Source organism: Bacillus sp. 22-7 (assembly GCF_010628845.1).
Taxonomy (GTDB): Bacteria; Bacillota; Bacilli; order Bacillales; family Cytobacillaceae; genus Cytobacillus; species Cytobacillus firmus_B.
Map to the genome: position 1 here is coordinate 173018 of NZ_NJQY01000014.1, position 57671 is coordinate 230688.

62 protein-coding genes and 1 pseudogene (1 of these 63 cut by a window edge) are annotated in these 57671 nt (G+C 39.9%); 42 read left to right on the forward strand and 21 right to left on the reverse strand.

Features of this window, described 5'->3' with window-relative positions:
- The first annotated feature begins 163 nt into the window (after positions 1–163).
- From CE058_RS12250 to CE058_RS12280, 7 genes are all read left to right on the forward strand, one after another.
- Positions 164–961: an ABC transporter permease gene (locus tag CE058_RS12250; RefSeq protein ID WP_163142948.1), complete on the forward strand. Its 798-nt coding sequence runs from the start codon at positions 164–166 to the stop codon at positions 959–961.
- 84 nt (positions 962–1045) lie between these two features.
- Entirely contained in the window at positions 1046–1336 is a 291-nt protein-coding gene (locus CE058_RS12255) for a hypothetical protein (protein WP_048010673.1), read from the forward strand.
- 436 nt (positions 1337–1772) lie between these two features.
- The gene (locus CE058_RS12260; RefSeq protein WP_048010672.1) at positions 1773–2039 is read left to right on the forward strand and encodes a phosphocarrier protein HPr; all 267 of its coding nucleotides are present in this window, start codon (positions 1773–1775) and stop codon (positions 2037–2039) included.
- Complete coding sequence (gene ptsP / locus CE058_RS12265; protein ID WP_163142951.1) at positions 2039–3754, forward strand: phosphoenolpyruvate--protein phosphotransferase; 1716 nt, start codon at positions 2039–2041, stop codon at positions 3752–3754. Before CE058_RS12260 ends, ptsP begins: the two co-directional genes overlap by 1 nt.
- Before the next feature lie 501 nt (positions 3755–4255).
- The gene (locus CE058_RS12270) at positions 4256–4717 is read left to right on the forward strand and encodes a hypothetical protein (protein WP_163142954.1); all 462 of its coding nucleotides are present in this window, start codon (positions 4256–4258) and stop codon (positions 4715–4717) included.
- Positions 4718–4891: 174 nt separating this feature from the next.
- Positions 4892–5770: an NAD(P)-dependent oxidoreductase gene (locus CE058_RS12275; RefSeq protein ID WP_163142956.1), complete on the forward strand. Its 879-nt coding sequence runs from the start codon at positions 4892–4894 to the stop codon at positions 5768–5770.
- A gap of 74 nt (positions 5771–5844) precedes the next feature.
- Positions 5845–6024 carry a hypothetical protein gene (locus CE058_RS12280; RefSeq protein ID WP_048010668.1) on the forward strand — a complete coding sequence of 60 codons (180 nt, stop codon included), beginning with the start codon at positions 5845–5847 and terminating at the stop codon, positions 6022–6024.
- 98 nt (positions 6025–6122) lie between these two features.
- Here the strand turns inward: CE058_RS12280 and CE058_RS12285 are convergent, their stop codons facing one another.
- Both CE058_RS12285 and CE058_RS12290 read right to left on the reverse strand, forming a co-directional pair.
- The gene (locus CE058_RS12285) at positions 6123–7277 is read right to left on the reverse strand and encodes an aminotransferase A (protein ID WP_163142959.1); all 1155 of its coding nucleotides are present in this window, start codon (positions 7275–7277) and stop codon (positions 6123–6125) included.
- Positions 7278–7386: 109 nt separating this feature from the next.
- A complete protein-coding gene (locus CE058_RS12290) occupies positions 7387–7590 on the reverse strand; it encodes a hypothetical protein (protein WP_163142962.1) in 204 nt (67 codons plus the stop codon).
- A gap of 278 nt (positions 7591–7868) precedes the next feature.
- Between CE058_RS12290 and CE058_RS12295 the strand changes: the two genes are divergently transcribed.
- The 4 genes from CE058_RS12295 to CE058_RS12310 all read left to right on the forward strand — a co-directional run bounded on the left by CE058_RS12295 (position 7869) and on the right by CE058_RS12310 (position 11490).
- Positions 7869–8399: an RDD family protein gene (locus tag CE058_RS12295; RefSeq protein WP_163142965.1), complete on the forward strand. Its 531-nt coding sequence runs from the start codon at positions 7869–7871 to the stop codon at positions 8397–8399.
- Positions 8400–8507: 108 nt separating this feature from the next.
- Complete coding sequence (locus tag CE058_RS12300) at positions 8508–8972, forward strand: DinB family protein (RefSeq protein ID WP_227886641.1); 465 nt, start codon at positions 8508–8510, stop codon at positions 8970–8972.
- Between the two features lie 45 nt (positions 8973–9017).
- Positions 9018–10337 carry an MFS transporter gene (locus CE058_RS12305; RefSeq protein ID WP_163142971.1) on the forward strand — a complete coding sequence of 440 codons (1320 nt, stop codon included), beginning with the start codon at positions 9018–9020 and terminating at the stop codon, positions 10335–10337.
- A 247-nt stretch (positions 10338–10584) separates the two neighbouring features.
- Complete coding sequence (locus CE058_RS12310) at positions 10585–11490, forward strand: chemotaxis protein (RefSeq protein ID WP_163142974.1); 906 nt, start codon at positions 10585–10587, stop codon at positions 11488–11490.
- 119 nt (positions 11491–11609) lie between these two features.
- Here CE058_RS12310 and CE058_RS12315 read toward each other — a convergent pair whose 3' ends face one another.
- From CE058_RS12315 to CE058_RS12335, 5 genes are all read right to left on the reverse strand, one after another.
- A complete protein-coding gene (locus tag CE058_RS12315; protein ID WP_172581916.1) occupies positions 11610–12095 on the reverse strand; it encodes a YkyB family protein in 486 nt (161 codons plus the stop codon).
- A gap of 78 nt (positions 12096–12173) precedes the next feature.
- Complete coding sequence (locus CE058_RS12320) at positions 12174–13454, reverse strand: MFS transporter (protein ID WP_159344899.1); 1281 nt, start codon at positions 13452–13454, stop codon at positions 12174–12176.
- The gene (locus tag CE058_RS12325; protein ID WP_163142976.1) at positions 13451–14059 is read right to left on the reverse strand and encodes a PadR family transcriptional regulator; all 609 of its coding nucleotides are present in this window, start codon (positions 14057–14059) and stop codon (positions 13451–13453) included. The genes CE058_RS12320 and CE058_RS12325 overlap by 4 nt, the downstream gene beginning before the upstream one ends.
- A gap of 141 nt (positions 14060–14200) precedes the next feature.
- On the reverse strand, positions 14201–14698 hold the full coding sequence (locus CE058_RS12330) for a L,D-transpeptidase family protein (protein WP_048010677.1): 498 nt from the start codon (positions 14696–14698) through the stop codon (positions 14201–14203).
- 125 nt (positions 14699–14823) lie between these two features.
- Complete coding sequence (locus tag CE058_RS12335) at positions 14824–15699, reverse strand: metallophosphoesterase (RefSeq protein ID WP_159344897.1); 876 nt, start codon at positions 15697–15699, stop codon at positions 14824–14826.
- A 429-nt stretch (positions 15700–16128) separates the two neighbouring features.
- Between CE058_RS12335 and fadH the strand changes: the two genes are divergently transcribed.
- Entirely contained in the window at positions 16129–16893 is a 765-nt protein-coding gene (fadH, locus tag CE058_RS12340; RefSeq protein ID WP_163142979.1) for a 2,4-dienoyl-CoA reductase, read from the forward strand.
- 44 nt (positions 16894–16937) lie between these two features.
- On the opposite strand, the gene CE058_RS12345 is transcribed toward fadH, so the two are convergent.
- Positions 16938–17720, reverse strand: a complete 783-nt coding sequence (locus tag CE058_RS12345; protein ID WP_163142982.1) for a C39 family peptidase — start codon at positions 17718–17720, stop codon at positions 16938–16940.
- Positions 17721–17917: 197 nt separating this feature from the next.
- On the opposite strand from CE058_RS12345, the gene CE058_RS12350 reads away from it, so the two are divergent.
- The 3 genes from CE058_RS12350 (at position 17918) to CE058_RS12360 (ending at position 20408) form a co-directional block, all read left to right on the forward strand.
- Entirely contained in the window at positions 17918–19132 is a 1215-nt protein-coding gene (locus CE058_RS12350) for an EAL domain-containing protein (protein ID WP_048010655.1), read from the forward strand.
- Positions 19133–19207: 75 nt separating this feature from the next.
- Complete coding sequence (locus CE058_RS12355; protein WP_048010654.1) at positions 19208–19447, forward strand: hypothetical protein; 240 nt, start codon at positions 19208–19210, stop codon at positions 19445–19447.
- Between the two features lie 259 nt (positions 19448–19706).
- Complete coding sequence (locus CE058_RS12360) at positions 19707–20408, forward strand: DUF3993 domain-containing protein (protein ID WP_163142985.1); 702 nt, start codon at positions 19707–19709, stop codon at positions 20406–20408.
- A 38-nt stretch (positions 20409–20446) separates the two neighbouring features.
- On the opposite strand, the gene CE058_RS12365 is transcribed toward CE058_RS12360, so the two are convergent.
- On the reverse strand, positions 20447–20683 hold the full coding sequence (locus tag CE058_RS12365; RefSeq protein WP_048010652.1) for a glutaredoxin family protein: 237 nt from the start codon (positions 20681–20683) through the stop codon (positions 20447–20449).
- Between the two features lie 60 nt (positions 20684–20743).
- On the reverse strand, positions 20744–21694 hold the full coding sequence (locus tag CE058_RS12370; RefSeq protein WP_163142988.1) for an MBL fold metallo-hydrolase: 951 nt from the start codon (positions 21692–21694) through the stop codon (positions 20744–20746).
- Between the two features lie 183 nt (positions 21695–21877).
- Here CE058_RS12370 and CE058_RS12375 point away from each other — a divergent pair, with 183 nt between their 5' ends.
- The 7 genes from CE058_RS12375 to CE058_RS12400 all read left to right on the forward strand — a co-directional run bounded on the left by CE058_RS12375 (position 21878) and on the right by CE058_RS12400 (position 27764).
- Positions 21878–22114, forward strand: a complete 237-nt coding sequence (locus tag CE058_RS12375; protein ID WP_035328567.1) for a YkuJ family protein — start codon at positions 21878–21880, stop codon at positions 22112–22114.
- Positions 22115–22393: 279 nt separating this feature from the next.
- The gene (locus tag CE058_RS24770; protein WP_175609180.1) at positions 22394–22537 is read left to right on the forward strand and encodes a hypothetical protein; all 144 of its coding nucleotides are present in this window, start codon (positions 22394–22396) and stop codon (positions 22535–22537) included.
- Positions 22538–22608: 71 nt separating this feature from the next.
- Positions 22609–23055, forward strand: coding sequence for a cyclic-di-AMP-binding protein CbpB (cbpB, locus tag CE058_RS12380; RefSeq protein WP_048010650.1), 447 nt, complete (start codon positions 22609–22611; stop codon positions 23053–23055).
- A 131-nt stretch (positions 23056–23186) separates the two neighbouring features.
- Positions 23187–24686, forward strand: coding sequence for an MDR family MFS transporter (locus CE058_RS12385; protein WP_163143185.1), 1500 nt, complete (start codon positions 23187–23189; stop codon positions 24684–24686).
- Positions 24687–24831: 145 nt separating this feature from the next.
- A complete protein-coding gene (locus tag CE058_RS12390; protein ID WP_048010649.1) occupies positions 24832–25716 on the forward strand; it encodes a transcriptional regulator CcpC in 885 nt (294 codons plus the stop codon).
- A gap of 102 nt (positions 25717–25818) precedes the next feature.
- Positions 25819–26529: a 2,3,4,5-tetrahydropyridine-2,6-dicarboxylate N-acetyltransferase gene (gene dapD / locus CE058_RS12395; protein WP_048010648.1), complete on the forward strand. Its 711-nt coding sequence runs from the start codon at positions 25819–25821 to the stop codon at positions 26527–26529.
- Positions 26530–26639: 110 nt separating this feature from the next.
- Positions 26640–27764 (forward strand): N-acetyldiaminopimelate deacetylase, encoded by a 1125-nt coding sequence (locus CE058_RS12400; RefSeq protein ID WP_163142991.1) that lies wholly within the window; start codon positions 26640–26642, stop codon positions 27762–27764.
- A gap of 227 nt (positions 27765–27991) precedes the next feature.
- Here the strand turns inward: CE058_RS12400 and CE058_RS12405 are convergent, their stop codons facing one another.
- Positions 27992–28852 (reverse strand): mechanosensitive ion channel family protein, encoded by an 861-nt coding sequence (locus CE058_RS12405; RefSeq protein ID WP_048010646.1) that lies wholly within the window; start codon positions 28850–28852, stop codon positions 27992–27994.
- Positions 28853–29094: 242 nt separating this feature from the next.
- Here CE058_RS12405 and CE058_RS12410 point away from each other — a divergent pair.
- The 3 genes and pseudogenes from CE058_RS12410 to CE058_RS12420 all read left to right on the forward strand — a co-directional run bounded on the left by CE058_RS12410 (position 29095) and on the right by CE058_RS12420 (position 33507).
- Positions 29095–30848: pseudogene (locus tag CE058_RS12410) on the forward strand (ABC transporter ATP-binding protein).
- 11 nt (positions 30849–30859) lie between these two features.
- Positions 30860–32683, forward strand: coding sequence for an ABC transporter ATP-binding protein (locus CE058_RS12415; protein ID WP_048010644.1), 1824 nt, complete (start codon positions 30860–30862; stop codon positions 32681–32683).
- A gap of 164 nt (positions 32684–32847) precedes the next feature.
- The gene (locus CE058_RS12420) at positions 32848–33507 is read left to right on the forward strand and encodes a potassium channel family protein (protein ID WP_048010643.1); all 660 of its coding nucleotides are present in this window, start codon (positions 32848–32850) and stop codon (positions 33505–33507) included.
- A gap of 74 nt (positions 33508–33581) precedes the next feature.
- On the opposite strand, the gene rnjA is transcribed toward CE058_RS12420, so the two are convergent.
- Together rnjA and CE058_RS12430 are read right to left on the reverse strand one after the other, a co-directional pair.
- Positions 33582–35249 (reverse strand): ribonuclease J1, encoded by a 1668-nt coding sequence (rnjA, locus tag CE058_RS12425; protein WP_035328584.1) that lies wholly within the window; start codon positions 35247–35249, stop codon positions 33582–33584.
- A gap of 3 nt (positions 35250–35252) precedes the next feature.
- The gene (locus CE058_RS12430; RefSeq protein ID WP_048010642.1) at positions 35253–35465 is read right to left on the reverse strand and encodes a DNA-dependent RNA polymerase subunit epsilon; all 213 of its coding nucleotides are present in this window, start codon (positions 35463–35465) and stop codon (positions 35253–35255) included.
- Positions 35466–36076: 611 nt separating this feature from the next.
- On the opposite strand from CE058_RS12430, the gene CE058_RS12435 reads away from it, so the two are divergent.
- Positions 36077–36853 carry a Cof-type HAD-IIB family hydrolase gene (locus tag CE058_RS12435; protein ID WP_048010641.1) on the forward strand — a complete coding sequence of 259 codons (777 nt, stop codon included), beginning with the start codon at positions 36077–36079 and terminating at the stop codon, positions 36851–36853.
- A gap of 67 nt (positions 36854–36920) precedes the next feature.
- Here CE058_RS12435 and def read toward each other — a convergent pair whose 3' ends face one another.
- Complete coding sequence (def, locus tag CE058_RS12440) at positions 36921–37472, reverse strand: peptide deformylase (RefSeq protein WP_048010640.1); 552 nt, start codon at positions 37470–37472, stop codon at positions 36921–36923.
- A gap of 176 nt (positions 37473–37648) precedes the next feature.
- On the reverse strand, positions 37649–37783 hold the full coding sequence (locus CE058_RS12445; protein ID WP_082139011.1) for a YjcZ family sporulation protein: 135 nt from the start codon (positions 37781–37783) through the stop codon (positions 37649–37651).
- Positions 37784–38047: 264 nt separating this feature from the next.
- Here CE058_RS12445 and CE058_RS12450 point away from each other — a divergent pair, with 264 nt between their 5' ends.
- The 5 genes from CE058_RS12450 (at position 38048) to lpdA (ending at position 44255) form a co-directional block, all read left to right on the forward strand.
- Positions 38048–38716: a YkyA family protein gene (locus tag CE058_RS12450; RefSeq protein ID WP_048010638.1), complete on the forward strand. Its 669-nt coding sequence runs from the start codon at positions 38048–38050 to the stop codon at positions 38714–38716.
- A gap of 595 nt (positions 38717–39311) precedes the next feature.
- Complete coding sequence (gene pdhA / locus CE058_RS12455; protein WP_048010637.1) at positions 39312–40427, forward strand: pyruvate dehydrogenase (acetyl-transferring) E1 component subunit alpha; 1116 nt, start codon at positions 39312–39314, stop codon at positions 40425–40427.
- 3 nt (positions 40428–40430) lie between these two features.
- Positions 40431–41408 carry an alpha-ketoacid dehydrogenase subunit beta gene (locus CE058_RS12460; protein ID WP_048010636.1) on the forward strand — a complete coding sequence of 326 codons (978 nt, stop codon included), beginning with the start codon at positions 40431–40433 and terminating at the stop codon, positions 41406–41408.
- Positions 41409–41492: 84 nt separating this feature from the next.
- The gene (locus CE058_RS12465; protein ID WP_048010635.1) at positions 41493–42839 is read left to right on the forward strand and encodes a dihydrolipoamide acetyltransferase family protein; all 1347 of its coding nucleotides are present in this window, start codon (positions 41493–41495) and stop codon (positions 42837–42839) included.
- A gap of 6 nt (positions 42840–42845) precedes the next feature.
- A complete protein-coding gene (lpdA, locus tag CE058_RS12470) occupies positions 42846–44255 on the forward strand; it encodes a dihydrolipoyl dehydrogenase (protein ID WP_048010634.1) in 1410 nt (469 codons plus the stop codon).
- 56 nt (positions 44256–44311) lie between these two features.
- Here the strand turns inward: lpdA and CE058_RS12475 are convergent, their stop codons facing one another.
- The gene (locus CE058_RS12475; protein WP_048010633.1) at positions 44312–44689 is read right to left on the reverse strand and encodes an NUDIX hydrolase; all 378 of its coding nucleotides are present in this window, start codon (positions 44687–44689) and stop codon (positions 44312–44314) included.
- A gap of 273 nt (positions 44690–44962) precedes the next feature.
- Here CE058_RS12475 and CE058_RS12480 point away from each other — a divergent pair, with 273 nt between their 5' ends.
- On the forward strand, positions 44963–45208 hold the full coding sequence (locus tag CE058_RS12480; protein ID WP_048010632.1) for a hypothetical protein: 246 nt from the start codon (positions 44963–44965) through the stop codon (positions 45206–45208).
- A 68-nt stretch (positions 45209–45276) separates the two neighbouring features.
- Here the strand turns inward: CE058_RS12480 and CE058_RS12485 are convergent, their stop codons facing one another.
- On the reverse strand, positions 45277–46785 hold the full coding sequence (locus tag CE058_RS12485) for a glycine betaine uptake BCCT transporter (RefSeq protein ID WP_048010631.1): 1509 nt from the start codon (positions 46783–46785) through the stop codon (positions 45277–45279).
- A gap of 365 nt (positions 46786–47150) precedes the next feature.
- Between CE058_RS12485 and CE058_RS12490 the strand changes: the two genes are divergently transcribed.
- Positions 47151–47999 carry a polysaccharide deacetylase family protein gene (locus tag CE058_RS12490; RefSeq protein ID WP_163142994.1) on the forward strand — a complete coding sequence of 283 codons (849 nt, stop codon included), beginning with the start codon at positions 47151–47153 and terminating at the stop codon, positions 47997–47999.
- Positions 48000–48036: 37 nt separating this feature from the next.
- Here CE058_RS12490 and CE058_RS12495 read toward each other — a convergent pair whose 3' ends face one another.
- Positions 48037–48471, reverse strand: a complete 435-nt coding sequence (locus CE058_RS12495; RefSeq protein WP_172581917.1) for a DUF1885 family protein — start codon at positions 48469–48471, stop codon at positions 48037–48039.
- Positions 48472–48646: 175 nt separating this feature from the next.
- On the opposite strand from CE058_RS12495, the gene CE058_RS12500 reads away from it, so the two are divergent.
- Together CE058_RS12500 and CE058_RS12505 are read left to right on the forward strand one after the other, a co-directional pair.
- Positions 48647–48946, forward strand: coding sequence for a DUF3055 domain-containing protein (locus CE058_RS12500; protein WP_035328617.1), 300 nt, complete (start codon positions 48647–48649; stop codon positions 48944–48946).
- Between the two features lie 211 nt (positions 48947–49157).
- Complete coding sequence (locus CE058_RS12505) at positions 49158–49286, forward strand: GapA-binding peptide SR1P (protein WP_048010629.1); 129 nt, start codon at positions 49158–49160, stop codon at positions 49284–49286.
- Between the two features lie 47 nt (positions 49287–49333).
- Here CE058_RS12505 and CE058_RS12510 read toward each other — a convergent pair whose 3' ends face one another.
- A complete protein-coding gene (locus CE058_RS12510; RefSeq protein WP_048010628.1) occupies positions 49334–50803 on the reverse strand; it encodes an aminotransferase class I/II-fold pyridoxal phosphate-dependent enzyme in 1470 nt (489 codons plus the stop codon).
- Between the two features lie 242 nt (positions 50804–51045).
- Between CE058_RS12510 and CE058_RS12515 the strand changes: the two genes are divergently transcribed.
- Together CE058_RS12515 and CE058_RS12520 are read left to right on the forward strand one after the other, a co-directional pair.
- A complete protein-coding gene (locus CE058_RS12515; RefSeq protein ID WP_048010627.1) occupies positions 51046–52005 on the forward strand; it encodes an NAD(P)H-dependent flavin oxidoreductase in 960 nt (319 codons plus the stop codon).
- Between the two features lie 42 nt (positions 52006–52047).
- Complete coding sequence (locus CE058_RS12520; RefSeq protein WP_048010626.1) at positions 52048–52323, forward strand: UPF0223 family protein; 276 nt, start codon at positions 52048–52050, stop codon at positions 52321–52323.
- A gap of 79 nt (positions 52324–52402) precedes the next feature.
- Here CE058_RS12520 and CE058_RS12525 read toward each other — a convergent pair whose 3' ends face one another.
- Positions 52403–53023, reverse strand: coding sequence for a YktB family protein (locus CE058_RS12525; protein ID WP_048010625.1), 621 nt, complete (start codon positions 53021–53023; stop codon positions 52403–52405).
- Between the two features lie 195 nt (positions 53024–53218).
- On the opposite strand from CE058_RS12525, the gene CE058_RS12530 reads away from it, so the two are divergent.
- From CE058_RS12530 to CE058_RS12540, 3 genes are all read left to right on the forward strand, one after another.
- Entirely contained in the window at positions 53219–53413 is a 195-nt protein-coding gene (locus CE058_RS12530; protein WP_035328635.1) for a hypothetical protein, read from the forward strand.
- Positions 53414–53939: 526 nt separating this feature from the next.
- Positions 53940–54740, forward strand: a complete 801-nt coding sequence (locus tag CE058_RS12535) for an inositol monophosphatase family protein (RefSeq protein ID WP_048010624.1) — start codon at positions 53940–53942, stop codon at positions 54738–54740.
- Positions 54727–55197 carry a GNAT family N-acetyltransferase gene (locus tag CE058_RS12540; protein WP_048010623.1) on the forward strand — a complete coding sequence of 157 codons (471 nt, stop codon included), beginning with the start codon at positions 54727–54729 and terminating at the stop codon, positions 55195–55197. The genes CE058_RS12535 and CE058_RS12540 overlap by 14 nt, the downstream gene beginning before the upstream one ends.
- A gap of 33 nt (positions 55198–55230) precedes the next feature.
- On the opposite strand, the gene CE058_RS12545 is transcribed toward CE058_RS12540, so the two are convergent.
- A complete protein-coding gene (locus CE058_RS12545; RefSeq protein ID WP_048010622.1) occupies positions 55231–55416 on the reverse strand; it encodes a YlaF family protein in 186 nt (61 codons plus the stop codon).
- 218 nt (positions 55417–55634) lie between these two features.
- On the opposite strand from CE058_RS12545, the gene typA reads away from it, so the two are divergent.
- Both typA and CE058_RS12555 read left to right on the forward strand, forming a co-directional pair.
- Positions 55635–57473 (forward strand): translational GTPase TypA, encoded by a 1839-nt coding sequence (gene typA / locus CE058_RS12550; RefSeq protein WP_035328642.1) that lies wholly within the window; start codon positions 55635–55637, stop codon positions 57471–57473.
- 27 nt (positions 57474–57500) lie between these two features.
- Positions 57501–57671, forward strand: partial view of a YlaH-like family protein gene (locus CE058_RS12555; RefSeq protein WP_035328645.1) — the 5' portion only. It continues 144 nt past the right edge of the window; 171 of the gene's 315 nt are visible here — the first part of the coding sequence; the start codon lies at positions 57501–57503; its stop codon lies off the right edge, out of view.

Below are 57671 nucleotides of genomic sequence, written 5' to 3' on the forward strand. Positions count from 1 at the left end.
AATCGGGCTCGTAGTGTCGATTGATCGAAGCGCTAGCGGAGATCTTAGCGACACTAGAACGCGACTAACAATCAGTGGGGGATAAGGAAAGCCCCCACTGACTGAAGTTTCACTTTATCCCGGTCTGCGGAAGAGGTGGAGAAAACACCTATGGAGGAGTCTGATGGAAAATAGCTCAATTATTGATATTGAACTTTGGAGACTAATATCAGCTTACCTATTTGTGCTGCTTCTAATCTTAATCTTCAAGGTGAGAGGCATCGCACGTCAAAAAATGCTGGCAATGGCTGCTTTCAGAATGACACTTCAGCTTGTGATTGCAGGCTATGTATTAACCTATCTATTTGAACTTTCCGATCCGTTCTTAACGTTAGGTGTGATTTGTATTATGGAAGGTTTTGCAATTTACACAATCTATAAACAGGCTGGAGTCAGACTGTCAGTAAGCCTCAAAAAAACCATTGCGATTTCCATGATAACAGGTACAGCATTTTGTTTAATATTTTTTAATTTTGTTGTTATTCACTTTGAGCCCTGGTATGATCCCCGCTACTTCATTCCAATTGCAGGCATGATAATAGGCAACTCCATGACGGGCATCACGCTGAGTGTAAAGGAGCTTCTAAATTCCTTTACCACCCAAAGAGATATGATCGAGGGTGCCCTGATGCTTGGTGCTGAACCCAAAATTGCAGTTAAGCCATATGTTAATCATTCTTTTGATTCCGCTGTTCTGCCGACTATAAACAATATGCTTGGAATGGGCATCATTTTTTTGCCTGGTATGATGACCGGGCAGATATTATCGGGAGTAAGTCCATTGCTTGCGATTGAATATCAGATTGTCATTCTGCTGGGGATTTTGGGCAGTGTAGGTTTATCTGTAATTATATTTATCCTTCTATCTTATAAGAACTTTTTCAATCAGGATGCCCAATTTTTCCCTGAAGGAAAAAGCTAGTGTTTTTATTAGTCAAGCTCACAGCATTTCACCCTTCTTGCCCGCATATAATTGAGAAATTAATCAAAAAGGCGGGATTAACAAATGAAACATGAAAAAGAAAAAGCATACAGAGTGAAAAGCTTATCTCAGGATATCCTCGAGCACCTAATGGAAGACAACACAATTTATCGTCATGAAGACTTAAAACATGTAATAGAAATGCTGGCCCGATCCGTCTCAGATCTTGTTACACTCTATACGGAACGGGAAGCCGATCATGAAACGGCTCTAAAAGGGACTATTTCAAAAATGAGAATAGGCTATAATGTACTTCAATACAAAGAAACATCAAAGATGGTTAGAAAACAAGATAAGTACCATCAAATGCCATAGATTTAAAGAAAAATATAACTGAGTAGAAATCCTTGGCAAATGTAAGCGTTTTACTCAAAAAAATGTGAACAAACGTTAAAAATTAAGGGTTTTTCATTGTCTAAATGAATGTGAAATGCTATTCTTTTGTCTGAGATGTAAGTTGTCCGATGACTTAATTACAGCCCGGTAATCTTACCTGATTCTATGGAAGTGTTCGAAAAGCAGAGAAGCTTCGAGAGGAAATGATTGACTAATTTTCTCAGCCTTTTTGAACAACTATATACATGAATAATAGGGCATTGGAAAAAATAAAACAGCATATAGGACGGAATATAACGGTTTCATCCTACTGCTGGTTTTGCTGAAAAAACTCCAGTTCCCGTCATTAAGTTCGTGAGGCAACGCCTTGCACATCTTAATTCATATTCAATAATACGAAGGAGATTGATCTCATATGGTACAAAAACAATTTAATGTAACTGCAGAAACAGGAATTCACGCTCGTCCAGCAACAATGCTTGTACAAGCTGCAAGCAAATTTGACTCAGAAATTCACCTTGAATATAAAGAAAAGAAAGTAAACCTAAAATCAATTATGGGCGTTATGTCTTTAGGTGTTGGACAAGGTGCCGATATTACAATTATTGCTGAAGGCAGCGATGAACAGGATGCTCTTAACAGCCTTGAAGAAACATTGAAAAAAGAAGGATTGGCTGAATAATGAGCTTTTTAAATGGTATTGCGGCGTCAAGCGGTATTGCTATTGCCAAGGCTTACCGTTTGGTTGAGCCGGATCTCTCTTTTGATAAAGTAACAGTCGAAAATGCTGGACAGGAAGTGGAACGCTTTCAATCAGCCTTAGCTGAATCTAAAGGTGAATTGGAAGTAATTCGCGACAATGCCCATAAAGAGCTGGGTGCAGATAAAGCAGCTATTTTTGATGCTCATCTTCTAGTATTGAGTGATCCGGAATTAATTTCGCCAATTGAAGATAAAATCAAAACAGAAAATGTAAACGCTGAATCTGCTTTAAAAGAGACTGCGGATATGTTCATTACTATGTTTGAACAAATGGACAATGAATACATGAAAGAGCGTGCAGCGGATATCCGTGACGTAACGAAACGTGTACTTTCACATTTGCTCGGAGTACAAGTAGTGAATCCCAGCACGATTGCAGAAGAAGTTATCATCATCGCTGAAGACTTGACACCATCCGATACTGCTCAGTTAAATCGCCAGTTCGTTAAAGGATTTACAACTGACATTGGCGGAAGAACATCTCACTCTGCCATTATGGCCCGTTCCATGGAAATTCCAGCAGTAGTTGGAACAAAGGATTCTACGAAGCAAATTAATAATGGCGATATGGTTATCGTGGATGGATTAAAAGGTTTGGTACATATTAATCCGACCCCGGAGGCTATCGCTGAATACAAAGAAGAGCATCGAAAATTCGAGGAGCAAAAAGCAGAGTGGGCCAAGCTTGTCAATGAGAAATCAGTGACAGCTGATGGCCATCATGTTGAATTGGCTGCCAATATTGGTACTCCTAAAGACTTGAAGGGTGTAGTTGAAAATGGCGGAGAAGGCGTTGGTCTTTACCGTACGGAATTTTTATATATGGGAAGAGATCAGCTTCCAACAGAAGAGGAGCAGTTTGAATCCTACAAAGCTGTACTCGAAGGAATGAGCGGAAAACCGGTTGTAGTCCGCACACTGGATATCGGGGGGGATAAGGAGCTTCCTTATCTTAATCTTCCAAAGGAAATGAACCCATTCCTTGGCTTCCGTGCTATTCGCCTATGTCTGGAAGAACAGGATATGTTCAGGACGCAATTAAGGGCTTTATTAAGAGCAAGTACTTATGGAAACCTGAAAATCATGTTCCCTATGATTGCCACTCTTGATGAATTCCGTCAGGGTAAAGCAATCCTTGAAGAAGAAAAACAGAAGCTTGTTAGTGAAGGCACACAAGTTGCCGATAACATTGAAATTGGCATTATGGTTGAAATTCCTTCAACTGCTGTTATGGCTGAGCAATTCGCTAAAGAAGTCGATTTCTTCAGTGTAGGCACAAATGATCTAATTCAGTACACTATGGCTGCAGACCGTATGAATGAGCGTGTTTCTTACCTTTACCAGCCGTATAATCCTGCGATTCTGCGTTTGGTTAAAATGGTAATTGACGCAGCGCACAAAGAAGGAAAATGGGCTGGCATGTGCGGTGAAATGGCTGGAGACGAAACGGCAATTCCATTGCTGCTGGGATTAGGTCTTGACGAGTTCTCCATGAGCGCTACATCAATTCTTAAAGCCCGTTCTCAAATCAGCCGTCTGAACAAAAAGGACATGGAAGCCCTGGCTGAAAAAGCGCTTCATATGAATACAGCTGAAGAAGTAGTCCAAGCTGTAAAAGAAACAGCTAACCTGTAATCAAACTGTAATATTTTGTGAGTTTTAAATATAATCTCGCGGGTAAATTAGAAGTAAGCACTTAGGTCAGACTTAACTAAGCTGATCATTCTCATTTTCCCCCCTTTTTAAACCGGCCTATTAAGGCCGGTTTATTTTTTGCTTTTACCGGTTCTCAGTCCTAAGGATGACTTAAATCACATCTTATGGATGTTATCCGAAATAAGAAACTCTCCTATAATAAAGCTACAACAACAAAAAGGAGAGATGGAAAATGGTTACCATAATAATCAGCTTTCTCTTTCATGATCGATATAGATGTATTAAAGAAAAACAGCAGAACGACTTATATGAGAAACAAAGCGCATTTTTAAGCCGCGTTCTGCACTAAAGAAGCCTGAGAAGGGCTTCTTTTAATTCATGCTAATTTCTGTTATTTCCAAAGATTAGAATTAAGTTTTACAGATTGGGGTTTATTGTCAGGCGGTAAAGGAAAAGGTAATGAAAAAGGAGGAATTTTTCATGAATAAAAAAACAATTAGCCTAATGCTCACCGCCCTATTGGCATTGCTTCTGTCAGGCTGCATGCAGGGTACACAGAATTCAATCGTCAATAGTCATGCTGAAGCCCTGCTGACTAAAAACAATGAGCTGCAGTTCCGGTTTAAAATTAATGATAAAATTCTTTCGGAAGAAGAATTATACAAGGTGAAAGTTACCATACATAATGAAAAACTGGCTGCTGCCCTGGGAACGGATGAGTTTGTTTACGGGGAGGACACTATTATTAATGGGGAATATATAGAAGTAAATAATGAAAAGGGGAACTATATTTTTATGAATCCCATTCCTCTTACTCAGGACTTGCATGTGTTCGAAATAGAAAAAATGATTGTGAATGAAGATGCAGTTTCCGTCGAAATTATAAATGAGGATGAAGTGGTAGCGAGAGCATTCTTAAACAATTTTTCATCTCAGCTTTAAAAGGTGTTTTATTTTAACCTGAGTTGGGTATTATAAATTACGCGCATAAAATTGGGGATGGATCAGGTATTTGCCTGGTCTTTTGTCGTTTTGTAAATCCTAATATTTTTATTCAAACAAAAGTAATGGTAGAATTAAAATAAAAAATTCAGATATTTCAAGGGAGAGGGTACCATGGTTTCACCTGAAAATACAGTTATCGGGTTTGTAGGAACAGGGGTTATGGGCAAGAGCATGGCGGGACACCTGTTGAAAGCCGGCTATCCGTTAGTCGTGTATACAAGAACCAAAGAAAAAGCCTCTGAACTGATAGAGAAGGGGGCAGAGTGGGCAGAGACTCCTGCAGCAGTTGCAAAGAAAGCAAATGTTATTATTACCATTGTTGGTTATCCCGCAGATGTAGAGGAAGTGTATCTCGGGGAAAATGGCATTATCACAAATGGCAGAGAAAATACATATGTAATTGACATGACCACCTCTACACCTACATTAGCCAAAAGGATATATGAAGAAGCACGCAAAATCGGCATATATGCAATAGATGCCCCTGTTTCAGGCGGAGATATCGGCGCAAGGGATGCAAAGCTTTCAATAATGGCAGGAGGAGACAGGGACGCATTTCTGGCTGTAGAACCGATTTTCAATCTCCTCGGAACGAATATCGTTTATCAAGGAAATGCGGGAGCCGGACAGCATACGAAAATGTGCAATCAAATTGCGATAGCATCCAATATGATAGGGGTGTGTGAAGCCGTTGTTTATGCTGAAAAAGCAGGTTTGGACCCGAAAACAGTGCTTCAAAGCATAACATCTGGAGCCGCAGGCAGCTGGTCCTTATCCAATCTGGCACCTAGAATGATTGAGGGAAACTTTGAACCGGGCTTTTATATTAAACATTTCATAAAAGACATGAATATAGCCTTAAATGAAGCAGAAGCAATGGGGATGATGACTCCGGGACTCTCGCTCGCAAAGAAAATGTATGCTGAGCTTGCTGAAAACGGAGAAGAAAACAGCGGTACACAGGCATTATATAAATATTGGGAAAAGTGATAAGCCCCATTTTATGAATAAACCCTCTTTTTTCACTTCAAACTAATAAAGAAAGTGAAAAGGGGGTTAGACAGTTGGCTAAAAGAAACAAGAAAAATGATCCTCAGCAGAAGAACAAAAAAGGTTTCGATTCTGCTGCCATTGATTCTGAATTCTCTCACGAATTTGGAAGTGCTGATACAAATAAAATTCAGAAGGATAAAGCTAAAAAAGAAAAAGCGTCAAAAAACAACGGGGAATATCAGGGGCAATAGTAGCAAAAAGGCAGGCTGGAGCTTGCCTTTTTGCTTTTTTAATGGAATATACGAAAAAAAGCGCCCATCTCTTTAAACAAGGATGGGCGCTTAGATATTTACATTTTTATGCCTTCCAGATACTTTTCGATCCGGTTAAGCCCTTCCTTTAATGTGTCCATGGAATAGGCAAAAGATATTCGGAAATAGCCTTCTCCATATGAGGAAAATGCACTGCCCGGAACTACTGCAACTCCTGCCTCTTCAACAAGCGAAAGGGCAAATTCAAAGGAGGGGATGGAACCATCCGGTATTTTTATAAAAAAGTAAAAGGCGCCATCAGGTTTGACTACATCCAGATTCATTTGTACTAATCGCTCATAAACATAGTCACGGCGCTTGGCATATTCCCGTCTCATTGGCAGGGCGTCGTCGATCCCTGCTGTCAATGCTTCAAGAGCCGCCATTTGGGAGACAGATGCTGCACAAGTCACATTATACTGATGAACCTTCAAGATATGCTTTGCCAGATTTTCCGGAGCGAATAATAGCCCAATGCGCCAGCCTGTCATTGAATGGGATTTGGATAAACCATTAATGACCACTGTTTGCTCCCTTAAAAGGGAAGCGATTGAGTGGTGGGTGTGATCATAGATCAGTTCGCTGTAAATTTCATCAGCAAGGATAAAGATATCTTTGCCCTTAACAAGAGCTGCAATTTGATCAAGTTCCTCCAGTGTCAGGCTGACACCTGTCGGATTCGATGGGTATGGAAGAACAATGCACCTTGTTTTTTCACTCAGTTGTTTCGAGATTATATCAGCAGTAAATCTGAATTTGTTTTTCGAAATATCAGTATGTACCGGAACTGCACCGCAAAGTTTTATGATTGGCTCATATCCGGGATAAACAGGACCAGGCAGGATTACTTCCGATCCTTCGTCCAAAATTGTCCGGAAGGCAATATCAATTGCTTCACTCGCTCCCGATGTCACAATGACTTCAGATTCAGGGTTATATGTAAGGTTATATTTTGTTTTTACAAAAGAAGCTGCAGCTTCACGCAATCGAATATCGCCCGCATTGTGTGTGTAGGAGGTAAAGTTTTCATCGATTGCCTGTTTTGCTGCTTCTTTAACATGCAGCGGCGTAGGGAAGTCAGGCTGTCCAATTGTAAGAGAAATCATATCTTTGGTGCCGGCAACCATATTGAAAAACCTTCTGATTCCGGAAATTTCTATGTCCTTCACTCTTTGGTTGATTAAATGTTCCAATGTATTCACCTCGCATCATCATACTGTTTATTCTAACACTTTGGTACAGCAGTAAACAGTAAAAAATAAAACAGGCCCTGAGTTCTATTCAGAGCCTGCAAAAATATAATTAGTATCCGTAATCCCAATCAACTTCATCTTCATGCCATAAAACCGGGTATACTGCACCAAAGTCGATTACTTTATTTTCTATATGACAATGACAATGTTTATCGCCGCATTGATCTTTCATTTCCTCAAACACTGAATGTTCCACATTTTCAAGAATCGTAACTTTATTTTCATCATGGTAAAGGATTGCTGTACCTTTCATGCCTGATTGCACCTCTTTTTTTATTTATGTAAAACCTTGCTTTCTGCTTTACAGACTTATTTTATGCCTTGAGTAAAAGGGTGTCTACAGTGTTAGAAGAGTGTTCACAGAATAGTCAAGATGAAAACGTTTTAAAAAAATATTTGATGAAAATAAATCTGTGTAAGATTTTACAAATAGTTGAATATAATTCATTTAGAGATTAACATTAGTAGATAGTGGAAACTATATTTTTAGTTTATAAGTTTCCTGCTTAATTAATTTAAGGAGGTTTTTAAGTGGAGACATCTTTAGAGAAGCAGCCTTATGAAAGCACAAAGGAATATGGCGGATTCTGGCTCAGATTTGCGGCCTATTTAATTGATTCTATTATTGTTGGAATCCCGCTTACCATTCTAAGCATCGTTATTTTTATGATCTTCTTTGGCACTTCTGACGCTTTTAACACGATGATAAGTGACCCATCTTATATGGAAGCAGAAATGACGGATGCAGAAGCTCTTGCATTCATGGGGTCATATTTTGGTGCAATTGGAGTAACTTTTATTGTCAATCTTGTCATCGCTGTTGCCTATTTTGCAGGCCTGCATGCATCCGCATGGCAGGGTACTGTTGGGAAAAAGCTGCTGGGAATAAAAGTGACTGACTTAAACGGTAATCGCATTTCCTTCTGGAGAGCGCTTGGGAGATATTTGGCCATGGCCATCTTGTCTGGAATTTTCCTTATTGGATACATCATTGCTGCCTTTACAGAGAAAAAACAGGCACTGCACGATTTAATTGCCGGCACAGTTGTAGTAAAAAAATAACTCAAAAAGAGCTGTATGGCCTAGCTGCTATACAGCTTTTTGAGGATCAGGACTAAAAAGGATTTATTGATTGCATGCAGAATATATTTTTAGAAAGGGAGGATGAAAATGCAAAAGAAGGACATTATTACTCATTATGAATCTTTTTCAGTGTGGCTTGAGTCTTTAAAAGAGCTTGACCAGAAAACCTGGCTAAAGCCTGTTAAAGAAGGAAAATGGGCGGTTGCCGCAGTAGTTGCCCATCTGTTATTTTGGGATAGATATTCCCTTGAGAAGCGTTTCCCATTTTTTAAAGAGGGTGCGGAGCTTGAGAGCTATCCTGACTTTCAGTATGTGAATGATGCTGCCGCAGAATATGCTCAAAAGCATGCACAACTGGAAATTATTGAAGAACTATTATCAGTCAGAGAAAAATTCCTTCATATACTTGAAGGAATGACTGAAGAAAAACTGGATACAGCATTTACAATAGGCAGCACTGCCTTAACTGTGCGTGATTATTTTGCTGATTTTATAGAACATGACATTCACCATAAAAAGCAAATTATCCAGGCTGCCGGCATCAGGGTTTAATATGCGGTGACAGTCTCACTGTTTTTACATTAAGGAGCTGATGGCATGGAAATAGAGAAAACGGAGCTCAAGAAGCCGGGGAAATTTAATTCCCTGCGCCTGTATATGACCCTGCCGATTGTATCATGGGCACTATATGATTTTGCGAATACCATTTTTTCATCCAATATTAATACGATATTTTTTCCTTTTTACCTGCAGGAAGTAATAGGGGAGAATGAAGTTTTAAATCAGATTGCAAGTACTTTTATATCTTATTCTAATGCATTGGCAAGCTTTTTTCTTGTCCTGTTTTCACCCTTGTTCGGAGTTATGATAGACAGGACAGGAAGAAAAAAGAAATATATAGTGATCTTTACGCTTATTACTGTCATGGCAACGATATTGATGGGTGTTTTTGCATCCAGCCAGATTAGCGGGAAAATATTTGGGCTGCCTGTTTACCTTGCACTTGTTATTATTTGTTTTATTATTGCAAAGTTTTTTTTCCATTCCAGTCTGGTGTTTTACGATGCAATGATTTCAGACATGGGAACAAAGCAGGATATTCCGCTGATATCAGGCTTTGGAGTAGCTGTCGGCTATATTGGAACCCTTGTAGGCCTGACTGTCTATTTATTTGTAGGTGATGACGGTTTTCACGAATCTTTCATACCAACTGCTATTTTATTTCTGGTGTTTTCACTGCCGCTGTTTTTCTTTGTAAAAGATAAGCCCCTACAGGCAAAAGAAAAACAAACATTTTTATCAGGCTATAAGGAAGTTTGGAAGACTTTTAAAGAAATGAAACATTATAAATCAATTTTCACTTTCATGATTGCTTATTTTTTCTTAAATGATGCAATTGCCACCACGATTGCGATGATGGCCGTTTATGCAAAAACAATTGTCGGCTTTACCACTGGCAAATTCATTTTGTTATATCTGGTTTCCACGGTGTCCAGTATAATTGGTTCTTTTGTATTTGGCTATATAACCAAGGCGAAAGGGGCAAATAAAGCGGTTAAGTATGTTGGAATCCTTCTTCTTGTTGCATTGGCAATTGCGGTTGGCGCTGTCAATGAAGCAATGTTCTGGATTGCAGGGAGCATGTTTGGGGTTGCCCTCGGTTCCATGTGGGTAACTACAAGGACGTATATTGTGGAATTAACTCCTGAGAATAAAAGAGGACAGTTTTTTGGTTTGTTTGCATTTTCAGGAAAAGTATCATCCATTATTGGTCCGCTCATTTACGGAAGCATTACACTGATCTTCGCAAGCTACGGAAACATGGCGAGCAGAATGGCTTTAGGCTCATTAATGATTTTGACTATAATCGGACTGTTCGTTCATTCAAAAATTAAAGACGACAGCATTCCTGAATAACCGTACATCTTGTATAGCATTTTAGAAGCAGGCCGCTCCAGGCTTGCTTTTTATTGTTTAAGCATTACAGACTTCTGCTGCAGAATGAGGGCTTATTACAAAAAATATCAAATTTCAATAAGAAATTTTACCCATTCATGGTATATTAATAGAGAAAAAGAATCAAATGGCATGCGCTCTGCTATAGGAGACATAATTTGAAGCACCGATTTAGATATAGGCAGATGAAAAAGGAAGGGCGAAAAAAGTGAATCAGAAAAAAGGCATCTTACTTGAAAGCGGAACGAATGAACTTGAAATTGTTGAATTTTCAATAGGCAGGAATAAATTCGGCATTAATGTGATTAAAGTAAAGGAAATCATAAACCCTGTACAGGTCACTCCTGTCCCTCATTCTCATAGAAATATTGAAGGAATCATTGAACTGAGGGGTGAGGTGCTTCCTGTAGTTGATGTAGCTTCCTCATTGAAAATGGCTCCATCGCAAGCCCCACAGCAGGATAAGTTTATTGTTACAGAGTTTAATCAGCAGAAAATTGTTTTTCATGTTCATAATGTCTCGAAAATTCACCGTATTTCCTGGAACCAAATTGAAAAACCATCTGAAATGTACCAGGGACAGGAAAGCCAGATTATCGGAATCATTAAGCTTGGTGAAGAAATGGTCCTGCTGCTTGATTTTGAAAAAATGGTCACTGAAATTAATCCTGATACAGGGATCAGCATCCAGAAGGTTCAAAAACTTGGAAAGCGTGAAAGATCTGATAAGAACCTGATTATTGCAGAGGATTCTCCACTATTAAGAAAGCTTTTGAACGATACATTAAATGAAGCGGGCTTTTCCCGAGTTGAATTTTTTGAGAACGGTTATGAGGCTTATAAATATCTGCATTCATTAGCAGAATCCGGACGGAATGTCACTGATGAAGTACAGCTCATAATCACTGATATCGAAATGCCTCAAATGGACGGCCATCACCTCACAAAGAAGGTGAAAGATCACCCGATGCTTGCAGAAATCCCGGTAATTATTTTTTCTTCATTGATTACCGAAGATCTTCGCCATAAAGGTCAAATGGTTGGGGCAGATGTACAGGTGAGCAAGCCTGAAATTGCAGAATTAGTGCTATTAATTGATCAGCATGCGTTATAAGGCATAACAAAAAAAGCTGGAGTTTACATTCCGGCTTTTGGTATTTTGATAACTGTCTAGCTCCAGCGCCTACCCCCTCGAGGTCGACGGGGGTGAACAGGCGCTTCCGCTTTTCTTGATTAAAAGTAACTTTCTCCTAATTTCTTAAATACAGGCTTTTGATAGCGCTGTTTTTTTTCATTCGGCGGGCTATTAAGCTCTTTTAGTCCTGTATATGACATTAGCAATTTTTTCGCTGCGTTAAGTGATAAGGAGGACTTAGGATTTCGGACGAAGGAATCCAGCTTGCCCAAATGGGGAAGCTCAGAAAAATCCTCTTTAGAGGGCGGGAGATGGAAAGAATAGTTCCCGCACTTTACAAGAACATCTGATTGCTGCTGGCTATTTTTGGGATTGCCGGAATAGTGCAGGCCTGCTTTTTGGGCTTTACCTTCTTTGATCAGCTTGTGCAGTGCATCGTGCTTTAATTTATACAAAAATTTAGGACTTGGTGCTGTCTTTGCATGGCGGTTAACGGTGAAGATGGCTTGAGAGAGGTTTTCAACCGTTGGCTGCAGATGGGGATATTGTTTCTTATCAGAATTCAATTTCCAATCTCCTTTCATATTTTAAAGGGGTATAAACATATTATACCCCTATTAGTCAATAAAACCAACTTAGGATAGGGCTTATATTAGAAAAGCTTATCCATCCAGCTGCTTTCCGCCTATGGACTGTAAGGATCCTGATTTTTTCCATATAACTATGAGCATGGTGAAGCCTAATAATGTCGTTGCCATACCAGCGCCAATCATAACAAAAGAGACACCCAGCTGTTTGGCAAGAAGAGCTCCGGCTGCAGGTGCTATAAGCATGGAAAAAGTCTGCAGGGACATGGCGGCAGCAGAAACTCTGCCCATCATTTGCTTCGGTGTTTCAGATTGAAGAACATAGCCGTAGGGGACGGATTCTCCCGCCCCTAAAAGGCCTAAAAAACATGCACCGATTATCCAGGCCAATTGTGGTAAATTAAGAAAACCTAAGCCTCCAAGCCCAACAGCTGCTATAAAAATGCCGCTTAATATGGCTGAAGAACTCATTAAATGGATGGGTTTCCGGTTCCACCCTGTCCATTGGCCCAGCAATAGTGAACCCGCAACACTTCCTGCTCCCACTGCACTTATCAGCAATCCAAAATTCCCCTCATTGAATCCTATCTGCTTTGCAATAAAAACAAATAACCCATCATAAAGGAAAATAATGAAAAACGCTGCAGAAGAAAGAATAATCGAGATCTTTAAAAGGGGAGTATGAAAAATATGTTTGATGCCTTCAGAGAAATCTTTCCAAAATTCCCCTTTGCCTGTTTGGTCGCCAGCCATTTTTTTATCTGACTCCTCAAAGGACTTTAAGCTGGGAAGAAACAGCAGAAAAATTACAGCTATAAAGAACCCTGCTGCTTCGAACAGAAATGGACTTTTTGGTCCAAAAACAGCTATAATCCCTCCTCCTAATGCGGGCCCCGCAATTTTCATTGTGTTGACTGAAAGCTGGCTAAGAGTTACTGCTTCAGGCAGCATGCTTTCAGGTACAATCATACGGATGGCACTCTGCCTTGCAGGATCATAAAGTGCTGATACGGTTCCTTTTAAAAACACAAATAATAGCAGAATGTATAGGTTAGGAGAGTAAAATAAACCTGCTACAAAGACTATTCTTAAAAGGAGGCAAACAATCATAACTGCTTTCTTGGGCATTCTGTCCACAAACACACTTGCAAATGGGCCAATGATGACCCAGGGAAGACCGAGAACTATAATGACAGAGGCAATTGCCGTTTCATCCAGACCCCAGTGATAAGCGACAATAACCTGCAAAGCAATTAAATCCAGCCAGTTCCCCAAGTCTGAAAATAACTGGGCGCCAAAAAGTGCGCGAAAGGATTTTAGCTTGAGCGGTTTAAAAATACCTGGTTTCGCTGTCAATTCCCTTCATCCCTTCCGATGGCCATCCTTCTCCTGTTCAGAAGCTTTTCAGTATTGCCATGAGGATCCTGGCCATCTGGTAAATTATCTTTTTGCAGCGCTTCGATTGATTCATCGATCCATTTTATTTCTGTTTCCAGCTTCATTTCTGCATATCGGATCGAGAGGGTGCCAAGCTTGCTGACATAGGAATAACCATTTCTCGGCCACTCCTTTACGAATTTAAGAATATCTGAAGCTTCTTCTTTTCTTTTTAATAAGTGGCTGATTAACACTTCATTATCCATATCTTCATGCCAGGTTGACATTTTCATTAGCAGTTCATCTTTAATCACGGGGAAAGAAGGAGGTGTCTTCAACCAATTTTCAAACTCCTTCCAGCCTTTAGCAGTAAGCTCATACATTTTTTTCTTTCTTCCTTCATCTTCCTGTTCGATTGCATAGATAAATCCTTCTGCCTCAAGCTTTTTTAATTTTGGGTATATGCTCCCATAGCTCATTCCCCAGTAAAGACCAGCAGCTTTGTGTTCAAATTCTGATTTAATTGTATATCCTGTGCTGGGCCAAAAGCTTAATACCGCAAGGATGGTATGTTCTATAGACAAGATTGCAACTCCTTTCAATGTATCAACACGATATATTACTTTGATATATCAATATGATATGTTGTGTTAATAATAAAATCAACAAAAAATAAAAAACTTTCGCAATTTTTTAGCGAAAGTTTTGTTAAGGGACGATAATCTCTATGGTTGTATTATTACCCTTGTGCCATTTGGTACTATGCGTGACAATTGGAGGACATCCTGGTTATACATTCGTATACAGCCTTTGGAAACAGATTGGCCAATTGAGGAAGGGTTATTGGTTCCGTGGATTCCGTAGCCGTACTTTGACAGGGAAAGCCACATGACCCCATATGGACCGCCGGGGTCTGGTTCTCTGTTCACAATTACAAACTCTCCAATTGGGGTCTGCGTCAGCATTTTTCCCACCGCAATGGGATAGACTTTTTGTACAGCACCGTTAGATAAAAGTGTTAAGCTTTTTTTGCCTCTTGAAACTATGATTGTATATGGTATGGAATCCGGTTCAGGCAGTCCTGGTATTATTATTCGCTGGCCGGGATAAATCAGTCCGGGATTTACAATGGCAGGGTTTGCCGCCAAAAGCTCGCTTAATGGGCGGCGGTAATTTTGGGCAATGACAGACATTGTTTCACCGGGCTTTACAATATGGTAAATAGCAGCCACCTCTTTCTGAAAAGGTTTATTTAAATATATGCCTGAGAAAATCATCTTGTAACTTATTGCTTAAATAATGTCCTGAATGCAGCAAAAAAGGGAAAGCTGCAATGATTTGCTTTCCCTTACTTGCCGCTGTCGGATTGAAGGGTAAACACCGTCAGTTCCGGTTTGGATAAAAAGCGGAAGGGCAGACGGGTTGTCCCAAGCCCTCTGTTTACATAAAGAGTTAATGGATTTTGACTGCCAATTTCATAGAAACCTTCATAGTATCTTTCAGCATGTGGAGGTTTAACTAAGGCTCCAAAGAACGGCAGTTTAATTTGGCCGCCATGACTATGACCGCTCAACTGCAGATTTATGCTGAAGGCTGAGGCTGCATCTGCTAAATCCGGTGCGTGGGATAATAAAATATTATATGATCCACCGTTCATATTTTCGCTGGCAAGCTTTATGTCCGGCCTTCCGAGCATGGCATCGTCAATGCCTATAATCCCGATGCTGCTTCCGGAAAACTCGAGTTTGCGATTTTCATTCAGTAAAAGAATAAAGCCGGATTCTTCCATAATGGACTTATAGATATCTGAACCATAGCCCCCGTGGTCATGATTCCCATAAATAGCAAACCTGCCGAGAGGTGCTTGAATTTTTTTCAGGAGCGGTGCTATTTGGTCTGCTTTTTGATATTTATTGGGTTCATCCATCAGGTCACCTGTAAAGAAAACAATATCTGGCTTCAGGCTGTTTATCTTTTCAATCAATTCTTCCAGCTGTTTCAGGTCATAATGAAAGCCTAGATGGGTGTCGCTGAATTGGATGATTTTTTTATTATCGAACGCTTGAGGAATTGCGCTGTCAGAGATTTTGTAGTTTGTGATTTCCAGGAGCCGGGGCTCAATATCCCGTGCATAATAATAGCCGCCTGCACTAATACCAAACATAGCAGCAAAAAAGCCGAGAGCTCTTTTTAAAAAAGATCTTCTGGACACTTTTTTCGCCATTGGGCATACCAACCTATCTATATAAATTTTTCTGGAGTCTGCATGAGAAGAGAGTTATAACCTTTTCATACAGTATCTTTAATACTATCAAACTATCCTATTAAAAAGAAGAATTAACTATGCTTGTTTTTATCCTTCATTTTCATTTAAATAAAGGGCTGTTTTCGCAAGGTTTGCTGCTTTTCTGTATCTTATTTACTGAGTTGATTGGAGAGGAAGGTGCGAAATCCTCGAGGAGCTTATTCAACGTCCAGCGGGAGTAGCTGGCAGGCTGGAGCGGAAATCAACGGACAACATTGAAAGATGAAAACCAACAATATATACGAAAAGAGCCAAATTAATTTAATTTATAAATAATAGTTCGAAAATTCTCTATTTAATGGTAAAATGTAAATGAATGATCATTCATTTTTTGAGAGGGGAATTAGAATGAAGAATAAAACAGTCATTGTTACCGGCGGTTCCAGCGGCATGGGGAAGTATATGGCAAAGAGGTTTGCTGAAGCCGGAGCCAATGTGGTGATAACAGGAAGAAACCCGGAACGCCTGGAGGCAGCAAAAGCTGAAATTGAGACAGCCAATGGACAAGTTTTAACCATTCAAATGGATGTCCGTGAGATTGAACATGTTAAACATATGCTAAATGAAACACTGAGTACATTTGGGCAAGTTGATTTTCTCGTTAATAATGCTGCAGGAAATTTTATTTGCCCTGCAGAGCAGCTGAGTGCAAATGGATGGAATTCTGTTATTAATATTGTCCTGAATGGAACCTTTTATTGTTCAAGCGAAGTCGGTAAATACTGGATTGAAAAGGGGATTAAGGGAAGCATAATCAATATGGTGGCTACATATGCATGGGACGCCGGTGCGGGAGTCATACACTCGGCTGCCGCAAAAGCAGGAGTATTATCCATGACAAGAACATTGGCTGTCGAATGGGGAAGAAAATATGGTATCAGGGTAAATGCCATAGCTCCAGGTCCAATTGAAAGGACAGGGGGGGCTGACAGGCTGTGGGAATCGGAGGAAGCTGCAAGAAGGACACTTCAAAGTGTACCGCTTGGCAGGCTTGGGAAGCCGGAGGAAATTGCAGAATTGGCCTTCTTCCTTTTCTCAGAACATGCAGGTTATATTAATGGGGAGTGCATCACAATGGATGGCGGCCAGTGGCTAAACCAGTTTCCGTTTTAATGTATATAAAAGCCGGCTGAATTGTTTTCAGCCGGCTGGCATATCTATTGATAGCTTACAGCTCTCGACTGCAAAGCCTTCCATGATGAAATAAATCGTTCTTTTGAAACCTTCACCTGTTTTTTTCCTGAAAGGGGGTCGTTTAGGAAAACAAACTGATCATTATACCCGACCAATACGACTGCATGAAGATCTAATGGAGTTTTAATGGTTTTGCCGGAGTGAGTCCAGGATTCCCAGCGGTCAGGAAGCCTATAATCTCCTGTCGTCCAGACGACAGCAGGATATCCTATGGAAACATGCATAAGAACTGCATCAAAATCCCGGCCGGTTAAATTAACGGCTCTTCCTGGCAGGTATTTATTCACCAATTCTTCAATTGGTTTATCGAAAACTGCGTATCCGGCAGTTCTCCCTGTCATATCACCCACAAATCCTTCTTCAGGATTACCCCATTTTAAAATATCACCTTTTGAGCGAATCAGCGGATCATTATCTTTTTTTACTGCATCATACAAATCCATTTTCCCGACTTTGACACCTGCATGCTGCAGAAGCATTGTCAAGCTGGTTACTTCACATCCATACTTCAATTCGGGATTTTGTCTGATTAGTGGAACATCAATAATGACAGATCGTTTTTTAACAGCCGTAGTGGTGTCCATATTTTGGGCTGTTACTTTCTGCTGGTCCTTTTCTGCGTTGACAGGTATTTTAGCAGTCAGCTCTCTTGAAACCATGCCAGTCTCTTGTACAGGACTGGCCGGTTCTGAATGTCCGCAGCCAAGCAAAGGAATAAGAAGGGATATAAATAGGAAGTTCCTCATGAAATACCCTCTTTCTTTTGATGTCCTGATATTAGCTTGTGGAGTATAACACGGCAATATGATGCAAAGCTTTTGCCAAACAAACATGTTTCATCAAGAAGTGGAATTTATATTTTGAATAGTAAAAGTTTTAAGCGAGTATGGTATAATAACTCATTAATCGCAGTTTCACTTTATTTACATAGGGAGGCTAGGACATGGATGCATTGGATATCCTTACAGATTTGGATAATGTATTTCCCTATTTCCAGCCAATATTCAGTGCAGATGAGCATCGTGTCATTGGTTATGAGGTATTAGGCCGATATAAAGGTTCTAATGGGGTTATCAGTCTGGGGCCATTCTTCCAGGATGAGAATATTCCCGAAGAATTCCGGATTGAGGTAGATTATGAAATATTAAAAAAGGCTCTAGGCAAGGCGCAGCATCTTGATAAAGATGTTCTGATTTTTATAAATAGAGATGCTGACTTGCTCATGTATAACGATGGGGAACAATTTTTGAATACCCTCCAGGAATATGAAAAAAAAGGCATAAGCCTTGACCGGATTGTATTGGAAATTACCGAAAGGAATTACAAGGGAGATATTGACCATCTGGACCATCTTTTAAATTACTACAGGACATATGGAATCAAGTTAGCAATAGATAAACTTGGAAATGAAAGCAGTCATCTCGATCGAATCGGACAATTGGCTCCTGACATTTTAAAGGTGGATCTGGAGTCCATGAAATCCAATGCATCTGCTTATAATTTTAATGATATCCTCTATTCCTTATCCATGCTTGCCAGGAAAATTGGAGCTAGCTTGCTTTTTGAAAATATTGAAATGGTTTACCAGCTTCAATATGCATGGAAAAATGGTGGCCGCTACTATCAGGGATATTATTTGCAAAAACCTGCAGAAAATTTTCCGGATAGAGATATACTAAAGGAAAAGTTACGAAACGAATGTCACCGGTTTATTGTGCATGAAAAGAAAAAATTGGAATCGCTGTATCAGGTTACACTTGAGTTCAATGACAAGCTGATTGATTTTGTAAATAAAAATAAAAAGGTTATTGCTTATGAAGAAACCTTGGAGCAGATTGCCCTTCTTTTGGACGGGGCAGCTTTTCGCCTGTATATCTGCGATGAAGACGGATTTCAGAAATCTGCGAATTACTTCAAAAGGGATGGAGGATGGTTAACCCAAAATGAATATCTACATAAAAATTGGAGCTGGCGTCCGTATTTCCTTGAAAATATAATGAAAATGCGAATAAATAAAAAGGGCATCCTCTCTGATTTATATACCGATATTGAGACAGGTGAAACCATAAGGACTTTTTCCTTTCCTCTTAATGCCAGTGATTACTTATTTGTGGATTTATCATATGAATATTTATATGAGCATGATGGGTTACTATAAGATTAAATATTAAGTATAAACATGCTTGGTTTGAGGAAATGTAAGTGTAGAACTTTCCTCAAGGAGAGATTAACCATGAGCATGTATACATTGATCATACTACTGATCGGACTTGGGATACTTGTATATTCCTTAGTTTACACTTTGTTTATTGGAAAAGAAAGAAAGGCAGTAAAGGGTGATATCGATGCAGAACTGCCGGATAATGTTCAAAAGCATGCATATATCAGAAATCCTATTTTTTTGACATATGCCATTTGTTTTGGAATCCTTCTTGTCATGATTACTTATTTTGCACTTACATGGACTTGGTAAAGGCCCTCCACTTGGAGGGTCTTCTTTTGACGTATAGAAATGAAATTGATCAATTTACAATATTTACATCCAAATTAATTATGGGCTTTTCCATCTGCTGCGTTAATTCTTTGTCAATACGGGTAGATTCTTAACAAGAAACGAATTTTTCTGTCAAAACACACGGGAATTTGGGGAACGAAAGCAGGTATCAGGAAATTTATTTGCTGGTAAAATTGAGGGTACAAACTAAGTGATCGATAAAGAAAGGGAGAGTGGAATGTACAAGCATATAACAGGAATTATTATCACAATTGCAGTCATGATCGCAGCGATTCCTTCTCATACTTATGCCGAGAGAGATACTAATAAAGAAGAGGTTTACGAATTCCTGCAGAATGCCTTTCAAGCACAGGTTGAGCTTAGCGGGGAAGAGCGAAGCATGAATGAAGTCGATGAATTGCTTGAGCCATATTTTTCTGAAGAAGCTAAAAATCAGTTTCTGAAAGAAAACCTTGTTTTGGAAAATGGCAAATACTTTACTCTTGGAGGAGATGCAGCGGCATACTACATTCCGTTTTTCACGTATTCGGATAATACAAAAGTTGTGGAAGAAAAAGGGAAAGTCTATGTGTATGAATATTTTCCGGAAAACCATGAAGGACCGGTGGGGTATGACAGCCACTATGAGGGAATTTTGCTGACGGAGCAAGGAGGGAAGATGAAAGTCGTTAAATTCCTGGGTGAAAATATTCCCGGGAAAATAATAAAAAAAGCTGAGGGTGGGCAAAAAACGGCAAAACAAACCTCTTTTAAAACTCCTGAAACAAATTGGCAAAATAAGCCTTCCTATCAATTCGGATTTCTGTTAAATCCATTTGATGTCATGTTTCGGTCAGGAAGCATGCTTTTATCAGATAACCAAGGTATATTAGCTTTGTTTGAACAGCAGGAGCTGAACGGACAGCTGGCAGCCAATTAAAAGAGCTTAAAAGCTTACCGGGCTTTTAAGCTCTTTTTTTATTCCATTCCCAGAACTGATCTAAGTTTTTCCAGGTCAAATCCTCTAATGACGGTATCCCCGATCACCACAGTTGGCGTAGAAAAGGAGCTAAACTGCTTTGTCAGCTCTTTATGTGCAGCGGCATCTTTTTTTATGTCTTTAATTGTATAGGCATATCCATTCTCATTCAAAAACATTTTTGTGATTTCACAGGGCGGACAATCCGGCTGTGTATATATAACAATCTCTTTCAATGTTTGTATCCTCCGTGTCTTTTGTTACTCTATCATAAAGCAGGATGATCCAGCAGGCAATCAGTTTGCCTTATGCAGGTAATCAATCAATCCCATCGAACAGACAGCTATGTCTACAGAAAGAACCTCGTATACAGGATGGTCAGATGGAATGCCTTTATCATTAAGATATGTTTTAACTTTCTCTTTGAGGATGGCTTGTGCTGCCTGTGACTGCTGATCAATTGAGCCCCCGCCGGAAAAGGCAATTTCCCCTGCGTTCATGAAAATCTTAAGCCAATCCTTTATTTGCCTGTAGACTTCTTTAGGGGTTGAACTCATGCCGTAATGGCCAAAGAAAATGAGTTCAAGGTCCATTTTTTCGTACATGTCAATGGATTCGAGCATTTTGCCTGGACTGAATTGGTTTGGTGAAGTTGAGGGCAGATACAATTCAATCCCGAGCTCTTTCAACTGCGGATAAAATACACCAGCTGTATCTCCCGTAAACATCCCATTTAAGGCAGGGTGAAAGATACTGAAGTGGTGATTGGCGTGTCCGGGCGAATTATAAAATTTTAGGGTGCAATCTGGACTTATTTCAAGTTCTTCTTCATGTTCTTTAGTGATAATCTTATCCTCTGGAACAGGCAATATTGGATTAAACAGTCCATCGAATTGATCACCATAAACTGCTTTTGCACCGGTAATTAAGCGTGAAGGGTCTGCTAGGTGCCTTGCACCCTTCGGGTGGACTATTACCTTTGCGTTTGGACAGTGAGTTAATAATAACCCTGTGCCGCCCGCATGATCAAGATGAATATGTGTCACGATGATATAATCAACTTCCTCCGGTGTAAAGTGAAGCTGGTTCAGTCCTTCCAAAATGTAGGGGATAGAGGGGCTGGCCGAGGTTTCAATCAAAGTCAGCTTTTGTTCTGTTAAGACATATGTACCGGTACGTTTTTCCATTGATAGGTCAAAATCATCAATTAAATATAGGTTTTCCGCTAATTTTTCAGGTTTTGCCAAAAAAAATCACGTCCTTTATAAAGCTTTTGCTTGTACAAACACCTGACAATATTTTATTCTGTTAATATTGGTATGTAAAGCATTCAGCTTGAATATTCTGAATTTATTTCTTAAGGATAGAAACATGCCAAAAGAGAAACCTAAATGTTAATTATGGGTTTTGTTTTGGAAAGGAGAGAGAGCATGTCACAGCTTCAAGGTATATTAACTCGCTTAAAGAGCTTACAGGAACAAGCAACAGGCGGAGAGCCAATGCAACGATTTTTTGAGGTGAATGGTGAAAGAAAATGCCAGGTAACTTTTCATCCGAAAAATGAAACATTTGAACTGGAAGTATATAACGATAAAGAAAAGCCAAAAAGATATCAATTCGACAACATTGATATGATCACAATCGAAATTTTCGATTTGATTCAATAATTCACCACATACATAAGGGGCCTTTTGGCCCCTTTTCTTATATGTGCTTTAATAATAAACCAATTGCCAGAGGTGTGAAATGTATTACCTGCTCATGATTATGCTGTTTTTTACTGTTCTTCTTTTGCTTGCAGATTTAATTAATACAAAAAGAGAAGTAATACGGATCAGGAAAACTCTTGAAGAAATGAAAGAAATATTAAAAAACAATAAGACTTGAAAAAATAGGCATTGAGAATAATAAGCAGTATATGATCCTTTAAGTTGAGGTGAAGCAGAATGATGCCAACTGTAACATGTCCGAGCTGCAGGGCAGAAAAAGAAATTGATGCCGTACTAACTGCACAATCCAATCAAAATGTTATTTTTCATTGTCCTGACTGCGGCTATGAAGTTAAAGACATTCAAACCAGTAAAGGATAATAGGCGCAAAATGCCGGAGACTGTGATAAAATGGTTAAGAAGCATAACTAATTTTTGAGGAGTTTTCGGTGATGATCAGTCTTCATAGCGAGGAATTTTTAGAATTTAACATTAGTGATTTCATGATTCCTTCTGAACGGGTAGCACATGTGCAGGTTGGCAATAACCTGGAGCATGCCCTCTTAGTACTAACGAAAAGCGGATACACAGCTATTCCTGTACTGGACCCTCAATATAAGCTGCAGGGCTTAATTAGCACACCCATTATTATGGATTCCATTCTTGGTCTTGAGCGGATTGAGTTTGAGCAGCTGGAGAAAAAAAGGGTTGAAGAGGCTATGAACGCAAATATTCCAAGGCTTGATGTTGAATCTTCTATACAGCAATCCATCGCGCTATTAGTTGACCATCCATTTGTTTGTGTTGAAAACAAGGAAGGCTACTTTGAGGGAATACTTACCCGCAGAACAGTATTGGATCAACTAAATAAACATATCAGACGATTAAATAAACAATAAAAATCAGCTCCCCCCAGTGGGAGCTTGCTTTATTTTCAATTGAGTATTCGAGTATTCAGGCGGGTTTATAGCCGTTATTTTCGGGTTTATTCATGGAGGGGAAATACTTGAGTCAAACTTTACATAAAAAAATGCCTCAAGGAAAGAGGAAAGTGACCAAAAAGCCTTTTGTGCTGGCTTCAGTAATGCTTGCCATGTTTATGGGGGCCATTGAGGCAACCATAGTGTCAACTGCGATGCCTGCCATTGTTGGGGATTTAGGCGGATTTGCTTTATATAGCTGGGTATTTTCAGCATATCTGTTAATGAATGCTGTGACTGTTTTGATTTACGGCAAGCTTTCAGACTTATTTGGACGGAAACCCGTTTTAACGTTCGGGATTATCATTTTCTTAATTGGTTCCATATTATGCGGTTTTGCGCAATCGATGACTGCACTGATCATTTTCAGGTTAATCCAGGGCTTTGGTGCCGGAGCCGTAATGCCGATTGCAACAACCATTGTCGGGGATATTTATACTAAAGAGGAAAGGGCACAGGTGCAGGGTTATTTATCAAGCGTATGGGGAATTTCAGCTATCATGGGCCCGGCAATAGGCGGACTGCTGGTTGAATTCGTCAGCTGGCGATATGTTTTTTGGGTAAACATTCCGCTTGGCATCATGGCTATTGCAGGCTTATGGCTTTTCCTCCATGAGAATGTGGAAAGGAAAAAACACGAGATCGATTATGCAGGAGTTGTGCTATTAACTGTTTCCATTTCATCTCTCATGTTTGTGCTTGTGGAGGGAGGTACCAATTGGGCATGGAATTCCATTGAAGCCATCAGCCTTTTAGCGGTCAGTTTAATTGCCTTTATTTTATTTATCCTGCAGGAACAAAAAGCTGCAGAGCCAATGATGCCCTTTAATATATGGAAGGAGAAGCCAATATTAATCGCTAATTTGGCTTCCTTAACAACCGGTGTCATGCTTATAGGGATTTCCAGTTTTCTGCCTGCATTTGTACAGGGTGTCATGGAAAGATCTCCGATAGTAGCCGGCTTTACACTTACCACGATGTCGATTGGATGGCCGATTGCTTCTGCAGCGGCAGGCAAGCTGCTTTTAAAAATTGGTTTTAGAAGTACATCTGTCATAGGCGGAGTGTTTTTGATAGCGGGGAGTATTATGTTTGTTACCCTCACTCCTGAAGCGGGACCCGTATGGGCTGCAGCGGGGAGCTTTCTGGTGGGGGCAGGCATGGGCTTGACCACTACAGCTTTTATTGTATCCATTCAGAGTACAGTGGAGTGGAATCAAAGGGGCATTGCCACTGCTGCCAATATGTTTATGAGAAATCTGGGCAACACCATTGGAGCAGCCTTGCTGGGCGGAATTTTGAACAGTCAGATCAAATCATATATACAGAAGAATGGTGAAGGCATAGACGCCAGCTTGTCGTTAGATTCAGCAAATGTATTATTAAATGAAGATGCGAGAAACAGCATGGATGCGGGAATAAAGGAAATTCTGCAAAATGGCCTTACCGTTTCGCTTCATTCGGTTTATTATGCAGTGCTGTTATTTGCAGTGATAAGCTTCTTATTGGTCATTGCACTGCCGAAGCATGAAAAGGAAATCGCCGATTAGGCGCCTGTAAATCTCTGCATTTATCGTGCAGAGATTTTTTATGTTACACTTCTGGAACTTTATCTCCCAAACCATTATCGATGATAAAGAAATTCAAAAGTAATTAAGATATACTATAAGAAAAAGTTATGAAGGGAAGATGTTTATGTCTTCACTAACAGAATTTCATCTATTATCGGTACTGGCACAGGAAATGAATATGAGAAAAGCGGCTGAGCGTTTATTTGTATCGCAGCCGGCGCTTTCACAGCGCCTTGTGAATATTGAAAAGGAATGGGGCAACAAGCTATTCCTCCGCTCCCAAAAGGGATTGTCTCTGACACCGGCTGGAGAAATTGTTATTCAATTTGTAAATGAAGTTCTGGCCAAGGAAGAAAAAGTGAGGGAGTCAATTACTGCCCTTAATTCGGAGGTTCATGGAACTTTAAAAATTGCAGTTGCTTCAATTGTTGGACAGAATTGGCTGCCGCAGGTTCTTAAAAAGTTTGTCAGCCGCTATCCCCAGGCAAAAATATCTCTGATTACCGGCTGGAGCAGTGAAATATTAAAATCTCTTTATGATGATCAGGTTCATATTGGAATTATCAGAGGAACTCCGGATTGGAAGGGGATTAAAATCCCTTTATTTAAGGACAGTCTTTATCTGGTTGATACAGAAATTACAAGGCCGGAGCAGGTTCTTGAAACAGATCGGCCATTTATTCAGTTTAAGAGTGATTCAAACTATTATCAGGAAATTCAGGACTGGTGGCTGCGGCAGTTCAAAACTTCTCCAAAAAGAACAATAGTAGTTGACCAAATTGAAACATGCAAGCAAATGACTTTCAATGGAATAGGGTACGCCATTCTCCCGGCCATTACGCTGAATGGTGCAGAGAAAAATATTTTTAAGATCCCGCTGCTTGACGAGAATAATTTGCCGATTAAGCGTGATACGTGGCTTCTGGGATACGAATCGGCCTTTCAGCTCAAGCAGGTGCAGGCATTTGTTGAGTTGATAAAGGAGCACATTGAAGAAGAAAGACAGTGAAACCCCATTTTTTCTTCCGTCATTTTTTTTTCTTGTTTTCAGCGCTTTTGTTTGTTAAAGTAATTCTAGTTGCAATGTTATACATAGAGGAGGATTTTTATTATGAAAATGATGGATGCCAATGAGATTATTTCTTTTATCCAGAACAGCACAAAATCCACACCTGTAAAGGTTTATATTAAAGGTGATTTAGAGGGAATCGACTTCGGAGCTTCAGCTAAGTCCTTTGTAAATGGCAGTACCGGAGTAGTGTTTGGTGAATGGTCTGAAATTAGCCAGGCTATTGAAGCAAACCAGTCAAAAATTGAAGATTATGTAATTGAGAATGACCGCAGAAACTCTGCGATTCCATTGCTTGATATGAAAAATATTAAAGCGCGCATTGAGCCGGGTGCCATCATCCGTGACCAAGTAGAAATCGGGGATAACGCTGTAATCATGATGGGTGCCTCCATAAATATCGGATCCGTGATCGGTGAAGGCACAATGATCGATATGAATGTTGTACTTGGCGGAAGAGCTACAGTCGGCAAGAATTGCCATATTGGAGCAGGAACTGTATTAGCAGGCGTTATTGAGCCTCCTTCAGCAAAACCTGTTGTTGTAGAAGATGATGTAGTAATCGGAGCCAATGCAGTGGTTCTCGAAGGTGTAACTGTTGGCAAGGGTGCTGTAGTTGCTGCGGGTGCCATTGTCATTGACGATGTACCCCCATATACAGTGGTGGCAGGCACACCAGCTCGTGTGATTAAAGAGATTGATGAAAAGACTAAGTCTAAGACTGAAATTAAGCAGGAACTTCGCCAATTATAATAGTTTAAAAAGCGTGGATCTCGATCCGCGCTTTTTCTAAAGGGATAATTCATGATTGCTATTTGTGTGAAGGAATATATAGGGGCATTTTTAAAAAGGGGGAAGATAGTTTGGTCACAAACAATCCATTCGTTTCATTACGGCGGGAGCTGCATAAAATACCGGAGTTAGGGTTCCGTGAATTTAAAACACAGCAGTTTCTATTAGATTACCTGTATTCTCTCCCTCAGGACAATTTGGAAATAAAAACTTGGAAAACGGGTATTTTTGTGAAAATCAGCGGCAGGAACCCATCCAGGATGATTGGGTATCGTGCTGATATAGACGGCCTTCCGATTGTAGAGGAGACAGGTCTGCCGTTCAAATCCGAGCATAGTGAACAAATGCATGCCTGCGGGCATGATTTTCATATGTCTATTGCACTTGGCCTAATAACAAAATTCATAGAAGAACGCATTAACGATGATTTATTGTTTATATTTCAGCCAGCTGAAGAAGGGCCTGGCGGAGCAGAACCTATGCTTAAATCTGAAATAATGAAGGAATGGAAACCGGATATGATATTGGCCCTCCATATTGCTCCGGAATATCCTGTCGGAACCATCGCATTGAGGGAAGGCTTGCTTTTTGCAAATACGTCGGAGCTATTTATTGATTTAAAAGGAAAAGGGGGACATGCCGCATATCCGCATAATACCAATGATATGGTCGTGGCAGCATGTGCCCTGGTCAGCCAGCTTCAGTCCATCATTTCGAGGAACGTTGACCCCCTTGACAGCGCAGTCGTTACAATTGGAAAAATAACAGGTGGCACTGTTCAAAACATCATAGCTGAAAAAGCAAGGCTTGAAGGTACCATTCGCACTCTGTCTCCAGAATCAATGAAGAAGGTGAAAAGCAGAATTCAGGCACTTGTTAAAGGTATTGAAGTTGGGTTTGAATGTGAAGCTTCAATTAACTACGGAAGCATGTATCATCAGGTTTACAATGAGGAAACCTTAGCAAGGGAATTCATGGATTTTGCACGCACCAATACAGACATAAAAGTGGTTGAATGCCGTGAAGCCATGACAGGTGAGGACTTCGGCTATATGCTTGAAGAAATTCCGGGCTTCATGTTTTGGCTTGGAGTCGACTCAGAATATGGACTTCATCATGCCAGACTTAATCCGAATGAAAATGCAATCGAAACTGCAATTGAATTGATTGCAGCATATTTAAAATATAAAGGCTAAAGCATATATAACTATAATAAAGCTGATTTCATAAACCCTTTTAGGATCTGCGAAATCAGCTTTTTTGCTTTCTCTTTATCGCAGTCTAACGGGCAGTAAGACCCCCATTACAAGATTCAGAGGAGCCAATGGGGGATAAGTGGGGGTCAAACTGCCCGTAAAGGCCCGATTGGTTCAACTAACAATCAGTGGGGATAAAGAAAATCCCCACTGATTGATGTTTCACTTTATCCGGCAGCACTATCTGTTCCTGCCTGTTTTTGAATCAGCACCTGATGGGGGAATGGAATTTCAATACCGCTGGCATCCAAAGCTTCCTTCAGCGCTTTTCTAAGCTGCCGTTCAACAGCCCACTGTTCCATGTTTTCAGTCTTGGCAATGATTCTTAGTACAACATCAGATGAACCTAATGTTTGGACACCAATGACATTCGGGCCCTCAACAATCGCCTGGTTTTCCTGAGCGATCCTGTCGCATGCTTCCTGAAGGACTGTGATAGCTTCATCAATATTGTCATCATAAGAAATTCCTATATCCACCAGTGCACGCATGTTTCCGCGTGAATGGTTGCTCAGACTGGTAATCTCCCGGTTCGGCAGGTAATGCAAAGTTCCGTCAAATCCTCGGATTTGAGTGGTTTTTAATCCAATCTGCTCCACTATTCCTGAGTAATTTCCAGTTGTTACATAATCACCTACGTCAATTTGCCTCTCCAGCAAGATAAAAAATCCTGTTACTACATCGCTGACAAGACCCTGTGCTCCAAAGCCGACTGCTAAACCGATTACCCCTGCACCGGCAAGAATGGCAGTTGCCTTTATTCCAAAAATTTGCAGAATCGTAACAGCGAAAATAAAAATAAGAACATAGGAGAATATGTTTTCAGCAAGACTTAGAAGTGTTTTCGACCTTCCGGGGGATATTCTTTCCTTTTTCGCAATCCCCTCAAAGCTTTTTTGGATGATTTTGTTCCCAGCTGATTTAACAATCACAAATGCAAAGTAGATAGCAGCAATTTTTAATAGAAGAAGGCCGGCATCAATCAGCAGGGCTTCCCAATTTAATTGTGAAAAATTTAGATATTCCATCTTCCACTGTCCTTTCATTAGTATTAAAGTCATCATTCTATCGTAACAGTGTTTTAGATGCAAACCTTAGCCTTCCAGCAGATTCATAATTTAGAGAACAACTGAGTCCTGATTATAAGTATGAATTTAAAAAAAGTGCTAAATCAACCAAAAAGGGGTGGAAAAATACTTCGAAACTCGATATATTTAATATTACGTTCTAACTTTTCTAATTTTTCCGCAAATTAAAAGGGGGAATGCAGATGGAAACATTTAAAAAGTTAAAGCAATATTATTGGCCATTAAACATTACTTTATTTGGTCCATATTTTTTCTGTTTATTGTGACAGCGATAACGGTTGTATATCCAATGATCCTGCAGGTGACCATTGATGAAGTTATCATAGGAGGGAATTATGGGTGGATCCCTTATTTGGCTTTAGGCTTTATTGCCATAATGGCCGTGAAGGGGGCGGCGACTTATATCCATCAGTACACTGGTGATTTATTTGGAATCACATCGGTCTATAAGCTTAGAAATGTACTATATGAAAAACTGCAGTTCCTGCCTTTCAGGTATTATGATAATGCAAAAACAGGAGATTTAATGTCCCGGCTTACTGCAGATGTTGAAGGATTCCGGTTCTTTCTTTCATTCGGATTTTCTGAACTCATTCGTTTTTGTTTATTGATCCTCATCAGTATGTCGGTCATGTTTTATTATTCTGTTCCGCTTGCTATTGTCACACTTATTACCCTGCCTTTTCTTGCAGTAGTAACCTTTAAATTCGACAAGGCTGTACATCCGGCTTTCCGTGGCATCCGGAAATCATTCGGGCGTCTGAATACAAAGGTTCAGGAGAATATAAGCGGGATTAATACTGTGAAGTCATTATCACGGGAAGACTTTGAGATTAATAAATTCAACGGCTCTAACAGCGATTACAGAGATAAATATCTCTTTACATCGGATATTTGGGCCAAATACTTCCCGTTAATGGAATTTCTCGGTAATTTAAGTGTCGTACTGCTTCTGGCTTACGGCGGTTATCTTGTTATGGCCGGCAGTCTGAATCCAGGGGAACTTGTCGCCTTTTACAGCCTTGTCTGGTATATTATGTGGCCAATTATGAACTTAGGCTTTATTGTTAACCTATTTTCACAGTCAAAAGCATCCGGAGAGCGGCTCATTGAGATTCTTGAAGCAGATAATGAGATTGAGGATACCGATTCATGTGTTAATACAGAGCGTTTGCAGGGAGATGTGGAATTCCGCAATGTTACCCTGAAATATACGAAGGATGACAATGATGCTTTATCAAATATCTCTTTTCATGCTGAGCCGGGAAAGGTAATTGGGTTAATCGGCTCTACGGGGTCAGGTAAAACGAGCTTAACACAGCTTATGACAAGATTTTATGAGCCGGTTGAAGGTAATGTGATGATTGATGGGATAAATGTGCAGGATTACTCTCTTCAGTCTCTGAGAAGCAACATCAGTTTTGTTCTTCAGGAATCTTTCTTGTTTTCTTCTTCGATTAAGGCAAATATTGCATTTGGGAAGCCTGACTCAACAATGGAGGAAATCATTGAAGCTGCCAAACGTGCACAGGCTCATGAATTTATCATGGAGCTTCCTGATCAATACGATACCGTTCTTGGCGAGAGGGGCATGGGGCTTTCAGGCGGCCAGAAGCAAAGAATAGCGATAGCAAGGGCTATTTGTGCTGATCCAAGCATTTTAGTTCTGGATGATGCAACAAGCGCCGTGGATATGGAAACAGAATTCAGAATACAAAAAGCTTTGAAAGAAGTAATGGCTGATCGAACTACTTTTATCATTGCCCACCGGATTTCTTCCCTTAAGCATGCAGATGAAATACTTGTGCTTGAGAGCGGGAGAGTGGCTGAACGGGGGACACATGAAAAGCTGCTTAAAAATAATGGCCCATATCAGCGGATTTACGATATTCAATATCAGGACCGCGATAAGGTTCTCCAATCAAATGCAGGCTAGGAGGTGCGTCATTGAAAAAAGCTAAAACAGAAAATGACAAAGTGTTAAACAGGTTCCAATATTCTGCTGACGAAGTGATCGAGAAGCCATTTAATTGGAAGCAGATGCTGCGATTATTCAGTTATATGGGGCCGTACAGGAAAAATTTACTCCCGCTCTCTATTATAATGGTATTAATAAATACGGCAGTCAGGCTAATCATTCCAATCATGATTGGTGTGTATACGTTAGATAAGGCATTAATTGAAAAAGACGGCCGGCTGCTTGCCGTCCTGGTTTCATTGATTGGAGCGCTTTACACCATTTCATACGCTGCAAACTACTTCAGGATTAAATGGATGAATAAGCTTGGCCAAAGTGTTATTTATGACCTTCGAAAACATTTATTTACACACGTACAGACACTTTCACATCGTTTTTTTGATCAGCGGTCAGCAGGATCCATACTGGTAAGGATCATGAATGACATTAATTCTCTCCAGGAGCTTTTTACTAATGGAGTCATAAATCTCCTGATGGATTTGATCATGCTGGCAGGGATTTTCATTATTTTATTTACACTAAGTCCGGAACTGACCTTGGCAATAATGGTCATCCTGCCCATCATGTTTTTTATTTCAACCAGTTTGCGGAGAAATATCCGCAGGTCATGGCAAACTGTCCGGTTAAAACAATCCAAATTGAATTCTCATTTAAATGAGAGTATACAGGGAATAAGGATTACCCAATCTTTTACACAGGAAAAAGAGAATATGGCATTCTTTGATGGTGTGAACACAGAGAACTTTGAAAGCTGGAGGGTTGCCTCCCAGAAAAACGCTATGTTCAGACCGCTGGTTGAATTGACCAATGCCCTGGGTACTGCTGTATTGATTTGGTTTGGAGCTCATCTGATTCAGACAGGGTCAATATCGATCGGCGTATTTGTTTCTTTTGCCTTTTATTTAGGGATGTTCTGGGAGCCTATTTCCCGGCTTGGTATGGTTTATAACCAGCTGCTCATGGGGATGGCTTCCTCTGAAAGAATCTTTGAGTTTCTTGATGAGAAGCCAATCGTATCAGAAAGAAACAATGCGGTGAATTTGCAGGAGATAGAAGGTAAGATAGAATTTGAGAATGTCACTTTTTCTTATGATGAAAAAAGAATAGCCCTAAATGAAGTTTCCCTTAAGATAAAAGCAGGGCAAACAGCAGCACTCGTCGGTCATACAGGATCTGGAAAAACAACGATAGCGAATTTAATCAGCCGTTTTTATGATCCCACAGGAGGCACTGTAAAAATAGATGGCTATGATTTAAAGGATGTTTCTTTATCAAGTTTGCGCAAGCAAATCAGTGTTGTGCTGCAGGATACTTTCATATTTTCCGGCACAATCTGCGATAATATCCGTTTTGGCAGGCCTGACGCAACGGATGAGGAGGTAGTGGAAGCAGCCAAAGCTGTCGGTGCACATGGATTCATTGAAAAACTTTCAAAGGGATATGAAACCGAAGTGGAGGAAAGAGGGAATGTTTTATCGGTCGGTGAGAGGCAGCTGCTCTCCTTTGCCCGCGCATTGCTTGCAGACCCGCGTATTCTTATACTTGATGAAGCTACAGCAAGTATTGATACAGAGACAGAGATGAAGATCCAGCAGGCATTAAAGACCCTTTTAAAGGGCAGAACGGCTATCATTATCGCCCATAGGCTATCGACTATTAGGGAATCCGATCAAATCTTCGTGCTCGATCATGGAAATATTTTAGAACAGGGGAATCATGAGGAATTGATGAATGCGAAAGGTGAATATTTCCATTTGGTTAAGGCACAATTTAATATGCTTGAAGCAATTTAATATGCTTGAAGCAATTTAATATGCTTGAAGTAATTTAATGAATAGATTAAAACCTCCAGACGGGGGTTTTACTTCTGTCAGGAAGTAATTCTAATAGCTATTCTGCTGTGTACACTATTATGGTATTATTGTCTATATTGCTAACTTGGCTGGGGGAAGATAGGATGAAGAAAGAATTTGCTGTAATTGGACTTGGACGTTTTGGAGGAAGCATCTGCCATGCTCTTGCTGAAGAAGGTATGGAGGTTATGGCGATTGATGTTAATGAAGACCGTGTGAATGAATTTGCGAGAGTTGCTTCGCACGCAGTAGTTGGCGATACCACTGACGAAACTGTAATCAAGAGTTTGGGAATACGCAATTTTGACCATGTTATTGTAGCGATTGGAGATAATATTCAGGCCTCTATCCTGACTACCTTGATTTTAAAAGAGGTGGGAGTTAATAAGATTACGGTTAAGGCGCAAAATGATTATCACGCTAAGGTATTGAGGAAAATAGGAGCCGATCATGTTGTGCATCCTGAAAGGGATATGGGCAGAAGGATTGCCCATAGTATTGTTTCAAATAATGTACTGGATTATCTGGAACTCTCTGATGAACATAGCATAGTAGAAATCGTGGCTAATGAAAAATTGGCCGGCCACAGCATTATAGATCTGGATATCCGGGCAAAGTACGGAATCAACATTGTTGCAATTAAAAGAAAAAATGAAATTATCGTTTCTCCGCAGGCGAATGAAAAAATACAATTTGACGATATTCTTATTGTTATTGGAGCAGACGTGGACATCAACCGGTTTGAAAAGAAAGTGATGTCTTAATAGGCAAAAGGCTGTATCTCTCTTTTGAGCGATACAGCCTTTTTTTAGTTTATATTTATAGCTCTTGGGATCTTTTAAACTTCCATGATAATCGGCAAAATCATTGGACGGCGCTTTGTTTTTTCATAAAGGAATGGTGCAAGCGTATCAGTAATTTCATTCTTGATTTCTGACCATTGAGTTGTTCTGCGTTCCATAACCTTGCTTAAGTGTTTTGTGATGAGTGCTTGTGCATCATTGATTAAATCTCCGGATTCCCTCATATAAACGAATCCGCGGGAAATTAAGTCAGGTCCTGCAGCAATTTTGAAATCCTTCATATTAATACTCACTACAACAACCACTAAACCTTCTTCAGAAAGAATGCGGCGATCTCGCAAAACAATATTTCCAATGTCACCGATTCCGCTTCCATCAATATAGACAGAACCAGACGGGATTTTTCCGGCTACCTGAGCAGAATCTTCGCTGAGAGCCAGAACTTCACCATTATCCATGATAAAGCAGTTCTCTTCCTCCACTCCGCAATCTACAGCCAATTTGGCATGCATTTTCTGCATTCTGTATTCACCATGAATCGGCATGAAGAATTTGGGCTTTATTAAACGAAGCATTAGTTTCTGTTCTTCCTGGCCGCCATGACCGGATGTGTGAATATCGCTTAATTTACCATAAATGACTTCGGCACCTGCACGGGAAAGTCTGTCAATCGTTCTGCTGACACTGATTGTGTTCCCTGGAATAGGTGAAGAAGAGAATACAACAGTGTCACCAGGAATGATCTGTATCTGGCGATGAGTTCCATTAGCAATTCTAGAAAGGGCCGCCATCGGCTCTCCCTGGCTTCCTGTACAAAGAATGGTCACCTGGTTCGCTGGTAGTCTGTTAATTTGATGTGCATCAATAAACGTATCTTTAGGTGCCTGAATATATCCTAGTTCCTGACCGATATTTATGGCTGCTTCCATACTTCTGCCAAAGACAGCAATTTTTCTGCCATTTGTAACGGCTGCTTCAGTTACCTGCTGAAGACGGTGGATATTAGAAGCGAAGGTGGCAAAGATAATCCGTCCTTCAACCTTGCGGAAGATGTCATGAATGCTGTCGCCAACTCGGCGTTCAGACATGGTGAATTCAGGTATTTCACTGTTTGTACTATCGGAAAGCAGGCAAAGGACGCCTTCTTTACCGATTTCGGCCATTTTCGTCAGGTTGGCAGGCTCTCCTACAGGGGTAAAATCAAATTTGAAGTCCCCGGTATGAACAACTTGTCCTGGCGGTGTTTTGACAACGATTCCATATGAATCAGGAATACTATGAGTTGTCCTGAAGAAAGTCACGGAAGTTTTTCTGAATTTAATGATATCGTCTTCCTTGATTTCATGAAGAGTGGTCTGTCTTAATAGACCGTGTTCTTCAAGTTTATTTCTCAGAAGCCCGAGAGCCAGCTTTCCGCCGTAAACCGGTATGTTGACTTCTCTTAGAAGGTATGGAATTCCTCCAATATGGTCTTCATGTCCGTGGGTAATAAATAATCCCTTTATCTTGTCTTCGTTTTTAACTAAGTAAGTGTAATCAGGAATAACATAATCGATTCCGAGAAGCTCGTCCTCCGGAAATTTGATTCCGGCATCAATCAGGATAATTTCATCCTGGAATTGAACCGCATAAGTGTTCTTTCCGATTTCGCCAAGTCCGCCCAGGGCGAAAACGGCTGTTTGATCATTTTTAACAAATTTCATAAATTACTCAATCTCCAATACTTTAAAGTCTTCACTTTGTTTTTCATAATCCAGGAAATCTCCTTGAACAGATGCTACAAATTCAATATTATAGTTGCGGTCAGCCAGCTTTTTGCGAACGTCTCTTTCAGAATCGCCTTCCACAAAGATCGTTTTTGTTTTTTCCCTAACCGGTACTTCTGTCTTGGACTCCTGATAATATACCTTAAAAATCATTTCTATCTCTCCTTAATCCGATAAAAAACTTTTATCTAATATATAAAAATAATAACATGTATTACATGTTTTTTCCTGCGGGATATGAATATTAATTCTCTTAGATGCTAATACGCTTCCGAATCTATGTAAAAAGTATACTGATAACCAATTTACAATAAGGAAGGAGCCCTTCGCAAGTTTGAAGGGCTCAAATTTGTCAGGCAATAGATTTTTTTCGAAGCATATCATTCCACTGTTTTAAAAGCTTCTTTCTCAGCTTCTTTAACATAGTGGATCAACTCCTTACTTTCTATTTTAAACGATCCTTGTCCAAAGTAAAGACAGCAAGGACGTTTTCACACGTTTTTTGTAATTAATGTGGCTGCTTTTCTTGCTGTCCAGCTCCACCGGGCTGCTTTTTTAGTCTGCGTCCTTCGCGGGCAAGGAGATTCCGCTTTTCTTAATTATATTATATGGTAAAATAACTGAATTTATCGTGGGTAAAAATGGAAATTGCCATTCTTTCTAGCAATGAAATTGACTTTTTCACTTTATGGGTTTAGTGTTTTATTACGATAAAATAGTAATAAAAGCCAGCAGAATACTGCTTGAAAGGAAGATTGTTTTATATGAAAAAGATTGTTTTCTTTGATATAGATGGGACCTTGTTGGATCACGAAAAAAATTTACCGGATAGTACGAAAGAGGCAATTGAAAAGCTGAAAAAGAATGGGACCTTTGTGGCGATTGCTACCGGCCGAGCTCCTTTCATGTATGAGAACTTGCGCAGTGAGCTTGATATTGATTCATTTGTCAGCTTTAACGGACAATATGTCGTATTTGAAAACGAGCCGATATACCGGAATCCTCTAAAAACGGCTGAAATTGAAAAGCTATATCGGCATGCACAGTCAAACGGACATCCATTAGTGTTTATGAATGAGAAAACAATGAAAGCCTCAGTTACCCATCATCCATTTATAGAGGAAAGCATGGGGAGCTTAAAGTTCACGCATCCTGAGGAAGACCGGGAGTTTTACAGCGGCAGGGAATTATATCAATCATTGCTGTTCTGCGAGGAAAAAGATGAGGAAAAGTATATTTCTTCATCTGCATATCCTGACTTTGGCTTTATCAGATGGCATCCATATTCCGTAGATGTATTGCCTGCTGGGGGGTCCAAAGCTGAAGGGATAAAGCAAATGATTAAAAGACTTGGATTTGATTTGAAGGATGTATATGCATTTGGAGATGGGCTGAATGATATAGAGATGCTGAATGCTGTCGGAACGGGGATAGCAATGGGCAACGCGGAAGAAGTGGTTAAGAAGGCAGCAGACCACGTAACATCAGGAGTGGACCAGGAAGGAATCTGGAAGGGACTAAAGGAACTCCAATTAATATAGCAGAGAAAAAGCCTCCGATTTCATAGCTGGAGGCTTTCTTTTGTAATGCTGTGAATGCATCGGCACTCTATCGTTCTACAGCAATGGCATTTTCGATTGGCTCAAAAGGATTTTGTTTGTTTATGTGATCATAAAACATGATTCCGTTTAAATGATCAATCTCGTGCTGGAAGACAATCGCAGGCAACCCTTTTAGCTTGAGTTTTATTTCATTTCCATCCAGGTCAATACCTTTAACAGTCACTTTTGAATATCGGGGCACAAAACCGGGTATGGATTCATCAACGGACAAACAGCCTTCTCCTGCAGCCAGATAAGACCGCTGCACAGAATGGCTGATAATCTTAGGGTTGAAGAATGCATAACTGAACAGCTCGCCGTTATAGGTTACATGGACAGCAATCATCCTCTTGGAAATATTAATTTGAGGAGCGGCTAATCCAATGCCTGCCCTTAATCCATATTTAGCAGCAAGCTCAGGATCCTGGCTGTTTTTTACATATTCCATCATTTCCCTCAGGATTTGTTTTTCCTCTGCAGATGGAGGCATGTTTACTTCCGCGGCAATTTTCCTTAATGTTGGGTGGCCGTCGCGTATAATATCTTGCATGCTCAGCATGATTATCACTCCCGCTATGTAATAAAGAATAAAAAAATGGCTAAATTGTTGGCAAGAAGACCATATGGCAAAGCCAAAGGTTTGCCAGGCATTACGTTAATATTAATATATTCAGTCTATCAGAGCGGCGGAAAAAAGTTAATAAGAGAAGGCGCTTTTGGCACCTTCTCAAGTAATTAAAACTTCCAGCAAGCGCAGCCAACTATGATTAAGAGAATGAATAATACTACAATTAACGCAAAGCCGTTTCCGCAGCCGGCACCCGCTACTGGATAACCGCATCCATAACCGTATCCGCCATATCCGTACATGAAGGATAACCTCCCTAAAGTAAGATTATCGTCCATTTTTTTTGCCTTGCCACATCGGACGATTAATATAGCCTATGTTTTAAATGATGAATGGTGTAGGCCTTTGCCCAAGTCATAAAGGAAAAACGAAGCGAATAAATTTTAAATACACTTCAAAAAAGGACAAACTGTGAACTGTTGTGAAAAGTGTCAAACCAAAGGGCTATTGTCAAACAGGGCGGGTACCTTTATAGTTAAAAATGTTATAAGTAAGGAGGTTTCAACGTGTCAATTTTGAACAAAAGCAGACTGTTGCTTGTTTTTATAATCTTAGCTATCTTCCTCTCAGGCTGTATGAACAAGCCAAAACCAGAGGAAAAAGTGTATGATGTTCTGGAGAATGTAGTTGAAAAAGAAAAGAACTTTGAAAAGCAGCAGGAACCGCTAGTAAGGCTGGAGAAAAGAGAAAAGGAATTATACGATAAAATTATCAACCTGGGAATGAAGGATTTTGAGGAAATTAAGAAGCTGTCTGACGAGGCTTCCTCGATTGTGGACCAGCGGAAAAATCATATGGAGAAAGAGCAGAAAAGCATACAGGCATCAAAAAAGGAATTTGAATCATTATCTCCGATCATAGAGGAAATAGAGAGTCAAAAACTGAGAGATAAAGCTAAAAAACTGCACGAAATAATGATGGGCAGATATAAAATACATGACACTCTTTATGAGGACTATTCAAAAGCGCTTAAACTGGATAAAGAGCTGTACGCAATGTTTAAAAAGGAAGACCTTACTCTCGAACAGCTTGAAACTCAAATTAGTGAAATAAATGAAATGTATGAAAAGATTCTGTCTTCAAATAAGCATTTCAATGAAAAAACAAAAGAGTATAATGAAGCAAAACTTGATTTTTATAGAGAAGCAGGGCTCGAAATAAATACAAAAGAATAATATTAATGCCGGCATGTAAATGCGCGGCATTTTTTGTTTTTTGTTTATTAATGCGTATGGAGACATCTGATCATTATGAATCCGCTTACTTAAATGTATGCAGACGTTTTTATTTCAAAATAATGACAGGTGAAATTTCTTTACTATAACACATGAAAATATAATAGTTTTTTATAATACAGATCAGGTGCAGACGTTAATACAGTTCTGGAATTTGATAAAAAATATAGAAAGTATGATAACTGTGAAAAACAAAAAGCAAGGTAATTGACGAAGGTCCTGAAGGTGTATTAAACTAAATCTCGTAAGTATTTCTGTATCAATTTTGTTGCAAAATAAACTAATACAGAATATGATAGTTAAAGATGAACAGAAAGACGTTTTTTTAGAAGTGATCTGTGGAACACTAGTTACAAGTATGCATATGGCAGAAAAGAACGTTCTGCTATTTAGAGATGCTAATAAAAACATGCCTGAAAAAGTACTTTTTTGCTTTTTGAAAGAGTATCTAATATGGCTTCGTTTTGGGTAACCTAAATTTTGTGTATAAAAACTCTTAATTAACGTCTTTTTATGAAAGGAAAGGGTGACTGATATGGCTTCTAAAACAAAGAAGGCACAATTCGATGCGAAAAAACAGCTCGAAACAGTTGAAGAACAGTTCCAAACTCTACAAATTTTAAATGAAGAAGGCAAGGTTGTTAATGATTCAGCAATGCCTGACTTAAGCGATGAACAGCTTCAGGAATTAATGCGCCGCATGGTTTATACCCGTATTCTTGATCAGCGTTCTATTTCACTTAACAGACAAGGCCGTTTGGGCTTCTATGCTCCTACTGCCGGACAGGAAGCTTCTCAGCTTGCATCTCATTTTGCACTGGAGAAGGAAGATTTCATTCTTCCAGGTTATCGTGATGTGCCTCAAATCATTTGGCACGGCCTTCCGTTATACCAGGCTTTCCTATGGTCCCGCGGGCACTTCGAAGGCGGAAATATTCCTGAAGGTGTAAATGTTATTTCACCTCAGATTATCATTGGAGCACAATATATTCAGACTGCAGGGGTTGCCCTTGGCATGAAAAAGCGCGGCGAAAAGAAAGTTGCCATCACTTATACTGGCGACGGCGGTGCTTCACAAGGTGACTTCTATGAAGGCATCAACTTTGCAGGAGCATTCAAAGCACCTGCTATCTTTATTGTTCAAAATAACCGTTTTGCAATCTCTACTCCTGTTGAAAAACAATCAGCAGCTAAAACAATTGCACAAAAGGCAGTGGCGGCCGGTATTCCAGGAATTCAGGTTGATGGCATGGATCCGCTTGCTGTATATGCAGCTGTTCGCGAAGCTCGTGAACGTGCATTGAATGGTGAAGGTCCTACATTAATCGAAACATTAACTTATCGTTACGGACCGCACACAATGGCCGGTGACGATCCAACACGCTACCGTACTTCTGACCTTGATAATGAATGGGAAAAGAAAGATCCTCTTGTTCGTTTCCGCAAGTTCCTTGAAGATAAGGGAATCTGGAATGAAGATATGGAAAACGAAGTAATTGAACAAGCAAAAGAAGATATTAAAGAAGCTATTAAAAAGGCTGACGATACACCTAAGCAAAAGGTTACTGATCTTATGAACATCATGTATGAAGAAATGCCTTACAACCTAAAAGAACAGTATGAACTATACAAAGAAAAGGAGTCGAAGTAAGCCATGGCGCAAATGACAATGATTCAGGCAATTACTGATGCTCTTCGCACAGAATTGCGCAACGATCCGAATGTATTGGTATTCGGTGAAGATGTGGGCGTTAACGGCGGCGTTTTCCGTGCTACCGAAGGCCTTCAAAAAGAATTTGGCGAAGAGCGTGTATTTGATACACCGCTGGCTGAATCCGGAATCGGCGGTCTGGCAGTCGGTCTTGGTTTACAAGGCTTCCGTCCGGTACCTGAAATCCAATTCTTTGGATTCGTTTATGAAGTAATGGATTCTATTTCCGGCCAGCTGGCACGTATGCGTTACCGTTCTGGCGGAAGATATAATTCACCGGTTACAATCCGTTCACCATTCGGGGGAGGGGTACATACTCCTGAAATGCACGCTGACAGCCTTGAAGGATTAATGGCTCAGCAGCCTGGACTAAAGGTTGTTATTCCGTCAACTCCTTATGATGCAAAGGGACTTCTAATCTCAGCTATTCGCGATAACGACCCTGTTATCTTCCTTGAGCATATGAAATTGTACCGTTCTTTCCGTCAGGAAGTGCCTGAAGAAGAATATACAATTCCTCTTGGCAAAGCAGAAGTTAAACGTGAGGGTTCTGACGTAACGATTGTAACTTACGGGGCAATGGTCCATGAATCTTTAAAAGCAGCTGAAGAGCTTGAAAAAGAAGGGAAATCTGCTGAAGTTATCGATTTGCGTACAGTGGCTCCTCTTGATATCGAGACAATTATTGCTTCTGTTGAAAAGACAGGAAGAGCGATTGTTGTTCAGGAAGCACAAAAGCAAGCCGGTATTGCAGCAAATGTCGTTGCAGAAATCAATGACCGTGCGATTCTAAGCCTGGAAGCACCAGTTCTGCGTGTAGCTGCACCAGATACTGTATTTGCTTTCCCGCAGGCTGAAACAGTTTGGCTTCCAAACTATAAAGATGTAATTGAAACAGCTAAAAAAGTACTTGAGTTTTAATTGAATAACTAATGACACAAGGGGGAAAATATCCCCCTGACGTGTTTTACTAGAACGATTGAAATAATAGGAGGGTGAATTCCATTGGCATTCCAATTTAGATTGCCTGATATCGGTGAAGGTATCCATGAAGGTGAAATCGTCAAGTGGTTTGTAAAGCCGGGTGACGAAGTACAAGAAGATGACGTGCTTTGTGAGGTTCAAAATGATAAAGCGGTTGTAGAGATTCCTTCGCCAGTTAAAGGTAAAGTTGAAGAAATCCTAGTTGAAGAAGGTACAGTCGCAACTGTAGGTCAAGTTTTGATCACTTTTGATGCTCCGGGATATGAAGATCTTAAATTCAAGGGAGACCATGAAGATGAGGCTCCTAAAGAAGAAAAAACAGAAGCACAGGTACAGGCTACTGCTGAAGCTGGCCAGGATGTAAAGAAAGAGGAAGCTCCTGCACAGGGTGAACGAAAAGAAGGCGTAGCCATTTCTGACACGGATGTAGATCCTAACCGCCGCATTATTGCAATGCCTTCAGTCAGAAAATACGCTCGTGATAAAGGCGTAGATATTCGCCAGGTAGCTGGAAGCGGCAAAAATGGTCGCATCCAGAAAGATGACATTGATTCATTCTTAAATGGCGGTACTCAAGCTAATGAAGCGCCTGCTCAGGAAGCTGCACCACAAGCTGAAGCAAAAGAAACTGCACCGGCAGCTGCACAGGTGATTCCTGCTGGACAATATCCGGAAACTCGCGAGAAAATGAGCGGAATACGTAAGGCTATTGCAAAAGCTATGGTAAACTCTAAGCATACAGCTCCACACGTTACATTAATGGATGAAATTGATGTTACGAAACTTGTTGCACATCGCAAGAAGTTTAAAGAAGTTGCAGCGAATAAAGGAATTAAGCTAACATTCCTTCCTTATGTGGTAAAAGCATTAACAAGTGCATTGCGTGAATTCCCGGCACTAAATACTTCAATCGATGATGCAGCAGGTGAAATCATCCAGAAGCATTACTATAACATTGGTATTGCGGCAGACACTGAAAAAGGTCTTCTCGTGCCAGTTGTTAAGGATGCAGACCGCAAATCTACATTTGCCATTTCAAATGAAATCAATGAATTGGCTGGTAAAGCACGTGACGGCAAGCTTGCTCCAGACGAAATGAAGGGTGCTTCTTGCACAATCACAAATATTGGTTCTGCAGGCGGACAATGGTTCACTCCTGTCATCAATCACCCTGAAGTTGCCATTCTTGGAATTGGCCGCATTGCTGAAAAGCCGGTAGTGAAAGATGGAGAAATTGTTGCTGCTCCAGTATTGGCATTATCACTAAGCTTTGACCACAGAATTATTGATGGAGCAACTGCACAAAATGCATTGAATCACATCAAGCGTTTACTGAACGATCCAGAACTATTGTTAATGGAGGCGTAATTACAAATGGTAGTAGGAGATTTCCCAATCGAAACAGATACTATAGTCATCGGTGCGGGTCCAGGGGGATACGTTGCAGCAATTCGTGCAGCACAGCTTGGACAAAAAGTTACAATCGTAGAAAAAGCAAATATGGGCGGAGTTTGCTTAAACGTTGGATGTATTCCTTCAAAAGCTTTAATCGCAGCAGGCCACCGCTACGAAAATGCTAAGCACTCAGATGTAATGGGAATTACAGCTGAAAACGTAAAGGTTGACTTTACAAAAGTTCAAGAATTCAAATCCGGTGTAGTCAAGAAGCTTACAGGCGGAGTGGAAGGACTATTAAAGGGAAATAAAGTTGACATCGTGCGCGGTGAAGCATACTTTGTTGATGGTAATACCCTTCGTGTAATGGATGAAAATTCAGCACAAACTTACACATTCAAAAATGCAATTATTGCAACAGGATCCCGTCCAATTGAATTGCCGACGTTTAAATTCTCTAAACGTGTTCTTGATTCAACAGGCGCCCTTGCTCTTCAGGAAATTCCAGAGAAAATCGTCGTTATCGGCGGCGGTGTTATCGGAATCGAGCTTGGAGGAGCATATGCGAACTTTGGTTCACAAGTAACGATTCTCGAGGGTGCAGATGATATTCTAATCGGCTTTGAGAAGCAAATGTCATCTCTTGTTAAACGCAACCTGAAGAAAAAAGGCGTTGAATTCATTACGAAGGCACTTGCTAAGGGTGTTGAAGAGAATGAAAATGGAGTTACCGTTAAGTTTGAAGAAAAAGGCGAAGAGAAGTCTCTTGACGCAGATTATGTATTTGTAATGGTCGGAAGACGTCCAAATACAGACGAACTTGGCTTAGAGCAAGCCGGCGTTAAGATGACTGAACGCGGTGTTATTGAAATTGATAAACAATGCCGTACTAGTGTGAGCAATATTTATGCGATTGGTGACATTGTTGCAGGTCCTCAATTAGCTCATAAAGCTTCTTATGAAGGCAAGATTGCAGCTGAAGCAATTGCAGGCCATAACGCTGAAATTGATTACTTGGCTATCCCTGCGGTTGTATTCTCTGAGCCTGAATTAGCTTCTGTAGGCTATACTGAGCAGCAGGCTAAAGAAGAAGGAATCGAAGTAACAGCAGCGAAGTTCCCATTTGCAGCTAACGGCCGTGCCCTTGCACTTGATTCCACTGACGGATTCTTAAAGCTTGTGACACGCAAAGAAGATGGACTTGTAATTGGTGCGCAAATCGCCGGTGCTAGTGCATCTGATATGATTGCAGAGCTTGGATTGGCTATTGAAGCAGGCATGACTGCAGAAGATCTTGCAATGACTATTCACGCACATCCTACATTGGGTGAAATCACAATGGAAGCAGCAGAAGTTGCTATTGGAAGCCCAATTCACGTTGTAAAATAATACTATAAAAAATCCTTCCCTGTCAGGGAAGGATTTTTTGTGGATGATTACGGATTTTAGTTCTTTTCATCCATGGCTTTGGCGAGCGGATAAATGATCTTATCTTTAGATACAGTGCCTTTTATTTCTACTAATACTTTGTCCTGGTACACCAGCAGAATGGCAGGGCAGTTTTCTACCTTATAATTGCTTAAGTGACTGGCTTCAGCTGCTGTTATCACTTTCATATCTTTAATTAGTTCAGGATAGCTTCTCTTTAATTCTATGATGGCATCATAATAGGAAATTTCCTGTTCATATTGTTTATTATCAGTAAAAAAAATAAGCTGCTTAACATTATCGTCTATCTTCAGCTCTTCTTTTACTTCCTTATGATTGCATGAAGAGGTCACAAACAAGAGTGCAGTAATCAATAACAATGGCAGACCTTTCATCCTTTTGCCCTCACTTTATAATAAATTCCACCTTTTTACATGAGACTCCAAAACAGTATAGAAGTCATGAAAATTTTCCATCCTTTTGACAGAAGGTGAGCAATTCATAATAATTATGAGTATTTTATCATATGGTAAATGGAAATATTAGCTTGTCATTCAAATGTTACAGAAATGAAAAATAAGAATATCCTTTTCAACATATATTACAAACACAAGTGTTTCTTCTTTTAATAAAACGGGTAATGATTAAAAAATTTGGTGGTGGAGTGTATGAAGATTTACACAGCTCTTTTACTGCAGATGTTAATCTGGAGCGGATATACTTTCATTGAGTGGCTGTCAAAATATGATCAGCTCGTATATAAAGTTATTATGTTTTTTGTTTTTTTCTATTTGGCAATCAATATTGGAAATTGGGTTATTAAGTCAGCAAAGAAAACATTTATGGTTACAGTTATGAGCCTAAGCTTATATGCTTCTTTTCATTTTGCGATGTCCTACATTACACATTGGTAATTGGCAAAGTGACAAGCAAAAAAAATCGGCACCCATTTACAGGTGCCGATTTTTTTAGTCTTTATCATCTATTTTTTTGGTATGGTTTCTTCTTTAAACGATTTAGCCAGCGATAGCACGATTAAGAGCATTATGACTGTAAAAGGAAGTGCAGCTATAATTGAAGCTCTTTGGAGTGCTTCCAGCCCTCCCGTCCATAAAAGGATGGCTGCAGAGGCTGATTGGATTATGCCCCAAACAAATTTCACTTTGCCCGGAGGGTTCAAGCTTCCGTTTGTCGTCTGCATCCCAAGAACAAAGGTAGCTGAATCTGCAGAAGTAATAAAGAATGTACTGATTAAGAATATAGCCAATAAGCTTAAAACAGTGCTGAAAGGGAAGTTATCAAACACAGTGAACAGCGCAACTTCCATTCCCTGCTGGTCGATTGTTTCCATAATAGGCTTTGCCTCAAAGAATTCAAGGTATATGCCTGTTCCTCCAAAAACTGAGAACCAAAGCGCTCCAAAGAGGGTAGGAACAGCAAGGACGCCGATGACGAATTCTCTTATTGTCCTTCCGCGTGATATTCTGGCTATGAATGTGCCGACAAATGGCGCCCAGGCAATCCACCATGCCCAATAAAAAATGGTCCAATCCTGAAACCATGTCAGCTCCTGATCAAAAGGACTAAGCCTGAAGCTCATGGAAGGAAGATTTTGAAGATAAGAGCCAATCGTTGTTGTAAACAGATCCATAATAAAGTTTGTAGGGCCAACAAACAGCAGAAATAGCAATAACGAGATAGCTAAAATAATATTTAAATTACTTAAGTATTTTATTCCTTTGTTTAAACCGGTTTGTGCTGAAACCATAAACAAAATTGTCACAACCAAAATAATAATCAACTGAGTGGTAAAATTATTGCCGATACTGTCAAATGTTTCAGAAAGTCCGCCAGATATTTGAATGGCCCCGAGACCTAATGATGTCGCAACACCAAAAACAGTAGCAAAGACGGCTATAAAATCAATTAATACTCCAATTGGACCATCCACTTTGCTCCCTAAAATTGGCCTCAAAATGGAACTGATAACTCCCGGTGCACCTTTCCTGAACTGGAAATAAGCGAGTGCAAGCCCAATAACTGTATATATAGCCCATGGATGAAGCCCCCAGTGGAAAAAAGAGTACCTCATGGCAGCTCTTGCTGCTTCTGGTGTCTGCCCTTCAAGGAAAGGTGGCGCAAAGTAGTGATACATTGGCTCCGCAACTCCCCAAAAAACCAGGCCAATTCCCATCCCTGCACTGAAAAGCATGGCAAACCAGCTTAAGTAGCTATATTCGGGCCTGTCTGCATCCTTTCCCAGACGAATATTTCCGTACTTGCTGAATGCTAATAGGATTGAAAAAATTAAAAAGATAGAAGCTGATAAAAGGTAAAACCACCCGAATTTTTCCAATATGAATCCTTGAACAGCTGCTGTAACAGAATCAAGGTTGCCTTTTGGCAGTATGGTCTTCGGAACTAATCCCCATAAAATAAATATTGCTGTGAATATGACTGAAACCGTAAAAACGGGTGTCAGTTTCTTCATCAAATCCCTCCAGTCTCAATAAAATAAACCTAAATAAAATAATTCTGTAAAACTTCCAATCCTAAAAATGCAGGCATTTAAATATCCCGCTTTCCTGATAGTGTTTGCTTGATTTTTTAAGCAATTGGAGCTCAGCAGGGGAGAGCAGCTTCCCCGAAAACAGACTTTAAAGTAAAATCGAAAGGATGTAGAAATCCAATCTAATTTCTAAATTTTACTTTTAATGTTCAAACCGAGACTGTTTCGGGTAAAATCAGTAGGTAATAGTAAGATTTCCTAAGGGGAACTACTTTTTTAAAAAGGCCATGTTACATACTAACACTTATGAAAGAGAGTTTAAAGAAATATGCATTAGGGAGGTAACAATGAGAAAAGCTGTATTTTTTATTTGTTTTATTTTCGTTATAATCTTGACAGCATGTACGGATTTTTCTGCTGATGAAGATAAGCCATCAGATTTTGAAAAACAAGAAGAAAATAAATTGGCTGATCATTCTAGTGTTCCGGCATCTAAACCTGAAAAAAACCAAGCTGATGCCGATGAAAAGCCAAAAGAAGAAGCGGTATCCCTGCCAGAACCGCAATACAAGATAAATGAACATAATTGGTCAATAGAACCAATTAATCAGGCCAATTCAAAAGTTATATTACTGACCATTGACGATGCTCCAGATAAAAATGCATTGGAAATGGCCAGGATTTTAAAGAAACTTTCAGCACCTGCAATCTTTTTTGTTAATGGGCATTTCATAGATACCCCGGAAGAAGCTAAAGTTTTGAAGGAAATTCATGAACTTGGCTTTGCTATTGGAAATCATACAAATAGTCACCTAAACCTGAAAAGCTTGCCTGAAGAGCAGCAGTATAAAGAGATTGTTGACCTTAATGATCGAGTTGAGGAGATTATTGGAGAGAGGCCAAAATTCTTTCGGGCACCATTCGGGTCTATTACAGACTACAGCAGGAAAATTGCTGAAGCTGAAAACATGGTGCTCATGAATTGGACATACGGGTATGACTGGGAGAAGGAATATCAGTCAAAAGAAGCTTTAGCAGATATAATGGTTAATTCACCCTATTTATCGAAAGGTGCAAACGTATTGATGCATGATAGGGAATGGACAAAAGAAGCTTTAGAGGATATTGTGAAGGGGCTTAGAAATAAAGGATTTACGCCAGTTGACCCAGTTTTGATCAGCACGGAAACAAAATGAGAACAGCCGTTGCTGTTCTCATTTTTTAAGAATGCGATTATTTTCTTTTATAAAAATACATAACTCTTCCATTGAAAAGATGCAATTCACCTTGAAGTTTTTTAGCGAGGAATTTGCAAAATTCATTTGCTTTGCCTTTATCCCCGAATGTAGCACCTTCCGGCAATGTAACTTGTATGTAAGACTGCTCACGTTCAGAACCGTCTTCATCCTTCACTTTTTCTTGGTCAATGCCAAGCAATATGGTGTTATATCGGTCATGTTGAGAATGCAGGTAAAACCAGGTTCCTTTTGCTTCAGGCTTCTCTTTTATCTCATAAGGAAAAGCGGCGTCATTATATTCCCATTTAATCTGGCTGCCTGTTTTTCCAGTAATATCCCTGTAATATAAAAAAAGTTCTTTGAGCTCTTCTGTTGAAATATTTTCCTTAGCTGATGAAGGAACCAGCTTGATAAATGAATTAGCTGCCAACTTCTTTCCCCCCATTATCCCAATAATTATGGTAATGAACATCCTCTTCCATTCTAGCATTAGATAAAATCTTATGACAACTTAAAATAGTAAGGTAAATTTATATTACTTGTCAAAGAGCCTATAATGAATTATAATAATATTCTAAATATTATTATAACTAAGGAGGAATCTTATGGATTTTTTTGAGAAGCTCTATGATGAGCATGAAAACGTGAATGTCCGTTTTGTTGGCTTTACAACGGAGTCAACACGTTATGATTTTGGAATTGTATATACAAACCTCTTCTTTTCCAAGCCTCTGGTTATTTGTATGCAGACAGGCCGCTCAACTCTCCTCGACCCTAAAGATCTCGAAGACATCGAATATTTGCAAAAGGCATTCAAGCTTGATTTATATGAACAGGCTGCAGATTTAAGTGAATTTTTCTTAGAAGCAATCCCAGGTGCCCGTTTTGAGGAACAATACGACTAAAATAATATAAAAAAACAGGCCATAATCGGTCTGTTTTTTTATATTATGACATACTATTAATGAAGAGTTTCAATGGGTAATAAGGAGAATGCCAATATAAAGCAATAATTATGTTATACAATTAGGCTTGATAAATTAATAATGTTATATTATTATAGATTTAAAGATAAAGCGCTTTCAAATAAAACTCATTGAAAAGGAGAATGAAAAGATGGGTACAATCGTATGCCAGGCTTGCAATTCAACTATTGATCACTTTGAGGATGAAAAAGTAACTGTATTATATTCAAAAAAATGCAATTGCTGTGACGGAGAAAAAACAGAGAAGACAAACAAATAGCCATTAACCATAAAGAGCCTTTCCTAAATGGAAGGCTCTTTTGCATATTATCTGATGGCTTTGTGCTCTTCAATAACGCGAAGATACTTGAAATCATAATCCTCAGGTCCCTGAACGGGCAGTCCAGCTTCCATGTTCGTTTTTATATAACGGAGGTTTTCCCCGGTTATGATTTCCCCCGGAATAAAAATAGGTATTCCAGGCGGATAAACCATAATGAATTCAGCAATTATTCTGCCCTCAGACTCGTCGAATGGAACAAGCTCTGTATCAGCATAAAATGCGTCACGAGGTGTAAGCGATAAAACGGGAATATCAGGGAGAAGCACTTGAGTTTCAAGCTTTTCAGTATTCCCTTTGCGCTCACTGGCGAGTTCGGCAAGAGCAGTAACTAAAATATCGGCTTCCCGTTCAGAGTCACCAGGGGTAACAATGCAAAGGATATTATATAAATCAGACATCTCTACTTCAATATTATGATGTTCCCGAAGCCAATTCTCCACATCGAAACCATTCATGCCAAGCTCTTTGACTGAAATAATCAATTTGGTTGGATCGTAGTCATGCGCGGCTTTGGTTTCCAGTATTTCTTCTCCGACACAATAGAGCCGGTCAATCTCATTGATGCGGCGGCGAATGGATTGGGCCAAATCAATTGTCTTTTGAATGAGCTCCTTTCCCTCAGTAGCCAGACGTTTCCTGGCAACATCCAGGGAGGCAAGCAATAAATAGGAAGTGGAAGTTGTTGTCAGCATGCTCAAAATGGATTGAACCCTTTTGGCCGAAACAAGATTTCCTTTCATATTTAAAATTGAACTTTGCGTCATGGACCCGCCCAGTTTGTGGACAGATGTTGCGGCTAAATCAGCACCTGCCTGCATGGCGGATAAGGGCAGCTCATCATGAAAATGAATATGCACACCATGGGCTTCATCCACAAGCACGGGCACATTATAAGAATGTGCAATTTCGACGATTCTCTTCAAATCTGCCGAAACACCGAAATAAGTAGGGTTAATGACTAAAACCCCTTTTGCGTCCGGATGAAGTTCAAGGGCTTTCGATACTGATTCAGTTGTAATCCCATGAGATATGCCCAGGTTTTCATCAATTTCAGGATGTATAAAGATAGGAGTTGCGCCTGAAAAAACAATGGCAGACATGACTGATTTATGAACATTTCTCGGAACAATTATTTTATCCCCGGGACCGCAGACAGCCATAACCATGGTCATGATGGCTCCGCTTGTTCCTTGAACGGAAAAGAATGTCCTGTCCGCTCCAAAGGCCTCAGCTGCAAGGTCCTGGGCTTCTTTAATAATGCCTTTTGGCTGATGGAGATCATCAAGCGGGCCAATATTGATCAAATCAATGGCAAGTGCATTATCTCCAATATAGTCCCTGAATTCCGGATCAATCCCCGCTCCTTTTTTATGGCCGGGTATGTGAAACTGTACGGGATCTTTCTTTGCGTGCGCAAGCAAACCGCTGAATAACGGTGTTTTGTATTGAGACAACTTATTCCCACACCTCTTTAATAATAATATTTCAGAAAGCTCAAGCTGATTTAAAACATTTGCATTATAGCATTATTCAATCCCTTTGCATAGAAAGTTCTATTGTTTTTTCATTCTGTTAAAGCGTGTCTTTTCCGGACATTCGCCTCCACAATTCAGTTTCCGTTTAGTTTTAGAAGTTAACAGGAAATTAAACCACATAAATCGAAATAAAATATTATGAAGAAATGGAGGGTACATAAATGAACTGGAATACACGTGTGACAGAATTACTTAAAATTAAATATCCAATTATACAGGGGGGCCTTGCCCATCTTGCCTATTCAGATCTGGCTGCCGCTGTTTCGAATGCAGGAGGTTTAGGGCAGGTTACCGCAATGTCTCTCAGCAGTCCGGAAAAATTAAGAGACGAGATTCAAAAGGTTAAGAAATTGACAGATAAGCCATTTGGGGTTAATTTTGCTATTGGGCAGCATGGAAGGCCATTCTCTGATTATCTGGATATAGCCATTGAAGAAGAAGTTCCCGTTATTTCTATGACAGGTGGAAATCCTGCACCTATTTTTGATCAATTAAAGGGTGTAAATGTTAAGAAGCTTGTTCTTGTGGCTGCAAAAAGGCAGGCAGTAAAGGCGGAGGAGCTTGGTGCTGATGCAGTAATGGTTGTAGGGCAGGAAGGCGGAGGGCATTTAGGCAGGGATGATATTGGAACCTTCATACTCGTCCCTCAGGTGGCTGATGCTGTTTCTATACCCGTGATTGCCTCAGGAGGAATTGGAGATGGCAGGGGGCTTATGGCAGCATTAAGTCTTGGAGCAGAGGGTATTGAGATGGGGACAAGATTTGTTGCAACAAAGGAATGCGTCCATGCATCTGAATTATATAAAAACCGCTTAGTCGAAGGAACAGAAAATGACACAGTGGTCATTAAGAGAACAATAGGTGCACCTGCAAGGGTGATTGCGAATCCATGGTCGGATAAGATACTGGAAATCGAAAAACAAAATGGCGGCTATGAGCAGTTAAAAGATTATATTAGCGGGAATGCTAATAAGAAATATATATATGAAGGGAAAGATCAGGAAGGGTTTGCATGGGCTGGACAAGTTATGGGGTTAATTAAGGATATCCCCACTGTGGAAGAACTATTCGAGCGGATTATATCAGAAGGTGAAACCATCAGGGGGAAATGGACAAATTAATGTTAAAATGCATCATGAATATCATAAATGAGGTGAAAGGCAATGGAATATCAATACCCGATTGACCAGGATTGGTCAACAGAAGAAATAGTGGATGTTATAAAATATTTTGAAAGCATTGAAATGGCATACGAAAAAGGAATTGAGCGGGAACAATTCATGAATGCATATAGACGCTTCAAGGAAATCGTTCCGGGGAAAGCTCAGGAGAAAAACATCTGCGATGACTTTGAAGAACAAAGCGGCTATTCCTCATACAGAACAGTAAAATTGGCTAAAGAACGTTCAGCCGGGGACAAATTAAAAATGCAGAAATAGACTTTGAAAAAAAACAAAACCTTCAACTTGCTGAAGGTTTTGTTTTTTTTACTGCCAAATCCACGTTCTGAAAACATGTTTATGCCAATTTGTATAGGGGTAATAAATTTCTAAATACAGATTCAGCTTTTTCAATAAACTGATCAGGTGACATGCGTACGGCATCTTCTCGAGAAATATGATAGCCGCAAAGAATTTCCGCTTTCTTAACATTTTGCAGACGCTGAAACATGGATCTCAATTCTTCCTTGTCCATTTGCTCATGCAAAACAGCATCTGGTTTTGTGTGGTCGCCGGACCAGACATAATCATTGGGTATTTCTTTATAAATCTTGTCCAGGCTGTTCTCAAATAACTTGCCTGCAGCCATTTTATCTGGTGCTTCATAGATGATGGCAAACCAGATAAATACATGCGTTTCCCATAATCCAATCTGGAAATGTGGAAGCATTTTATACCCTCTAGGATTGCTTGCAAATGCGACCCAAGTATCATTTGGCGGATTCTTTGTTCTTCTCGCATGTTTGGCAACATGAGGGAACATTTCATCTCCTGACAGGTTCGCGAGGGATGGTGCAAAATGGTGGCTCAATTCTTCTAATTTAGGCCTAATAACAGATTTTAACCTGTCCATTCTTTCATCCAATCCATCTATTTTAAAGACATCAAAATCATCATTTGTGAAACCGGAAAAAGACATAAGCTGACCTCCTGTATGCTTTGTCAAATATTGTAGCATAACCGGGAGCAATCCAAAAATTTAAAGTCCTATAGAATAGGCGAAATAAAGTTTTAGGTTATCGCACAAATTAGTTGCAACTGAGAATTGTCCTTCATATGATAAAAGTAAAAATAGTCAGAAAATTAAACACTTTTGGAAGGGGTGTACTGTCTAATGAAACAACTAATGAATACAGTGAAAAAGAAAAATGGTGATAGGGAAAGAACAGCGGTTTTAAGGCTGGAAATGGACTATGAGCTGGCTACTTTGTTTGATGCCATGTCAGAAAAAAATGAAGACCTTCAAAAACAATCTAAACTAAAGCTGGAAAAAATCAGGCAGGAACTTCTTAGATTAAAAGCACTTTAAGATGAATTGTCGATAAAGGAGAAAAGGCAGAAAAAATGCAAATAAGAAGGAAAAATTAGAAACGAACTCCATGATGCTATGAGGAGTTCGTTTATTATTTTGGTTATTTTCGTAAATTTGTTGCTTAATAATCAAGTTTAATTACTGAGTTGATTTTCGTTGCAGGCACTTGATTCCTCGAAAATGATGACGCATTTCCTTCGTGCGGTTTTTATTCGAGGAGCTTATTCAATGTCCTGTGGGAGGAGAGGGAAGTGTGAGACCCGCAGACGAAGCCGAAGAAGCTCGCATTCCTCCCCGCGGGTTCGCTGCGTGCCTGCAGCGGAAATCAGCGGGCTGGATTCATAAACAAAACACTATCTTTCAAAATAGAGCCAAATGAACAAATGACGGCTTGTCCTCGGCAAATAATTATTCACCCGGAAATGATAACGCCTACCATTGGAGAGTATATAACTTGAAGAACCTTGCTAATTCATTTAAGCTAGAAATATTTTAATGCTATCACTATGCGGAGGGCTGTCCCATGACAAATTGGAGTGAGATTCATACATATGCCAAAGCCTTGATTAAAGAGGCGGGCGGGAATATTAAAAATTCTTTCAGCAAAACTTTGACCATAACCACCAAGTCAAATGCGAATGATTTAGTGACAGATATAGATCAGGAAACAGAACAATTCTTCATAAAGAAAATTAATGAAAAATACCCTGAGCACCGGATACTTGGTGAAGAAGGTTTTGGTGATAAGCTAAATGACCTGGATGGAATCGTCTGGATTATTGATCCGATTGACGGAACAATGAACTTTGTCCATCAGCAGAGAAACTTTGCCATTTCTGTCGGCATCTATGAAAATGGAAAAGGCAAAATCGGATTAATATATGATGTAGTTCATGACGAGTTATATCATTGCATGAAGGGGCATGGTGTATTCATGAATGATTTGGAACTTCCTCCCTTAAAGGAAACGGATGTGTCAAAAGCCATCATTGGATTGAATGCCACATGGGTTACCGAAAATAGAAGGATTGATCCATCATTGCTGGCTCCACTTGTAAGAAATGCAAGGGGAACACGGTCCTATGGTTCAGCAGCAATGGAAATGGCATATATAGCATCCGGGAGAGTTGATGCATACATAACCATGCGTCTGGCTCCGTGGGATTTCGCTGCTGGTGTGATTATGATTGAAGAATTGGGAGGAATTGCGACAACCGTTAAAGGTGAGGAGCTGAACTACCTTGAAAACAATTCTGTTTTTGTCTCTAAGCCAGGGCTGCATCAGCAAATTATGAAAGAATACTTAAAAAATGGCAATTGGTAACATATCAAGCAGCAAGTTCACAGAGGAAGACCAGGCCTTTTTTTTAGAAGTCATTAAGGACAGCACTGATTGGGAAGAAGAAGAAAAATGCGGGAATAACCTGTGCAATTATATGGCCAGGCATCAGGAATTGAATGGAGAGTGGAAGATTTGGCGTATTAACGGAGAACGAACAGCCGTTACTTTCCATGTGAATTTATCCCCTTCTAACCGGAAGCCATGGCTCGGTACGATCCTTGTTAAAAAAGATATGCGAAGAAAAGGAATCGGAACAGCGGTTATCGAACTGTTGGCCGCTGAATTAAAGAAAAAAGGCGAAAAGTCTTTCTTTGCGGGTGTCCCTGAAAATCGGACCAAATGGATTTACTTTTTATCTGATGCCGGATTTGAGCAGTTTAAGTCGGAGACTTCCGACGATGGCCGGGAATTTTTAATAATGGTCTGTCCATTAATATGAAAAAAAGCTGCAGCCAATCGCTGCAGTTTTTCATTATAACAAGCCTTCTTCTCTCATTTTCTTCTTAGTCTTAAAACCATATCCCATCACAAATATTAAAGCGATGATGGACAGGATAATCCCAAAAATGCTTCTTTCAGCCACCGCAACGCCAATACCCATCATGCATATAGCTGCTCCAATCGCAAAGGCTAATAAAGGCCACTTGATATTCTTCATAATTTCACTCCCAAGAGGATTAATTTAGTTAAATACTGGTGAAAAATATGTAGAGAATATACTGCCCGGCAGTATAATTTATCAGAAATATATCCTTCTCTACATTATTTTACACAAAAAGTTTTTAGGTTTCTATAGTAATTGTGATATAATGTATCAGTTGTGAAAAATGTTGAAAAATGAATTTGATTCAGTTTTGATAAATAGGAGGAAATCTTTTGAAATTAAGAGAAGATATTCGAAATATTGCGATTATAGCCCACGTTGACCATGGTAAAACAACATTGGTTGACGAGCTTTTAAAACAGTCCGGAACTTTCCGTTCAAATGAGCACGTGGAAGAGCGTGCGATGGATTCAAACGATCTGGAAAGAGAACGCGGTATTACGATTTTAGCTAAAAACACTGCAGTTAAATATAAAGATACAAGAATCAACATTCTGGATACACCAGGACATGCCGATTTCGGCGGAGAAGTTGAACGGATCATGAAAATGGTTGACGGCGTATTATTAGTTGTCGATGCATATGAAGGATGTATGCCGCAGACGCGTTTTGTTCTTAAAAAGGCTTTGGAACAAAAACTTACGCCAATCGTTGTTGTAAATAAAATTGACAAACCATCTGCCCGTCCAACAGAAGTTGTTGACGAGGTAATCGATTTGTTCATTGAACTGGGTGCAGATGAAGATCAGCTTGAATTCCCGGTTATTTATGCATCCGCTATTTCGGGAACTTCAAGTGTTACCCCTGACAAGCAGGATGATGACATGCATTCTCTTTATGAAGCAATCATTGAACATATTCCTGGACCGGCTGATAATCGTGAAGAGCCGCTTCAATTCCAGGTGGCACTTCTTGATTACAATGATTATGTGGGGAGAATTGGAATTGGCCGGGTATTCCGGGGGACAATCAAGGTCGGACAGCAGGTTGCTTTAATGAAACTTGATGGCTCTGTTAAGCAATTCCGGGTTACAAAGATCTTTGGTTTCTTCGGACTGAAGCGTGAAGAGATCCAGGAAGCTTATCCTGGAGACCTTATTGCCGTTTCTGGAATGGAAGACATTAACGTCGGGGAAACTGTGTGCCCTGTCGAGCATCAGGAAGCACTTCCTGTTCTAAGGATTGATGAACCAACTCTGCAAATGACTTTCCTTGTTAACAACAGTCCATTCGCGGGAAGAGAAGGCAAATATATTACTTCAAGAAAAGTTGAAGAAAGACTTCGTGCACAGCTTGAGACGGACGTAAGTCTTCGTGTTGAAAATACAGATTCACCTGACGCCTGGGTTGTATCCGGACGTGGGGAATTGCATTTATCGATCCTGATTGAAAATATGCGCCGTGAAGGTTTTGAACTGCAGGTTTCTAAGCCTGAAGTAATTATTAGAGAAATTGACGGTGTTCGCTGTGAACCGGTAGAGCGTGTTCAAATCGATGTGCCGGAAGATAATACTGGCTCAATTATTGAATCTATGGGTACCCGTAAAGGTGAAATGCTTGATATGGTCAATAACGGCAATGGTCAAGTAAGACTGACATTCAATGTCCCTGCCCGCGGACTGATTGGCTACTCCACCGAATTTATGACGCTAACCCGTGGCTATGGTATTATCAACCACACATTTGACAGCTACCAGCCTGAAATTAAAGGTCAAATCGGCGGACGCAGCAAAGGTGTCCTAGTGTCTATGGAAAGCGGCAAGTCATCCACATACGGAATTATGCAAGTTGAGGACCGAGGAACAATTTTCGTTGAGCCGGGTACTGAAATCTATGAAGGCATGATTGTAGGAGAGCATACTCGTGAAAATGATCTTACAGTCAACATCACTAAAGTGAAGCATGCGACGAACATCCGTTCTGCTAATAAGGATCAGACGAATGTAATTAAAAAGCCGCGTATTATGACACTAGAAGAAGCTCTGGAATACTTGAATGATGATGAGCTGCTTGAAGTAACACCTGAGTCAATCAGACTGAGAAAGAAACTTCTTGATAAGAATGAAAGAGAAAGAATGGCCAAGAAGAAGAAATACGCTGAAACTAACTAAGACTAAGAAGGGGGAGGAGATAAGGATATGGATGTATCACAGCGCCTGTCTTTTTTTGCTGCTTTGTTCAAAGTCGATGAGAATCCCACAACTGGAATGTGGCTTCTTTATATAACAATTGTTCTGCTGTCAATATTGGTATTTAAATTAGGGTTTGCCAAGAAACTCCCAATTTTAAAATCAGCTATGATATACACT

Coding starts and splice junctions, on each gene's coding strand:
- CE058_RS12250 (WP_163142948.1), top strand. CDS start 164: ATGGAAAATAGCTCAATTATTGATATTGAACTTTGGAGACTAATATCA.
- CE058_RS12255 (WP_048010673.1), top strand. CDS start 1,046: ATGAAACATGAAAAAGAAAAAGCATACAGAGTGAAAAGCTTATCTCAG.
- CE058_RS12260 (WP_048010672.1), top strand. CDS start 1,773: ATGGTACAAAAACAATTTAATGTAACTGCAGAAACAGGAATTCACGCT.
- ptsP (WP_163142951.1), top strand. CDS start 2,039: ATGAGCTTTTTAAATGGTATTGCGGCGTCAAGCGGTATTGCTATTGCC.
- CE058_RS12270 (WP_163142954.1), top strand. CDS start 4,256: ATGAATAAAAAAACAATTAGCCTAATGCTCACCGCCCTATTGGCATTG.
- CE058_RS12275 (WP_163142956.1), top strand. CDS start 4,892: ATGGTTTCACCTGAAAATACAGTTATCGGGTTTGTAGGAACAGGGGTT.
- CE058_RS12290 (WP_163142962.1), bottom strand. CDS start 7,590: ATGAAAGGTACAGCAATCCTTTACCATGATGAAAATAAAGTTACGATT.
- CE058_RS12300 (WP_227886641.1), top strand. CDS start 8,508: ATGCAAAAGAAGGACATTATTACTCATTATGAATCTTTTTCAGTGTGG.
- CE058_RS12305 (WP_163142971.1), top strand. CDS start 9,018: ATGGAAATAGAGAAAACGGAGCTCAAGAAGCCGGGGAAATTTAATTCC.
- CE058_RS12315 (WP_172581916.1), bottom strand. CDS start 12,095: ATGAAAGGAGATTGGAAATTGAATTCTGATAAGAAACAATATCCCCAT.
- CE058_RS12335 (WP_159344897.1), bottom strand. CDS start 15,699: ATGGCGAAAAAAGTGTCCAGAAGATCTTTTTTAAAAAGAGCTCTCGGC.
- fadH (WP_163142979.1), top strand. CDS start 16,129: ATGAAGAATAAAACAGTCATTGTTACCGGCGGTTCCAGCGGCATGGGG.
- CE058_RS12345 (WP_163142982.1), bottom strand. CDS start 17,720: ATGAGGAACTTCCTATTTATATCCCTTCTTATTCCTTTGCTTGGCTGC.
- CE058_RS12350 (WP_048010655.1), top strand. CDS start 17,918: ATGGATGCATTGGATATCCTTACAGATTTGGATAATGTATTTCCCTAT.
- CE058_RS12355 (WP_048010654.1), top strand. CDS start 19,208: ATGAGCATGTATACATTGATCATACTACTGATCGGACTTGGGATACTT.
- CE058_RS12360 (WP_163142985.1), top strand. CDS start 19,707: ATGTACAAGCATATAACAGGAATTATTATCACAATTGCAGTCATGATC.
- CE058_RS12375 (WP_035328567.1), top strand. CDS start 21,878: ATGTCACAGCTTCAAGGTATATTAACTCGCTTAAAGAGCTTACAGGAA.
- CE058_RS24770 (WP_175609180.1), top strand. CDS start 22,394: ATGATGCCAACTGTAACATGTCCGAGCTGCAGGGCAGAAAAAGAAATT.
- cbpB (WP_048010650.1), top strand. CDS start 22,609: ATGATCAGTCTTCATAGCGAGGAATTTTTAGAATTTAACATTAGTGAT.
- CE058_RS12385 (WP_163143185.1), top strand. CDS start 23,187: ATGCCTCAAGGAAAGAGGAAAGTGACCAAAAAGCCTTTTGTGCTGGCT.
- CE058_RS12390 (WP_048010649.1), top strand. CDS start 24,832: ATGTCTTCACTAACAGAATTTCATCTATTATCGGTACTGGCACAGGAA.
- dapD (WP_048010648.1), top strand. CDS start 25,819: ATGAAAATGATGGATGCCAATGAGATTATTTCTTTTATCCAGAACAGC.
- CE058_RS12405 (WP_048010646.1), bottom strand. CDS start 28,852: ATGGAATATCTAAATTTTTCACAATTAAATTGGGAAGCCCTGCTGATT.
- CE058_RS12420 (WP_048010643.1), top strand. CDS start 32,848: ATGAAGAAAGAATTTGCTGTAATTGGACTTGGACGTTTTGGAGGAAGC.
- rnjA (WP_035328584.1), bottom strand. CDS start 35,249: ATGAAATTTGTTAAAAATGATCAAACAGCCGTTTTCGCCCTGGGCGGA.
- CE058_RS12430 (WP_048010642.1), bottom strand. CDS start 35,465: ATGATTTTTAAGGTATATTATCAGGAGTCCAAGACAGAAGTACCGGTT.
- CE058_RS12435 (WP_048010641.1), top strand. CDS start 36,077: ATGAAAAAGATTGTTTTCTTTGATATAGATGGGACCTTGTTGGATCAC.
- def (WP_048010640.1), bottom strand. CDS start 37,472: ATGCTGAGCATGCAAGATATTATACGCGACGGCCACCCAACATTAAGG.
- CE058_RS12445 (WP_082139011.1), bottom strand. CDS start 37,783: ATGTACGGATATGGCGGATACGGTTATGGATGCGGTTATCCAGTAGCG.
- pdhA (WP_048010637.1), top strand. CDS start 39,312: ATGGCTTCTAAAACAAAGAAGGCACAATTCGATGCGAAAAAACAGCTC.
- CE058_RS12460 (WP_048010636.1), top strand. CDS start 40,431: ATGGCGCAAATGACAATGATTCAGGCAATTACTGATGCTCTTCGCACA.
- lpdA (WP_048010634.1), top strand. CDS start 42,846: ATGGTAGTAGGAGATTTCCCAATCGAAACAGATACTATAGTCATCGGT.
- CE058_RS12475 (WP_048010633.1), bottom strand. CDS start 44,689: ATGAAAGGTCTGCCATTGTTATTGATTACTGCACTCTTGTTTGTGACC.
- CE058_RS12480 (WP_048010632.1), top strand. CDS start 44,963: ATGAAGATTTACACAGCTCTTTTACTGCAGATGTTAATCTGGAGCGGA.
- CE058_RS12485 (WP_048010631.1), bottom strand. CDS start 46,785: ATGAAGAAACTGACACCCGTTTTTACGGTTTCAGTCATATTCACAGCA.
- CE058_RS12490 (WP_163142994.1), top strand. CDS start 47,151: ATGAGAAAAGCTGTATTTTTTATTTGTTTTATTTTCGTTATAATCTTG.
- CE058_RS12500 (WP_035328617.1), top strand. CDS start 48,647: ATGGATTTTTTTGAGAAGCTCTATGATGAGCATGAAAACGTGAATGTC.
- CE058_RS12505 (WP_048010629.1), top strand. CDS start 49,158: ATGGGTACAATCGTATGCCAGGCTTGCAATTCAACTATTGATCACTTT.
- CE058_RS12515 (WP_048010627.1), top strand. CDS start 51,046: ATGAACTGGAATACACGTGTGACAGAATTACTTAAAATTAAATATCCA.
- CE058_RS12520 (WP_048010626.1), top strand. CDS start 52,048: ATGGAATATCAATACCCGATTGACCAGGATTGGTCAACAGAAGAAATA.
- CE058_RS12525 (WP_048010625.1), bottom strand. CDS start 53,023: ATGTCTTTTTCCGGTTTCACAAATGATGATTTTGATGTCTTTAAAATA.
- CE058_RS12530 (WP_035328635.1), top strand. CDS start 53,219: ATGAAACAACTAATGAATACAGTGAAAAAGAAAAATGGTGATAGGGAA.
- CE058_RS12535 (WP_048010624.1), top strand. CDS start 53,940: ATGACAAATTGGAGTGAGATTCATACATATGCCAAAGCCTTGATTAAA.
- CE058_RS12540 (WP_048010623.1), top strand. CDS start 54,727: ATGGCAATTGGTAACATATCAAGCAGCAAGTTCACAGAGGAAGACCAG.
- CE058_RS12545 (WP_048010622.1), bottom strand. CDS start 55,416: ATGAAGAATATCAAGTGGCCTTTATTAGCCTTTGCGATTGGAGCAGCT.